Raw genomic sequence first — 55328 nt, 5'->3', positions numbered from 1 at the left:
CGCGATAATCAGGGCATGCCCGACCCCCTCCCCGTCCCCGAGTCCACCGGCCGGCTTCTGGGTGATCTGCTGGCGGTGGGTGAGGCCTACTCGCTCGTCCTCGCCGGCGGGTACGCGGCGCTGGCGCACGGGCTGGTGGAGCGGACCGGGCCGGACGTGGACCTGGCCACCGAGCACCCGGCCGCGCTGGAGACCGTCGCGGACGCGGTCCGCAGCGGGCTGGTGGGGCGCGGCTGGCTGGTGCAGACCCTGGAGGCCGGGCCGCTGTCCGCCCAGTTCCTGGTGACGGACGCGCCGAGCGGCGTGGAGTACCAGGTCGCCCTCCACAAGGAGGTGCTGTGGCGCCCGGCCGTTCAGACGGAGCTCGGTCCGGCGCTCGCCCTCGACGACCTCGTCGGCACCCGGGTGCGGGACCTGGCCGACCGCGGTCTCGCGCGCGACCTGGTCGACGTCCGGGCCGCCTCGGCCCGCTGGAGCCACCCCGAGCTCGAGGAGCTCGGCCGCCGCCATGCCCCCGACACCTTCGACCTCACCGACCTCCAGGCCCGGCTGACGGGCACGGACTGGCTCGACGACAGGGCGTTCACCGCGCAGGGCCTCGACGGGCCGTCCGTCGCCGGGCTGCGCCGCTGGGCCCAGGAGTGGGCCGACGACATCGCGGAACGCCTCATCGAGGGCGAGGCCCCGGACGAGGAGTGACCCGCGCGACCCCGCACGGGGACCTACCGGTCGGTACCCTGAGCCGATGGGGAACGGGGCAGCCGGGCAGGTGGGGGTCGTCGCCGCGCTCGTGCGCGCGGCGTTCCTGGTCGACGGTGTGTACGCGGAGGCCAGCCGGGCGTACGGACTGACGCCGCAGCAGGGGCAGTTGCTGTGCGTGCTGATGCCCCAGCCGTACGGGATGAGCGAGCTCGGCGAGACGCTCGGGCTCGCGAAGTCGAGCCTGACCGGGCTGGTGGACCGGACGGTGCGGCGCGGACTGGTGCGGCGGGAGGCCGACCCGCGCGACGGTCGGGCCGTGCGGGTGGGGCTGACCGACGAAGGGGCCGCGCTCGCCGGGAAGTTCTACGCCGAGACCTGCCGTCGCATGGAGGCACTGCCGTCCGGGCTGAGCGTCGCCGAGCGGGACCGTCTGGCCGTCCTGCTGTCACGGGTCGTGGCGGACAACGAGGTTCCCGAGGTGTTCGTGGAGGGCCGAACGGCCGTGGTCTGCGGCGGCTCACCCTCCTGAGCCGGTCTCACAGCTCACCGTCCTGCGTTCTTCCCGCCTCGCCGCCCCCATCAGCAGCAGCGTCACCCCCGCCGACCCCACGGCCATCATGGTCATCGCCTGCGCGGGAGAGGTGAGTTGGGCCAGGGAGCCCGCCAGTGCCGCCGCGACCCCCTGCATGGTGAGCATCCCCGCCGAGTGCAGCCCCAGGGCATGCCCCGACAGCTCGTCGGGGGTGAGGGCCACCAGGCGCTCCTGCTGTACGAGGCTCGCGCCAAACCCCACGGAGGCCAGCGTCACCGCGGCCGCCGCCAGCGGCAGCGCCGGATGAAGGAGGAACGGCACGTACGGGACGGCCAGGAGCAGCAGGAGCGGGAAGCCCAGGCGGGGGCGCAGGCGTGGCGGCAGCATACGGCCGACCAGCACGTCCCCGGCGAGCATGCCCAGCGCCGCGCAGGCGAACAGGGTGCCGGCGGCGTCGGGGGCGTAGGAGACGTAGAGGGATTCGCAGCCGACGATCAGGCCGTTGGGGATCCACAGAGCCAGATAGACCTGGCGGCGGGGCGGCGAGGACCAGAGGAGGGCGTTGGCGCGCCAGGTCGCCGACGCCGAGGGGCGGCCCGTCGCACGGGGCGGGCGCGGGGACAGGCACAGGCGGATCACGAGCGCCGCCACGACGTAGAGCGCCGCCGCGAGCAGCAGGCCCGTCCGCGGTGAGAGGACCGCCACCAGGACGCCTCCGGTGGCGAACCCGATGATCTGCGTGACCCCCGACATCATGTTGAAGACCGAACGACCCAGCAGGTAGCCGTCCTTGGAGAGAATCTCGTTCACCAGGCCCCAGCGCACTCCCCCGCCGAGCGAGGCGACCAGACCCTGACCGACGAGGACGGCGAAGACGCCCCAGAGGGGAAGGGCGGGCAGGGCGAGCGCGGCCGTGCCGGCGGCGAACGCAAGGGAGATGCCGGTCAGGGTGGACCGCGGGGGCAGGCGGTCGGCCCCCGACAGCAGGAACGTCGCCCCGAGCACCTGCGTCAGCGACGGCCCGAACATGCTCAGCGCCGACAGCAGGGGCGAGCCCGTCGCGCGGAACACCAGGACACCCAGGGCCAGTCCACTGATCGTCTGGGCCACGCCGGTTGCCGAGGAGGCGAGGAAGAGGGGGGTGAACTCCGGAGTGTGGAAGAGCTGGCGGTAGCTGCGCATGCGGCGAGTCTCCGGCGGGCGTCGAGGGCTCGTTATTGTTTCGCCGGGGCGCGAAAGGTGAGGGGGCGGCATGGGCTGGTGGCAGGTCAACGCCGACACCCTGGCCGGGAGCCGGTTCGTGATCTCGCCGTTCGCCGAGGCCTTCGCGAGTCTGCGGCTGCTGCACGGCGCCGAGGCGGCGCATCCCGGCGAGCGACGGTGGCTCGACGCGCATCTGCCGGCCTACCGGCGGCGGCTCGCTCAGGACCCGGTGACCGCGCAGTTGATCCGCGCCGGGATCGGGCGGGAGTGGACGGCCGACTTCCTCTCCCCCGCCCCGCGCGACGGGGAGACCTTCGAGCAGGGGGTGGCACGGGTGCGGGCGGCCGACCCTCAGGCGGCCCGCGCCGACCTGACCGTCTCGCTGCGCGGCCCGGTTCCGGCCCGGCTGCACCGGGGCGACCTGCCGGAGCGCGCCGCGGACCTGCTGACGTACGTCTGGACCACGGCCGTGCTGCCGTACTGGCCGCGGCGCCGGCGCATCCTGGAAGCCGATGTGGTCGCGCGGACCGCGCAGGTCAGCCGGGGTGGCTGGGCGAGCGCGCTGGACACGCTGCGGCCGGGAACGCAGTGGCTCGGGGAGAACCGGCTCCAGGTCAACGCGCACGAGTACCCGCCGCGCGAGCTCTCCGGCGCGGAGCTGGTCTTCGTGCCCATCACGACGCAGCACATCGGCTGGGTGGCGTGGGAGGGGACGGACCGGTACGCGCTGGTCTACCCGTGCGCCGGGGCGCTCGCCGACCCCGACGGCAGGCCCGTGCCCGCGAGTCTGGGCGCGCTGCTCGGCACGGCCCGCGCCGGTGTGCTGGTCCGGCTGGGCTCGCCGCTGAGCACCAGCCAGCTGGTCGCCGTGACCGGGCAGGGGCTCGGCTCGGTCGGGCGGCATCTGCGGGTGCTGCTGGACGCCGGTCTGGTGGAGCGGCGTCGGGCGGGCAGGTCGGTGCTGTACTCGCGGACGGCGGCGGGGCAGGTCCTGGTGGACGCCGCCGAGGCCCGGGACCGGCCCGGGAAGCGGCGGAGCTAGGGTCTGCTCATGACGACTACCAACGGTTCCTCTCCCCTCGACGTCGAGATCGGTGCGCTGCAGGGCGGCCCGGCCGACCTGTCCCAGTACGCGGGCAAGGCGGTGCTCGTGGTGAACGTCGCCTCCAAGTGCGGCCTGACCCCGCAGTACACGGGCCTGGAGAAGCTCCACGAGCAGTACGCCGGGCGCGGCTTCAGCGTCCTCGGCGTGCCCTGCAACCAGTTCCTCGGGCAGGAGCCCGGCAGCGCCGACGAGATCGCCGAGTTCTGCTCGGCCACGTACGGCGTGACCTTCCCGCTGACCGAGAAGGTCGAGGTGAACGGCGAGGGCCGGCACCCGCTGTACGACCGCCTGACCGGCTTCGCGGACGCCGAGGGGCACAGCGGGGACATCCGCTGGAACTTCGAGAAGTTCCTCATCGGCCGCGACGGGCAGGTCGTCGCCCGCTTCTCGCCGCAGACCGAGCCGGACGCGGCGGAGGTCGTGGCGGCGATCGAGGCCCAGCTGGCCTGACGGCCGCCGCTGCTTGACCTTGCCCCTGGGTCAGGCCCGAGCGTCCTCGTCATCGGGCGGAAGAGCCGCCCGATGACGGAGGATGCCGTGGTGGACGGACCGGAACCGAACCTGGAGCTGCTCACCATCGGGGCGTTCGCCGCGCGTGCCCGCCTGTCGCCGAAGGCCCTGCGGCTGTACGACCGGCTGGGCCTGCTGGCGCCGGCGCAGGTCGACGAAGCGACCGGCTACCGCTACTACCGCGCCGGCCAGGTCGAACGGGCCCGGCTCGTGGCGATGCTGCGGCAGCTGGACATGCCGCTCGCCCGGATCGCCGAGGTGGTCGGGGCGGGCGACGGGGCCGGGGCTGCCGAGCTGCTCGGCGCGTACTGGGCGGACGTCGAGGCGCGGGTGGCGGGGCAGCGGACGCTCGCCGAGTACCTCCGTGGACGGCTGTCGGGGAGGAGCTCCGAGATGTACGGGAAGTTCACGGTCGAGACGGTGGAGACACCTGCGCAGGTGGTGATCTGCGAGATGCGGCACACGCTGGCGGACGAGCTGCCGGCGTGGATCGGGGCGGCGCTGGGCCGGCTGGAGGAGGCGGCCCGCGAGTGCGGGGGCGTGGCCGGGGTGCCGTACGTCGCCTATCACTCGGAGGTGTCGATGGAGAGCGACGGTCCGGCGGAGGCGTGTGTGCCGGTGGCTGACGAGGAGGCGGCCCGGGCCTGGGTGGAGCGGCGGGGGAGGTCGTGGGAGACGGCGGTACGGGTGGAGCCTGCCCGGCGGCTGGCGTACACCAGGATCACCAAGGCGCAGGTGGCGCACCCGCAGATCCTGGCCGCGTTCGAGGCGGTGGAGGAGTGGATGGCGGCGCGGGGGCTGACGGCGACGGGCCCCTGCCGGGAGCTCTACTTCGCGGACTGGGCGGCGACGGGGCCCGAGGACCCGGTGTGTGACGTGGCGTTCCCGGTGAGCTGATCCCCCTCGGGGTCCCGCGGGCACAAACGGAGCCCTCTCGGCAAGGACGGCGATGCTGGTCGAGAGGGCTCTGTCGGTGGTGCTTGTGGTGCTGTCGGTCGCGGGGTCAGGCCTTGACCGAGGCCACGAAGGCGTTCCACGCGTCGGCGGGAAACGCCAGCTTGGGGCCCTCGGGGATCTTGGTGTCCCCGAGCTCCAGGGCCTCGGTGACGGTCGACCTGACCATCACGCACGCGCCGTTGTTGTTGGTGTAGGAGGACGTCGTCCACGTTTCCGTGGCGCCCAGACGAATTGCCATGTTCGCTCCGTTGCCAGTTGCGTTTACGCCAACCTGTGCTGGTGGTTGGCGTGATCGACGCTACTCGCCAACATCCTCGTTCGGAGCAGTCATTCACTCGACTGGATGGCATATTCCAGAGGAGACTTCCAGTCAGGTGTGTCAGGGGTGTAACATCCCGCGCTTTGCCCGACGGAAGATCATCCTCCGGCGGCGGCTCAGCGCGCGTACTCCTTCGCCACGTTCTCGATGAGCTGCCGGGACTGGTCGACGTTCAGCGACTGCGCGCGCAGGTGCTCGTACATCACCGTGTACTTCTGCACGTCGAGCGGCTTCTCCAGGTACAGGTCGCTGGTGACGCCCTCGATGTAGACCACGCTCGAGTCGGCCGCGTCGGCGAACTCCAGGATCGAGTACTGGCCGTTGATGCCCGCGTGCGCGCCCACCTCGAACGGCAGGACCTGCACGGTGATGTGGGGCAGCTGCGACATCTCGATGAGGTGCTCCAGCTGCTCGCGCATCACCGGCCGGCTGCCGACGACCCGGTGCAGGGACGCCTCGTCCAGGACCACCCACAGCCGCAGCGGTTCGGTGTCGGCGGTGATCCGGCCCTGCCGGCGCAGCCGGACCTCGACACGCTTGTCGTTGTCCGCGTCCGAGGCCTCGGGCGAGCCGCCGCGGATGATGGCCTCGGCGTAGGCCCGGGTCTGCAACAGGCCGGTGATGATCTGGGGTTCGTAGACCCGCAGCGACTCGGCGTCCGTCTCCAGGCCGATGTAGACGCTGTAGGGGATGTCCCCGAAGGCGTGCCACCAGCCCTGCTGCCGGGAGTCCTTGGCCATCTGCATGAGCGAGTCGACGATGCGCTGGTCCTCGACCTCGTAGACCCCGCACAGGTCGCGGACGTCGCGCTGGCTGATGCTGCGCCGTCCGTTCTCCAGCCGGCTGATCTTCGACTGCGACACCAGCAGCCGCTCGGCCACCTCTTCGGCCGTCATGCCCTTGAGCTCACGGAGCCTGCGGAGCTCCTGGCCCAGCCGGCGCCGCCTGACGGTGGGATTGACATTGGACGCCACGGGACGTGCACCTCCGGCTGCGTGCCTCTACTTTGCGTATCTGCTGTTGAGCAGACTGCCACCAAGGTGCTTACTACCGCTGGGAAACGGTGGATATGCGACGGGTACACGCCAGTTCGGGCACGACACGCCGAGCGGGGCGAAGAGAGTGTGTGCTCTCTCCGCCCCGCTCGGACAGCGGCTCCCGTGACCGGGTTCGGGTCCCGTGGTGCGTGTTCCGGTCGTAGGCCGTGCCGGCGCGGCGCGGCTCAGTGGGCCGCGACGCGCGCCATGCTTCCGTGGCGCGGTTGCATCGGAACCCCCCGGGCGGGCTCCGCTGCGGGCCTGGTGCCGCCGGCGGCCTGACGGCCGGACGGTGCCGGGTTGCGGCGCGGCTGGGCCGCGACGCCGTTCTGGACGTCCATCACCGCGTGCGCGACGAGACCGCCCATGGGGTCGTGCCTGATCAGGTCCCTGAGCCGGGAGCGAGAGGAGCGTCCCTCGTTGCCCGGGTACAGGTGCTTGCCGAGGCCGACCGCGTGGGCGAGGGCCGCGAGTGCCGCGGTCCGCGGGTCCGGCGGTACGCCGGTGCGGATCGCGGAGTCCAGCCGGGCCCTGATCTCCCGGCTGATCTCGGTGTCCGTCGCCTGGTAGCGAGTCGTCGGCAGCACCCCGCACATCTGGCCCGCCACGGCATGCACCATGCCGCACCGCTCCAGATGCGAGAGGTAGGTCTGGCGCAGCCCGAGACGCGGCCCGCCAATCCAGTGGACGGCTCGCACGGGAGCGCCACGCCTTCGCAGCAACTCCAGTGCGCAGTCCAGTGTTGGATCTCCTGTCGGCCGTGGCGCCACCACGGCGATACGATCCCCGTCTGGGGCTATCCGTCCGGCCAGCGCCAGCTCTACTAGCTGTGCTCCGGCCAGACCGAGGTCGAGCGACTGCGGCTGTGCGGTGGTACCCGTGGTCGGGTCCAACGCCAGCAGCAGAAGCTCTTCCGGAAGTGTTCTGCGGCTCCTGCCCATCCATGCCTCCCCGCGTGGATGAAAGACAGGGTGACCCCTCTCACATTGGTCTGTCGAGGGTGCGTGACCGGTTCGTAGTGGAACCAGTAGGTATGTCGTTCTCGTCTACCGGATGGGTTTGGCCCGCACACAGGACACTGGTACATGGTTCGGACAGCGCCGGAGCGGTGTCACGGGCGGCGGTTCACGGTTCGGTACGCGCACGCGGGGAGCAGCGGCGCGAGGAGGAGGCATCGGTGGCGGGCGAGTCCCCCGACAGGTCGAAGCAGCGCGAGTCGTCGGCACGAGAGACGTCGGGGAGCGCGAGTCCGGTTCCGGAGGCCAGGAGCGAAGCCGCGGCCGATCCGCGGCTCGCGGTCGCCCGGGACGCGGAGAAGTCCGCGGCACGGGGCGGTGCCGACACGGCGACGCGCGTGCTGTCCACACGCACGGCCGAGACCCCGGGGAACACGGGGCGCTCCGCGGGCGACCCGAAGCCGGAGAACGACGCGGGCCGGGCCGAGGGCGACTCGGACACGAAGAGCACGGCGGCTGACGCGGACGCCGAGAAGGCCGAGGGCAACTCGGGCACCAAGAGCGCCGCGGGCGACGCCGGGCGGGCTGCGGCTGACGCGGACGCCGAGAGGACCGAGCACGACTCGGACGCGAAGAGCGCGGCGCGCAACGCCGGGCGGACCGCGGGCGACGCGGACGCCGAGGGGACCGAGGACGACTCGGGCACCAAGAGCGCCGCGGGCGACGCCGGGCGGGTTACGGGTGACGCGGACACCGAGGGCACCAAGGACGACTCGGACACGAAGAGCACGGCGGCTGACGCAGACGCCGAGAGGACCGAGGGCGCCTCGGGCACGAAGAGCGCGGCGCGCAACGCCGGGCGGACCGCAGGCGACGCGGACGCCGAGAGAGCCGAGGGCGACTCGGGCACCGAGGGCGCGGCGGACGGCGCTGCGGGTAACTCCGGGCGGTCCGGGGACGGCTCGACCGCCGAGGAGACCGAGGAGGCCGCGGCTGACGCCGGGGAGGGTGCTTCCGGCTCCTCCGTGGGGTCCGAGGAGTCCGGGGCCGACAAGGCGGCCGCCGACGCCGAGGGCACCGACGGGCGGCTGCGGGATGTCGTCGCCGCGTGGGTCGCCTCTGCGGACGGGGGCGAGGAGTCTGCCGCCGCCAAGGGTGGTGCCAAGGGCGCCCGAGAGGCCGCCGAGCGCACGGACGAGCCCGCCGAGGCCGACACCGACGCCCACCAGGAGGCCGGGAAGGCCGCAGGGGCGTCGCAGACCCCGTCCGACGCCGGGAACGCGGACAACGGCGCGGACGACTCCCACCGCCGCGAGGCCGGGCGCGACGAGGTGGCCCGGGGCGCCGCGGACGAGGCCGACGCGCCCGAGGCGGACCGTTCCGCCAAGGGCGGCAGCACCGGCACCGCCGAGGCCGCCGAGAAGACCGACGACAAGGCCTCCGAGCCCGCGGACCCGCGGGTCTCCGGCGACGCCGAGCCCGAGTCGAAGGCCCCCGCCGCCAGGACCGCACCCAAGGCCGCCGCACCCAAGACCGCCGACGCCAAGACCGCCGACGCCAAGAACGACGCCGGCGCCACCAAGGCCCCGGCCGAAGGCCCCAAGTCCGGCAAGCCGGACAGGACTGACGGCTCGACCGACGACGACGCCCCCACCGAACGCCCCGTCGACCAGCCCACCGCCGTCTTCAAGACCCTGCGGCCACCGGTCGATCAGCCCACCACCATGCTGAAGCTCGGGGGCGCGGCCAAGGACCTCCCGAAGTCGGACCTCCCGAAGAAGGACGCTCCGACAACGGACGCTCCGAAGAAGGACGCCCCGGAGAAGGACGCCGAGCGGACCAGCAAGTTCGTCGCGCTCAAGCCCCTGGACGACCCGGCGGCGAAGAAGCCCGTCGCCCCGGCCGAGGCCACCGCACCCGTCCCCACCGTCGGCCCCGAGCGCACCACGCAGCAGCCGCTGCCGCCCAAGCCGCCGCTGGATCTGCTGGCCGAGCTCACGAACACCCCGCCGCCCCCGGAGACCCCGCTGCGGACGGCCGCCCGGCGGGTGAAGATCTGGACGCCGCTGGTGCTGCTGCTGATCGTGGTCCTCGCGGTCGTGCAGAGCGTGCGCCCGCTCCCCTCGCCCACCCTCGAACTCACCGCCAAGGACAGCTACACCTTCGAGGGCGGCAAGGTCGACATCCCCTGGCCCGCCGACGGCCAGGCCGCGCTGGACGTCCAGGGCATCGGCACGTTCGGGTCCTCCGGCGAGCAGAAGCCCGTCCCGATCGCGAGCGTCGCCAAGGTCATGACCGCCTACGTCATCCTGCGCGACCACCCGCTCAAGAGCGGCGAGGACGGCCCGAAGATCCTGATCGACCAGGCCGCGCAGGACCAGTCCGACGCCGGCCAGGAGTCCACCGTCGACGTCACCAAGGGCGACAAGATCACCCAGCGGGAGGCCCTGGAGAGCATCCTGATCGCGTCCGCGAACAACGTGGCGCGACTGCTCGCCCGCTGGGACGCGAAGTCCGAGAAGGCGTTCGTGCAGAAGATGAACGACGCCGCCAAGGACCTCGGCATGAAGAACACGACGTACACCGACCCGTCGGGCCTCAACAACACGACCGTCTCCACGGCCGTGGACCAGGTGAAGCTCGCCAAGGCCGCCATGCTCCAGCCGGCGTTCCGCGAGGTCGCGACGATGATGTCGTACGTCGACTACAAGCAGAAGAAGCACGACAACTGGAACCGCCTGGTCGGCTACAACAACGTCACCGGCATCAAGACCGGCACCACCACCTCGGCGCTCGGCAACCTCGTCTTCGCGGCCAAGAAGGACGTGAACGGCGAGACCCACCGGATCATCGGCGCGGTCGTTCGCCAGCCCGCCGGCGGCCCGGACAACACGATCCTTGGCGCGGCTCTCCATGAGGGCGACAAGCTGATCCGGGCCGCGCAGGGCGCGCTGGAGTCGGCGACGATCCTCAAGAAGGGCGAAGTCGTCGGGTACGCGGACGACGGTCTCGGCGGCCGCACGCCGGTCGCCGTCACCGAGGACGTCACGGCCGTCGGCTGGGCGGGCCTGTCCGTCAAGCTGACGTTCGCCGGTGACGACCTGCCGCACACGGCCGAGGCCGGCACCAAGGTGGGCACGCTCACCGTCGGCGACGGGACCACCAGCGCCGTGAAGGTTCCGGTCGCCCTCCAGAAGGACCTGGCGGAGCCGGGCTTCGCCGCCAAGCTCACGCGCCTCGGCTGACCCGGGGCGGCCGCACCACCGCACTCCGCCGGTAACGGCCCGTCCGGGCGCTGCCCGGCGGGGTGCGTGCTAGCGTCCCGAACCGGGACAGGTCACCGCTCGCGGCCACGCGGCAGCGGAAGCCGAGAACAGAAGACGGGACACGGGGAGTGCCTTCGAGTGGCCACTGCGGAGCCGACACGCGCAGACGACGCCGAACCGGGCTCGGTATCAGGCCCGCGAATACGCCTGCCCGAAGCACCGGAAGACAGCGCGTCCGGAAGCGGCGCGCCTGAGGACGGCGGCTCGCGGTTCGAGTGGCCCGCCCCCGTCCTGGCGCTGCGCGAGCGCATGCTGCGGCACCCGGTCCTGTCCGTCACGGGCCTGGCCGCGGCCCTGCACATCCTCTGGTTCTTCACGTTCGCGAACAGCGGCGGCGATCTGGCCGCGCAGGACGCGTGGGCCGAGTTCGTCGGCCGGCACCCGGACTCGGCGTACAACCTCGCCTGGTACGGCGGGATGCACCCGGTGTCGTACAGCGTGGTGTCGCCGTATCTGATGTCGGTGCTCGGTGTGCGCACCACGATGATGATCGCGGGGACGGTCTCCGCCGGGCTGCTGACCCTGCTCCTGCTGCGCAGCCGCTCCGTGCGCAACCCCCTGTGGGCGTCGCTGGCGGGCGTGTTCGGGCTGTTCTGCAACGCGGTGTCGGGGCGGGTGACGTTCGGTCTGGGCATGATGTTCGCGCTCGGCGCGGTCGCCGTCGTGTTCTGCTGGCCCTACCGGTGGCGGTACAAGCGCTGGGCGAAGGCCCTGAGCGCGGCGCCGCTGGCCGCGCTGGCCACCATGGCGTCACCGGTCGCGGGCCTGTTCGTGGGCCTGGTGGCGGTGGCGCTGTTCCTGCAGAAGCGGCGGCCGGGCGCATGGGCGCTGGGTCTGGCGCCGAGCGCGGTGGTGGCGGTGTCGGCGTGGCTGTTCCCGTTCTCGGGCACGCAGCCGATGATGATCGGCTCGGTGCTGCTGCCGCTCGCGTTCTCGGTCCTCGCCTACGTGCTGGTGCCGCGGGACTGGAAGACGGTCCGGCTCACGGCCGCGGTGTACGGCCTGGGGGTCGTGCTGGTGTGGCTGATCAGCTCCCAGATCGGTTCGAACATCACGCGGCTGGCGATGCTGTTCGCCGGGGTCGCGCTGGTCGCCGCGCTGCCGTTCACGGTGCCGCGCAGCCGCAAGTGGTACGCGGCCGTGGTGGCACTGTGCGGTTTCGGCGTGTGGATCGGCTTCAAGACGGTCGACGACATCGTGCACACGGCCCCCGCGGCGTCCTGGTCGCGCGAGCTCGCGCCGCTCGTCAACGAGTTGCAGGAGGTCGGCGCCGAGAAGGGCCGGGTGGAGGTCGTCCCCGCCCGCTCCCACCGCGAGGCCTCCGCGCTCGCCCCGTACGTCAATCTGGCCCGCGGCTGGAACCGCCAGGCCGACATGGAGCGCAACCCCCTCTTCTACGACGACACCCTCAACTCGGCGAACTACCACGAGTGGCTGAAGCGCTGGGCCGTGCACTACGTCGTCCTGCCGAAGGGCGAGCCGGACGGTGACGGGGGTCAGAGGGAGCGGGCGCTGGTGCGGCGCGGGCTGCCGTATCTGACCCAGATCTGGGGCAACGACACCTGGCAGCTGTTCAGGGTGACCGCCCCGACCCCGCTGGCCGAGCCGAACACCGTGGTCGACCGGGCCGAGCAGGGCGAGATGGTCCTCCAGGTGAAGAAGGCGGGCCGGGTCCTGGTCCGCATCCCCTACTCGCCCTGGCTGAGCATCGTCGACGCGGAGGGCAAGAGCCTGAAGCCGCCGCAGGAGACGGAGGAGTCCAGGAACCGTCCCGAGGGTGAACCGAAGACGTATGTGAACGTCAACGGCTGCCTGGCGGAGACGGAGGAGGACGCGCAGGGCGACAAGTGGACGGAGCTGCTCGCCCCGAAGGCCGGGACCTACCGCCTGGCGGCGCCGTACCAGCTTCCGCGGGGCACGCCGTGCCCGGAGGAACTGCGCTGAGCCGGTCCCTCGCACCCCTCTGAACCCATCGTTCCCGTTCGATTACAGTGCTGAAGTCGTACGTGTGGACGGTGCCCCTGGGGAGGTCTAGGTGGGTGCGACTGCCGGCGCCGTCTGGGGCCGTACAGAGCAGCAGGACTTCCGCAGCCGGGTGCGCGGGACCCTGCTCGGCGTGGCCGTGGGAGACGCGCTGGGCACGCCCGTCGACAGGCTGACCATGGACGCCGTCCGGGAGGCGTACGGGGCGGAGGGCCTGGTGGACCTGGCCCCCGCCTACGGCAGACGCGGCGCGGTCACGCACCTCACCCAGCTCACCCTGTTCTCCGTCGACGGGTTGATCCGGGCCCAGGTCAGACGGGACACCGGCGCCTGGCATCCGCCGACCGATCTGCACCGGGCGTATCTGCGCTGGGCCGCCACGCAGCGCGACTGGGGGCCCGACGAGCGCCGCAAGGAAGACGGGTGGCTGGCGCGGGAGGAGTGGCTGTACGCGCGGCGCGACCCCAGTCGCTCCCTGCTGCTGGGGCTCGGCGACGAGACCATGGGAACCCCGGAGGCACCCAAGAACCCTGGGGAGGCCGGGGCCGAGGCCGCCGCCCGGTCGGCGCCCTTCGGGCTGCTGGTGGGCTGGGAGCCGCAGCTGGTCGCCCAGCTCGCCGTGGAGTGCGCCGCGCAGACCCACGGCCACCCCACCGCTGCCCTCGCGGCGGGTGCGTACGCCGTGGTCGTGCACGCGCTGGCGCTGGGCGAGAGCCTCGACGCCGCCGTGCAGCGGGCCTTGGGGCTGCTGGCCGCCCGGCCGGGGCACCAGCCGGTGTCGGACGCGCTGCAGCATGCGCTGGGCGCCGTGCGGCAGGGCATGCCGGGCCCGGAGCGCGTGGCCGAGCTGAGCGGGGCGGGTACGGCGGAGGGGCTCGTGGCCGCCGCCGTGTACTGCGCGCTGGTCGCGGCGGACGTCCGGCACGGGCTGTGCCTCGCGGTGAACCACGACGGCCCCTCGGCCACCACCGGCGCGCTGACCGGCGGTCTGCTCGGCGCGCTGCACGGGGAGACCGCCCTGCCGCCGGCCTGGCTGGCCGAGCTGGAGGGCCGCCCCACCATCCTGGAACTGGCCGACGACTTCGCCATGGAGATGACGCAGGGGCCGGCCCTGCACGGCCCGGCGGGCTCGTCCCCGGGCTGGCTGGCCCGGTACCCGCGCGGCGTGTAGGACGGCGCACACGTTTCTCACGTGTGAATCGCGCCCCTTCTCATTGCTCACTCCCGTGGCATGGGCACGTCACCGTACCGTGGTCGTCCCGTCACCTTCGGTCCACAGGATCTGCACGGCCCGACGCGGGACCACCGTCCTGCGACTGCTGCACCGGGCTCGTCCGTTCACCCCCCTTCGTGGAGGCACTGTGCGCAACCTGCGCGGGACACAGACGGCCGCGATCGCCGCGGCTCTGGCGGCCATGGCGGTTCTGCCCGCCCCGGCCCGGGCCGCCGGCTCCGGGCTCCCGGGGGTGACCGCCACCACCGAGACCCCGGCCCTTCACGGCGACGACGCCGGCGGCAACGCCGACGCCGACGACCCGGCGATCTGGCGCAACGCCGGCGACCCCGACGCCAGTCTGGTGATCGCCACCGCCAAGGAGGGCGGCCTGCGCGTGTACGACCTGGCCGGCAAGGAGGTGCAGTCGATCCCGGCGCCGCCCGCCCCCACCCCCGACGACAAGCCCGGCCGCTTCAACAACGTGGACCTGATCTCCGGGTTCCCGCTGCCGACCGGCCGCGCAGACGTCGCCGTCGTCACCGACCGCGGCCGCGACCACCTGCGGATCTACCGCATCACCCCCGGCGCCGCCCGGCCGCTGACCGACGTCACCGACCCGAACGCCCCGCTGGTCTTCTCGAAGACCCAGGACGAGGTCAAGGACCAGGCCACCCCCTACGGTCTGGCCACCTGGAAGGACAAGGCCACCGGCCGCTCGTACGCCGTGGTCAGCCGGCGCAGCCGCACCCGGCTCGCCCTGCTGGAGCTGCGGACCACCGCCGCCGGAGCGGTCACTTACCGGCAGGTGCGCACCTACGACCTGCCCGCCTCCTTCACCCTCCCGAACGGCTCGTCCTGGACGCCCTGCACCGACCCGGGCGACCTCCCGCAGGTCGAGGGCATGGTCGTGGACCCGGCGAACAAGGTGCTCTACGCCGGTCAGGAGGACGTCGGCATCTGGCGGCTTCCCGCCGACCTCGGCGGCCGGCCGAAGCTGATCGACAAGGTCCGGGAGTACGGCGTCCCCGCCACCTACGACGAGGCGACCGAGGAGTGCGTCGCGGGCGCCGACCCCGGCTACGGCGGCACGCACCTGTCCGCCGACGTCGAGGGCCTGACCATCCTGGACGAGGGCGGCGGTGACGGTTACCTGCTCGCCTCCAGCCAGGGCGACAACACCTTCGCCGCGTACGACCGCGAGGTCTCCGACGACAACGAGTACGAGAGCGGCTTCCGGATCACCGCCGGGACCGTCGACGGCTCCGAGGAGCGCGACGGCGCCGCCGTGCTCAACGCCCCCCTCGGCTCCCGCTACCCGAACGGCCTGCTCGTGGTGCAGGATGGGCACAACACCCCGGGCGAGACGGACGGGGACGGAGAGGTCCGGGACAACACCGACTTCAAGTTCGTCGACCTGCGCAAGGTCAGCCGCGCGCTGGACGAGGACGACTGAACAGCCTTGCGTTCTCCGCCCGTTGCGGGCGGAGAACGCACGATCGTCGCGGCCGTGCGGCCGCTAGTCCTTCACCGCCGTGCGCACGGCGCTGTCCTCCACACCACCGGCAGGCGCCGGCACGGCGGCCGCTGCGGCGCCGTCCCCGTCCGTGTTGATCTTCTCGATGATCGCCAGCCGCTCCGGTGTGTCCTCCGGCCGGATGTAGCCGACGAGGATGTACAGGACCAGCGAGACCGCCAGCGGGATCGACACCTGGTACTGGAGCGGCACGCCGCCCTCGACGTTCCAGTTGACCGGGTAGTTCACCAGCCAGAAGGCGAGCAGGCCCATCGACCAGCTGACGAGGGCCGCGGTGGGGCCGGAGCGGCGGAACGCGCGCAGCAGGCCCAGCATCATGGGGATCGCCATCGGGCCCATCAGTCCGGCCACCCACTTGATGACGACCGTGATGATGTCCTTGAACGCCGGGGAGTTGACCTGGGTCGCCGCCGCCATGGACAGACCGAGGAAGACGACCGTGGCGATGCGGGCGACCCGCAGGCCCTGGCTCTGGTTCCAGGCCCGGGCCCGGGCCCAGATCACCGGCGCGCAGTCCCGGGTGAAGACGGCCGCGATGGCGTTGGCGTCGGAGGAGCACATGGCCATGGTGTGCGAGAAGAAGCCGACGATGACCAGGCCCAGCAGGCCGTGCGGCAGGAGCTGTTCGGTCATCAGGGCGTAGGAGTCCGAGCCGTCCGGCTTCTGCGACTCGACCAGCAGCGGCGACATCCACATGGGGAAGAACAGGACCAGGGGCCAGACCAGCCAGAGGATCGCCGAGAGCCGGGCGGAGCGCTCGGCCTCCTTGGCGTTCGGCGTGGCCATGTAGCGCTGGGCCTGGTTGAGCATGCCGCCGTTGTACTCGAAGAGCTTGATGAAGAGGAACGCGAGCAGGAACACCGTGCCGTACGGCCCGACCAGCGGCTTCTCGTGGCCCTGGAGCTCGGGCGAGTCCCAGACGCCGAAGAAGCCGCCGTGGTCGTCGAGGCGTACGAACACCGCCACGAACATCGCGATGCCGGCCAGCAACTGGATGATGAACTGGCCGAGTTCGGTCAGCGCGTCGGCCCAGAGGCCGCCGATCGTGCAGTAGATCGCCGTGATGCCGCCGGTGATGAGGATGCCCTGGTTGAGGGAGATCCCCGTGAAGACGGACAGCAGGGTGGCGATGGCGGCCCACTTCGCGCCCACGTCCACGATCTTCAGCAGCATCCCGGACCAGGCCAGCGCCTGCTGCGTCTTCAGGTCGTAGCGGTTCTTCAGGTACTCCAGCGGGGAGGCCACGTGGAGCCGGGAGCGCAGCCGGTTGATGCGCGGCGCGAACAGCTTCGACCCGATGGCGATGCCGAGGGCGATGGGGAAGGACCAGGTGACGAACGACGTGACGCCGTAGGTGTAGGCGATCCCCGCGTAGCCGGTGAACATCACCGCGCTGTAGCCCGACATGTGGTGCGAGATGCCGGACAGCCACCAGGGCATCTTGCCGCCCGCGGTGAAGAAGTCACTGACGTCGTCGACGCGTTTGTGCGACCAGACACCGATCGCGACCATCACGGCGAAGTAGCCGATGAGCACGGCCCAGTCGAGACCGTTCATGTGCGCCCTCCCAGGGATCAGCCCGGCGCTCATCGTGGGCGCTGCCGCGTGAACACGACAAGTAACCGTAGGGTCAAGGGGAGGCAAAATCGTTCGTCGTGATGGCCTTGGTTCATCTACATGAACGCATCATCTCGGCTCATCGCATCAACTCCCCCGCGTTGACCAGCAAGGACTGCCCGGTGATGGCCCGTGCCCGGTCCGACGCCAGGAACACCGCCGCATCGGCCACGTCCGCGTCCGTGGCCAGCTCGGGCAGCGCCATCCGCCCGGCCAGCCGCTCCAGGACGGTCGCCTCGTCCACGTCCTCCGTTTGTGCCGTGAACCGGACGTACGCCTGCACCGGCGGCCCCCACATCCAGCCGGGCAGCACGGTGTTGACGCGGATCCGGTACGGCCCGAGCTCCCGCGCCAGCGAGTACATCGCGCTCGTCAGCGCCCCCTTCGAGGCCGCGTACGCCGCCTGCCGCACCTGCGAGGGGGCGGCCACCGCCGACTGCGTCCCGATGAACACGACGGATCCACCGGCCTCCTTGAGCGACGGCAGACAGGCCCGGGTCATCCGCAGCGTGCCCAGCAGGTTCACGTCGAGGACGGACCGCCAGGACTCGAAGTCTGCGTCCTCGAGACCGCCGAAGTAGCCGTCCAGCGCGGCCACATGGACGACGGCGTCGATCCCGCCGAACCGCTCCCGCGCCACCCCGGCCAGCGCCTCGCACTGTGCCTCGTCACGGATGTCCGTGGCGCGGTACACGGTGCACGCACCGCCGGGGTCGATCTCGGCGGCCGTCTTCGCCAGGCTCGCCTCCGTGCGGGCCCCGAGCACGACCCGCCCGCCGTCCCGCACGACGGCCGCCGCGACCTGCCGCCCGAGCCCGGCCCCGACCCCCGACACGACGACCGTCTTTCCCGCGAGCAGTGACATGGCAGGACCTCCCCGGACCGGACCCTGGTGTTCTATCTGACGGAGCGTCAGAGTATGGGTCAGTCACCGACGAAGGGGAAGGGCATGAGCGAGGACACCCGCAGCGAGCTGTACGCCGAGCTGGCCGCCGTCGGCCCCTACGGCACCCACCCCGGGCACGCCCTCATCACCATGGTCGAGCCGCATCCCGGCCACGAGTACGCCTACAACCGCTGGTACGAGGACGACCACTACTACGCCGGCGCGATGGCCATGCCCTGGATGTACGCGGGCCGCCGCTGGGTGGCGACCCGGGACCTCCAACTCCTGCGCTACCCCGAGAAGTCGGCGATCGCCCAGCCGGTCACCGCGGGCTGCTACCTCTCGACGTACTGGATCACCGCCGGCCGCTACGACGACCACATGCGCTGGACGGTCGCCATCAACAAGCGCCTCAACCGGGACGCCCGCGTCTACCACGACCGCACCCACGTCCTCACGGCGTTCCAGAACCACGAGGCGACGGTCTACCGCGACGGGGCGGCCGGCCCCCGGGACGTCCACGCCCTCGACCACCCCTACGCGGGCCTGGTCCTCCAGGTCGTCGAGGCCGGCACCCCCGAGCAGCGCGCCCCGCTCCTTCAGTGGCTGCGCACCCGCCACCTCCCCAAACGCCTGGCGGGCTCCCCGGCCGCGCTGGTGACGCTCTTCCGCCCGACCCCCCTGCCCGGCGACCGCATGACGTACGTGAAGCAGGTCGAGGGCGTCGACACCCGGCTGACACTGCTGTGGTTCCTCCAGACGGACCCGCGGGAGTGCTGGGAGCCCTGCTTCACGGACCTCGACGCGGCGGTGGCGGAGTCGGGCCTGGGCAGGGTGGAGCTGGTGGCCCCGTTCATCCCGACGGTGCCGGGCACGGACACGTACGTGGACCTGCTGCGCTGAGATCGGCGCGGCGCGGTGGGCGCACCCGAGGGGACCCGGCGTGGTGCGCGAGCGGCTCAGAGGGTGAAGAGTGCGGCCGCGTTGTCGTGGCACACGGCTCGGAGCCACTCCTCGCCGAGGTCCAGCCGTTCCAGGGCCCGGAGCTGGTGCAGGTACGGGTAGGGGATGTTGGGGAAGTCGGAGCCGAGGAGGATGCGGTCGCCGAGCGCGGCGAAGCGGGGCAGGGCCTCGCGGGGATACGGCATGAAGTCCTCGGTGAAGTCCGTGAACGCCATCGTCGTGTCCAGCCGCACCTCGTCGTACCGCTCGGCGAGGTCGAGGAACTCCTCGTACTCGGGCATGCCCATGTGCGCGACGATCAGCCGCAGCCTCGGGTGCCGCGCCAGCACCCGCGCGACGGGCTCGGGACCGGTGTGCTTGCCGGGCGCGGGCCCGGAGCCGCAGTGCATCACCACGGGGATCCCGGCCTCGGCCAGCACCCCCCACGCCGGGTCGAGAGACGCGTCGGCCGGGTCGTACGCGCCCACCTGCACATGTGCCTTGAACACCCGCGCCCCCGCCGCCACGGCCTCACGGACGTACGTCTCCACATCCGGCTCGGGGTAGAGCGTGGCGGTGTGCAGGCAGTCGGGGGTGCGGCGGGCGAAGTCGGCGGCCCAGCCGTTCAGCCACGTGGCCATGCCGGGCTTGTGCGGGTAGAGCATCGAGGTGAAGGCCCGCACACCGAAGTCCCGCAGCAGCTCCGCCCGCTCCTCCTCGGCCTTCCGGTACGTGATCGGCCACTCCAGCCCGCCGACCAGCGGCCCGTTGCCGTCGAAGTAGTCCCACACCTTGTGCAGCACGCGCTCCGGCATGAAGTGGGTGTGGACGTCGATCAACCCGGGTAGCCCGAGCCGGCCCCAGAACCGGCGTATCTCACCGGCCTCCTCGGACGCCTTGCGCTGCTCACTCATGCCGATCTCCGTCACGGGGTGCGGTCCCACTCCCCGAAGCCGCGGAGCAGGGCGGTGGAGTCACCGTAGTAGGAGGGCATCTCCACCGCGTGATCGGCTCCGGAGTCCTCCGTCACACCCAGGTCCCGGCGCATCGCCTCCCGCATGGCTCAGCTGATACAACGCGGACACAACACCCACATTCAGCCAGCAGGTCCGCCACAAGGAGCGGCCGTTCAGTCGAGGCGACAGTTACAGAGTCCGCAAGACCACAAGTGGATGCTGATACTCAGCAGGGACCAGGTCGAAAACCTGACCGGGTGTCAAGCCCTCGTACTGCCGGTCATCGACGAGTGCGACGTTGGGCAAGAAGCCGTCCTTACTGGGTGAGCACAGCGCCTCCCGCAGAGCGTCCCAAGCACCGTCCGTCGAGAATTCGGTGCGCACAACAAGCGGTTCCAAAGTGCACGGGAGCTGGTTCATCCGTGGAAAGTACCGTCAACCCGTCGAACCTAAGCGGTCACAGCACTAGGTCGACCCTCCTGTGCGGCGGAACCACCAACTTCGTCTTGTTGAAGAGCACGACGCTCACCTCACAGATGAGAGGAAGCAGAAGGATGGCGAGTGCTGCCACCAAGAAGATGGGGCACTGGCATCAGTGTCCAGTGGCGCCAGCCAAATCAGGAGGGCGGCGCCGCAGAACTCACTACGGCGGGCTGCGCTTTGGAGCACCTCCAGGCCCGGACGCTGACGGATGGCGACGAGCCAGACATCATGGATGTCGAGCGGTTCTGCGAGCGGGCTCGCGAGCTGTTCCGAGCACTCAACAACAGCCTCGAGGGAAGCGCGGCAGTCTTCTTCTCTCTCCCGCGCCCTCAACGCCAGGTTGGAAAAAAATCCCTGCGCCGAGGAGCCTGGACCTGCACGAGCTTTTTGTGTCACGACGTAATCGGCGGTCAATCCGATCCGAAGTTACCCAGTAGCGCGGTATACGCACCCTCGGCCGCTCGACCATCAGCCGTGCCAGGCGGCGTGTGGGAGAAAAACGCCTGGGTCGTGCCACTGTGGATTATGCGTCCAGAATGAAGCACAGTCACATAGTCGGCCTCTTCAGCCAGATCTGCGACATCGTGAGTGGACAATAGTATGTCAACTTCACCGGCAAGACCATTCAGAATATCACGAAAAACCCTCCGTTGATGCGGATCCATTCCTGCCGTAGGTTCATCGAGTAGAAGTACGCGCGCCTCGTGAACGAGGGCTGCGGCTACACCTACACGCCGCAACTGCCCACCAGAAAGTCGAGTTGTCTTGGTCTGAGCCTTCTTGGTGAGTTCCACTCGAGCCAACGCTTTCGCCGCACCATCCCAGGCATCACGGCGACTCATGCCCTTCAGCCATCCGACGTAGGCGACGTATTCACGACTAGTCAGAGAAGGCATGGGGGTGATGGTCTGTGGCATCCAAGCCACCTGGCGACGAAAAGCTTTCGTGCTCGCATCAGCGCCGGCTACCCGAACGGATCCTACGCTCGGCTTGATGACGGAAGCCGCCAGCTTAAGAAGCGTAGACTTTCCAGCACCGTTGGGGCCGAGCAGGACAGTCAGGCCTCGCGGCAGGCTGAAGCTGAAGCTCTCCAGCACTGGTGGCTGCCAACTTCGGTAGGAGTAGCTGCACGAATCTAGTTCGAGGGTCATGAGGCAGTCCTTGCAGTGCGATAGAGAGAATGGGCACCCGCGATATAGACAAGGAAAGCAATCAGCAGAGCATGGGGTGCATTCCAAGGGTCAGGAACCACGGCCCAGGGGTACGGTTCGTTGGCCGACCGAAATCCAACAAAAACAACTAGGAAAAGCCAAGCCACTGGGATCATTGCTGCAGCCGATCCAGCCACGGTTCGCCCGAGCAGCATTACCCCAGTCAGGAAGAGTACGTTTCGCCCCAGAGATGCCAACTCGGGCGCGTTAAGGAGGATACTCAGCCCAACCCCGATAGCCGCAGTAATAGCGACTGCCGTAACCGTGAGCGCCAAGTCCATGATCGCCACGGGACGAACGCTGGAAGCCTCGGGCGCTGGAGCCCTGGAGTCCAGCATCATTGATAGTGCGGCCACAAAGGGTATTGGCACGAACATCACGATGCGCACCTCGATCATTCCCCCAGACCCAAAGGACGGCAGCGGGACGGCACTGTCGTGCATGGCCAGGGAGACAAGTACGACAAAGATCAAGCTGGATACGATGAACCTGGGGGCCCGCCGGGCCCTAATCCACCAAATCATCCGTTGTCACAAGCATCAGTGAGGCGCTGCTTAAACCAAGCCACCTGGCCACTAGGACTCTTTTGCAAAACATCCTCGACTTCGCTGCTAATTTCATCGCGCCGAGACTCTTCGCGGTCGAACTGCTCGCCCCGCTGTTTTAGCTTGCGCTCGTATGCGTCCCTCTCCCCCGTGACCGTTGCGGCCCACAAGCCAGCAGCCCGGCTCGCGGTTGGGTCTGGACGCGGGCAGGTGAAGCGCACAGCAGCCTTCATTATTGCGAACCGCACATCTCCCCTTTGGGCGGATGCAGTTAGTTCAACGCGCCAAGTGTGAGCCGTGGACGGCCGATAGAAACGACCATCAGCCAATCGGTCGGTGATGACTACAGGGATATCGCGCATACCGGCACTGCGAAAATCGGACAGAACAGATTTGGCTTTCTCGCGCACCTCTGGCAAGTCCTCTGATGTTACTGAAGGCATGCAAACTTTAGGCGCCCGCCCCAGACACTTCATGGGGGTGGCCCCAATGGCCACTGGTGCGGTTGGCCCCCAATTTTCCGTAAGGCTTTGGGCGACCCTCGGACCGACGACAGATATCGCACATGCCAAGACAACGCGGAGAATCAGCCACTTACTTGGAAGCCACATCAACGCAACGGCAATTGCCACGCTTCCTGTAAGCAGAAGATGAGGCCAGACGCTGGCGTAAGAGATTTGTTCGCCAAACTGAAGAGAGCCCGTGAATTGTCCAGATGCGTGACGAATCCAGAATGGCTCCGTTGTTACCGAGAAGGCGACAGCGATGAAGGTTACTACCGCCATCATTGGAGCAGCGATCTGCCGGGGCACACGGAAACCAATACCGAAGCCTATTGCGGCATGGGCAATCGTGAGGATAAGAGCCAGCTCAAGTGGTCTGATGCTTACGGCAGTAGGAAACACACCTTCTTGCAGCAAGGCAATTGTTACAGGGAGTGTCAGCATCAGCCAACTTAGGCAGATCACGGGTAGGAGCGCTTGCGAAGCGATTGCAAGGCGCGAGCGGACAGGCGCGAGCTGCCATACCTTCGCAGCCGTCAAGCGACCACTCTCGGTCGCCGCCAACGCAGAGGCAGTAGCGTAGGCGAAGGCATACATGGGAGTCAGCGCATCGCTGACGATCATAGGAGCGTAACCCAGGTAGCTTTTGGGGAATTCGTCCCCTGCAGCGAAGTAGTAGAAGAGGGTTAGCCCTAGCGCAAATGGTGACGCCCAGAAAGCGCTACTGGTACGCAGAGAAACTCGAACCTTCAACATCGCTCTCCGAGGATGTGCAGTAGGGAATGGGGCCGATTACGCCCCATTCCTTACTGGCGGATTTAGTCTGCTAGAGTAGTGTCGACATAGAATTTATCGACGTCAATGGTGTTCGAGTCGCCACTGTCGATCTTGCCGAGCTCGAAGTAGTAGTCACCCGATGTTAGGTCATTCCAAGAGCCCCGGCTCACGCCTCCGCTCTTGAAGCAGGCGGTGTACACCTTCGTGCCCATGTTGGGGTCAGGCTGAAAGTCCAGTGCATGGCGAAGGAGCACCTGCACGCTCTGGTGATGAGCCGAATTGCAGTTGTAGAACTCCACTTCGGAGTATTTTTCATCGAACCATTTCGGCGACTCTGCACCAGCCTTTTTGTCCTTTATCTCCCCCCACATGTTAGCGGATGCCGTAGGCTGGAACGCAAGGGACAATGCTGCCGCCATTGCAATAACAGCGCCGACTTTGCGTATTTCGGACATAAAGTTTCCTCCCCTGTCAAGGACATGATCATCCTCGATGTGCAGGATATATGAAGAAGTGATCGTCATGCTTTACAGGTCACCTCGTAGCTGCCGTCCGCCACGTCCGGACCGTCGGGAGCCGCGGCCCACCGCCGGTTCACGGAGTGGTCGAAGGCCAGAGTGTGGGCCAAGCTCCACCGTTTGGTCCTTGATGACCTCGGTGCACGCGGTGAGCTGGATTGGTCCCGGTGCGCGATCGGCTCGGTGAACATGCGGGCCCTGAAAAGGGGGAACTGACAGGTCCGAATCCTGTCGACCGGGGCAAGTACGGCTCGAGGGTCCACTTGATCACCGACTGCACGGGTCTGCCCCTGTCCGTCGGCAGGTTGCGCTAGTAGCGCTTCGTTCGGTTCTGGATCTGCTGGTCGGCAGGGGACGGCCGCAGGTGGTGCAGGTGCCGGTCCAGCACCTCAGCAGGTCCTGAAGGGCATCGAGGACCGGGTGTTCAGGCCGGCATCTGGGCTTTTGGGTCGAGCCGTCGCTGGGTGGGGAAGGCCTGGGCGGCGGTGACGAGGGTGACGTGGTGGTGCCAGGTGCGGCCCCCGAAGTGGTCCAGGCCCAAGCCGTGCTTGATCAACCCTAGACCATGCGACCGGGCGCGTTCCCCTGGTCCGGGACCAGTTCCGCCCACACCGTCTTGCCGTGAGCCGCCGTCTCCACCACCCCCCAGCGGTGCGCGTACGCCGCGACGATCAGCAGCCCGCGTCCGCCCTCCGCGTCCTGCGCGACCGGACCCGGGAGCCGTGGGGTTCGGTCACCCCGGGCGTCGGTGACCTCGATACGGAGCGTGCGGTCTGCGTCCAGCCTCAAGGTGAGCCGGAAGTCCCTGCCCGGGACGCGCCCGTGCAGCACCGCGTTCGACGCCAGCTCGGCCACCACCTGCCGGGCGTCCTCGTACGCCTCGCCCCACTCTTCGAGCTGTCGTTCGGCGAGCAGCCGAGCCAGTCGAGCACCTCTTCGAGTGGCCGACAACTGGATCGCGAAGTGGCGTACGGGGGCGCTGATCCCGGCGAGGAATTTCTGACTCATGTCACCCAGCGTGGCCGCCCGTCCCTACTCTGAACAGCGACGACCCCGGTACGGAGCGTGACTGTCCGGACGCATGGCGGGGTCGTACAGCTCGTACGTCAGGAGGGAAAGGCGTGGAGGACGAGGAAGCGGCGGCCGTACTCAGGACGGTCGGTCGGCAGATCAAGATGTGGCGCGCGGCGGCCGGGCTGAGGCAGGCGGAGTTGGGGGCGGCCATCGGGTACGGCGAGGAGATGGTCTCGTCGGTGGAGCGGGCGAGACGCATCCCCAAGCCGGACTTTCTCGACAAGGCGGATGAGGTGCTGGGGGCGGGCGGCAAGATCGCCGCGATGAGGGAGGACGTGGAGAGGGCCCGGTATCCGAAGAAGGTGCGGGACTTGGCGAAGCTGGAGGACGAAGCCCTTGAACTCGGGGCCTACGACAACCACCAGATCCACGGGTTGCTCCAGACCCCTGAGTACGCGCACGCGTTGTACGCCATGAGGCGGCCTGCCTTCACCGAGGACGAGATCGAACGCCACGTCGCAGCGCGCATGGCACGCAAGGCCGTGTTCGATCGCGTGCCGCGTCCGCTCGTCACGTTTGTCCAGGAAGAGACGACGCTACGGCGGCCGGTAGGGGGCAGAATGGTGCTGCGCCAACAGCTCGAACACCTGTTGGAGGTTGCCAAGTTGCGGCACGTGTCGATCCAGGTCATGCCCACCGACCGGGAGGACCACGCGGGCATGGCAGGCCCGTTCCGGGTGCTGAAGCTCCAGGAGGGCAAGACGCTGGGACACTTCGAGGCCCAGTTGCACAATCGCGTGATCAGCGACCCCCGGGACGCCCAGATCCTCGACATGCGCTATGGAATGATCCGGGCGCAGGCCCTCTCACCCCGAGAGTCCCTGGCCTTCATTGAGAAAGTTCTGGGAGACGAGACGTGACCACTGAACTCGCCTGGTTCAAGAGCAGCTACAGCAGCAACGACGGCCCCGATTGCGTCGAGGTCGCCATATCGAACCCCACCGTCCACATCCGCGACTCCAAGAGCAAGGACGGCGCCCGCCTGGCGTTCCCCGCTGAAGTCTGGGCGGATTTCCTGGAGTTCACGACCGGGCACTGACCGGCGGGGTACACCGGAAGGCCGTGCGTGGGGAGAATGATCGCCATGGCCACCTCCTCCACATCACGCGGCACGCTGTCGCTCGCCGCCACCCTGCTCACCGCGACCATCGCCCTCTACATGGCGCTCGTCGCGTTCGGGAACATCACCGACTTCGGGACCAACCAGCAGTTCGTCCGGCACGTGCTGGCCATGGACACCACGTTCAAGGACGAGGACCTGATGTGGCGGGCCGTCACGAGCCAGGGGCTCCAGGACGCCGCCTACGTCGGGATCATCGTCTGGGAGACCGTCGCCGCGCTGGTCCTCATATACGGGAGCTGGCTGTGGGCCAGACGCGATGACCTGCGTGCCCGGCGGATGTCCACGTACGGGCTGCTGATGGTCATGCTGCTGTTCGGGGCCGGGTTCATCGCGATCGGCGGTGAGTGGTTCTCGATGTGGCAGTCGAAGAGCTGGAACGGGCTGGACGCCGCGACCCGGATCTTCCTGTTCAGCGGGGTCGTACTGCTCGTCAACCAGCTGTCGGCGCCGCGGACGGAGTCCTCCGCTACTTGACCACGGCCACGGTCGTGCCGACCGTGCCGAACGCCCACAGTGCCGTGCCGTCCGCCTTCTTCATTCGGACCCCGCCGGTCTTCCCACCGGAGGCGGCGGGCGGCGGGGAGGACCCGTCGACCGCGTTGGAGAAGGCGACGGAGACGCCGTCCTGTGCGGCGAAGTACAGGATGTGCTCGATCTGGACGCCGTCCGAGCCGGTCGTGGCCGCGTTGCGCGAGGACACCGTGTAGTCGCCCGGGTCGGGGCTGACCGTGCCCGGCCAGACGGTGAACGTTCGGCGGGTCGCCTCGCTCGCGTCCACCAGCCAGACCCGCTTCTCGCCGAGGGAGTAGACGACGCGCCGGCCGGTGCCGGAGCCGTCGGGCACCCTCGCCGGAACGGACGCCGTGGGGGTGGGCTGCGCCGAGGCCGTGCTGCTCGGCTTGGCCGAGGTGGCGGTGGGGTGCGAGCCCCGGTCCGCCTGCACGCCCAGGACCGTCACCGCGGCTATCGCTCCCACGGTCAGCCCGGTCACCCAGGCCCACGAAGGAAGTCGGGCAGGCACCGGCACGCATCTCCTCAGTCACGGGACCCCACACCGAAGGGGGTTCCGATCATCGTACTGCGCACCCGCCGGCCCACTGCCCCCGTGCCCCTCCGCTCCCTCAGGGGCCGTCGGCGGTCTTGCGGACCGGGACCGGGCCCGTGCCGGCGCCGCGGGCGGCGTAGCGCGGCGTGCGCACCGGGGCCGGGTAGGAGAGATGCACCAGCCGGGTCTGCTCCTGGCGCATGTGCATGAGCGACTCGAGGATGTAGCCCACGAGCAGCACGAGCGCCGCGATGGTCATGATCGCGGCGGCGAGGATCGCCGTGGGGACCCGGGGGACGGTGCCCGTCTCGACGAACTCGGCGATGACGGGGATGCCGAGGATGACCGAGACCAGGGCGAGCACGCCCGCGAGCACGGTGTGGACCAGCGAGGGGCGTTCGCGCCGCGCCAGGTCGAGGATGACCCGCAGGATGCGCCAGCCGTCCCGGTAGGTGCGCAGCTTGCTCTCGCCGCCGGCGGCCCGGACCCGGTAGTCCGTGAGGATCTCCGCGGTGGGCAGCCGCAGGTGCAGCGCGTGGATCGTCATCTCGGTCTCGGTCTCGAACTCGCGGGCCAGTGCCGGGAAGGACTTCACGAAGCGCCGCGAGAAGACCCGGTAGCCGCTGAGCATGTCGGTCACGTCGTTGCCGAACAGGGCTCTGACCGCCCCGGTGAGCAGCTTGTTGCCGACCGCGTGCCCGGCCCGGTAGGCCCCGTCGACGGTCACCCGGCGGGCTCCCACGACCTGGTCATACGGCCCCTCGAAGAGCAGGTCCACCAGGTCGCGGGCGCGGGAGGCGTCGTAGGTGTCGTCGCCGTCGATGATGAGCAGCGCGTCGGCGTCGACGTCGGCGAAGGCGCGGCGGATGACGTTGCCCTTGCCCTTGCGGGTCTCCTCCCGGACGATCGCGCCGGCCGCCCGGGCGACCTCCACGGTGCGGTCGGTGGAGGCGTTGTCGTACACGTAGACGACGGCCTCGGGCAGGGCCGCGCGTAGGTCGCGGACCACCTTGCCGACGGCCGCCTCCTCGTTGTGGCAGGGCACGACACACGCGATCGTCGGTTCCACGACCACTCCTCACTCGACCGAGTTCCGCACACGGTTCCGCACACAGTCGGCACCTCATACATCAGCACCTCACACAGTCGGACATAGTGCGATATGAGCGCGCCTGACCGGATGGTGCGCGCCGGGTCGTTACGCTCACCGCGTGCCGGTCCTCGACTCTGTGACGCTGCGTGCGCGTGACGCCATCAAGGGCATCTGGCGCGAGGCCGCCAAGTTCGGCGTCGTCGGGGCCCTGGCCTTCGTCGTCGACAACGGCGGCTACAACCTGCTCGTCTTCGGCCTGCCCGGCGGCACGGAGGGCGGGGTGATGCGGACCGCTCCCGTGCAGGCGTCCGTCATCGCGACGACCGCGGCCGCGCTCTTCAGCTGGGTCGGCAACCGCTACTGGACCTACCGCGGCCGGCACCGCGAGAAGGTGACCCGCGAGCTGCTGCTGTTCCTCGTCGCGAACGGGGTCGGGCTCGCCATCACCGCGGGCACGGTCTACGCCTCGCGGCATCTGCTCGGGCTGGACTCGCCGCTCAGCGACAACACCGCCCGCATCCTCGGCTGGGTGCTCGCGACGCTGTTCCGCTTCTACGCCTACCGGCGCTACGTCTTCGTCGCATCCTGAGCCGCTAACATCCGGCATATGGGACAAAAGCCTACGGTGGCGCGTGCGCAGCGCTGGGTCTGGGTTCTGGCCGCCGTCGCCGCGCTCTGCTGCCTGGCCACGGTCCTCGTCTTCGCCCCCGGCTTCCTGAGCCCCGACAGTCTCGACCAGCTCCGGCAGGCCCAGGGCAAGGCTCCCCTGACCGACTGGCATCCGCCGGTGCTGAGCCTGGTGTGGCGGGCGCTCATCGCCGTGACCGGGTCGATCACGTCGATGCTCGTCCTCCAGTCCGCCGTCCTCTGGGGCGCGCTGGGGGTGCTGGCCGGGTGCGTGTGGGAGCTGACCCGGAGCCGCGGCGGGTCACTCGCCGTGCTCGGCGTGGGGCTCGCGCCCTTCGTGCTGAACTTCGCCGGGGTGGTGTGGAAGGACGTGCACGCGGCGTTCGCGCTGCTCGCCGCCTGCGCGGTCGCCTTCACCGGGCTCCGGCTGCGCGACCGGGACCCGCGTCCGGCCGTGCGGTGGGCGCTGCTCGGGCTGGGGGCGCTGTTCCTGGCCTACGCCATGCTGGTGCGCAAGAACGCCTTCGTCGCCGCGATCCCGGTGTTCGTCATGCTCGTCCTGGCCCTGTGGCGTGCTCCGGGACGCCGTACGTGGCTGGTGTGCACGGCCGCGCTCGCCGCGGCCCTGGTGGTGCCCGCCGCCGCGATCTCCCTGTTCGCGCAGCCCCTCCAGACTAAGCAGGGCGCGCAGATCATGCTCGACGACCTCGTGCACGTGCTGAGCGTGGACGAGCTCCGGTCGGCGGACGTGTCACCCGCCCTGCGGGAGCGGCTCGTGGCCTCCGCGCGCGAGTGCGAGCGCGTCGGCGCCCTCTCCGACGCCTACTGGGCCTGCTACCAGCGCCCGGCGGACGGGCTGCACGGGGACTCCGGCGAGATCACCTCGCTGTGGCTGCGCGAGATGAGCGGGCACGTGCCGGGCTATCTCCAGTACCGGCTGCGGCTCTTCGCGACGCTGCTGTTCGATACCGACTACGTGTACAAGGCGGGCATCACCCGCAACGACCTCGGCATCGGGGTGGCGCACCCTCAGCTGGCGGACATGCTCGGCTCCTACGTCGAGGGCATGGCCTCGGACCTGCGGTGGCTGTTCCGCGGCTGGTTCTGGCTCACGGTCGCGCTGGTGCTGGCCGTCCGCCCCGGCCGCGGCCTGTTCGCCATGCCCGTGCGGGCGCTGGGCATCAGCTCGGCCGCCTACATCCTCGGCTATCTGCCGATCATGCCCGCGACGGACTTCCGCTACGTGTACTGGCCCGCCCTCGCCTGCGCCCTCGGCCTGCTGCTGCTCCTGCTGGGCCGCGGCAGGACCGCACCGCCCCCCGCGGCTCCCGGCGCCACGGCCGGCCGCGCCCTGCCGGCGCATCAGCCGGCGGACGCCGGAAGCCAGTAGGGCGCCGGAAGCCGTCCGGGGAGCCGGTTCAGTCGAGCACCGGCAGCAGTTCGGGCAGATGCCCGTCCGAGGCCGCCGCCGCGCTCTGCCGCTCCTGCGGGACGTCCCCGTAGAGGGTGGTGCGGGGCCTGGCGGGACGCCCGGCCGCGTCCGCCACCGCGATGAGGTCCTTCACCGACTTGTACGAGCCGTACGACGAGCCCGCCATGCGGGAGATGGTCTCCTCCATGAGCGTCCCGCCGAGGTCGTTCGCGCCCGAGCGGAGCATCTCCGCCGCGCCCTCCGCGCCCAGCTTCACCCAGCTGGTCTGGATGTTGGGGATGTGCGGGTGCAGCAGCAGCCGGGCCATGGCCGTGACCGCGCGGTTGTCCCGCATGGTCGGGCCCGGGCGGGCGATCCCCGCGAGGTAGACCGGCGCGTTGGTGTGCACGAACGGCAGCGTCACGAACTCGGTGAAACCGCCCGTGCGCTGCTGGATGCCGGCCAATGTGCGCAGGTGCCCGAGCCAGTGCCGGGGCTGGTCGACATGGCCGTACATCATCGTCGAGGACGAGCGGATGCCCAGCTCGTGGGCGGTGCTGACGACCTCGATCCAGTCGGCCGCGGGCAGCTTGCCCTTGGTGAGGATCCAGCGGACCTCGTCGTCGAGGATCTCGGCGGCCGTGCCCGGGATGGTGTCCAGGCCCGCCTCCTTGGCGGCGGTCAGCCACTCGCGGATGGACATGCCGGTGCGGGTCGCGCCGTTGACGACCTCCATCGGCGAGAAGGCGTGCACGTGCATGCCCGGGACGCGTTCCTTCACGGCCCGCGCGATGTCGAAGTACGCCGTGCCCGGCAGGTCCGGGTGGATGCCGCCCTGCATGCACACCTCCACCGCGCCCACGTCCCAGGCCTGCTGGGCGCGGTCGGCGACCTGGTCCAGGGAGAGGGTGTAGGCGTCGGCGTCGGTGCGGCGCTGGGCGAAGGCGCAGAAGCGGCAGCCGGTGTAGCAGACGTTGGTGAAGTTGATGTTGCGGGTGACGATGTAGGTGACGTCGTCGCCCACGGCCGACTTGCGTACGTCGTCGGCGATCCGGGCGAGGGCGTCCAGCGCGGGTCCGTCCGCGTGCAGCAGGGCCAGCGCCTCGTCGTCGGTGAGCTTCGTCGGGTCGTCGGCCGCCGTGCGCAGCGCCTCGCGTACGTCGGTGTCGATGCGCTCGGGGGCCATGCCCGGGGCGGCGGCCTCGCGCAGGGCGCCCCAGTCGCCGTACACCTCGTCGAAGTCGTCCCGGCGGTCCGAGGTACGGCCCTCGGTGTCGATGGAGCTGTGCAGGTCGGTACGGCCGGACGCGACGAAGACCTCCTCCGGCTCCTGCCACGGCAGGCCCTGCGGCAGCGCCTCGGAGCGCGCGAGGCCGGTCTCCGGGTCGGCCAGCGCGGCCACGTGCGGACGCAGCCGCGGGTCCAGCCAGGGCTCGCCGCGCCGCACGAACTCCGGGTACACGCAGAGGCGTTCCCGCAGCTCGAAACCGGCAGCCCGGGACTTCTCGGCGAGCTGCTCGATCTGCGGCCAGGGGCGCTCGGGGTTGACGTGGTCGATGGTGAGCGGGGAGACCCCGCCCCAGTCGTCGATGCCGGCGCGGATCAGCCGCTCGTACTCGTCGTCGACGAGGTTGGGCGGGGCCTGGATGTTGCCGCTCGGGCCCATGAGGAGCCGGGCGACGGCCACCGTGGCGACCAGTTCGTCCAGTTCCGCGTCGGGCATGCCGCGCATCGCGGTGTCCGGCTTGGCGCGGAAGTTCTGGATGATCAGTTCCTGGACGCCGTGGTACGCCCGCGACACCTTCCGCAGCGCGAACAGCGACTCGGCGCGCTCCTCGTAGGTCTCCCCGATTCCTATGAGGACGCCCGAGGTGAAGGGCACGGAGGACCGCCCGGCGTCCTCCAGCACCCGCAGCCGCACGGCCGGTTCCTTGTCGGGAGAGCCGTGGTGCGGGCCGCTCGGCTCCGACCAGAGGCGGGTCGCGGTGGTCTCCAGCATCATGCCCATGCTGGGCGCGACCGGCTTCAGACGCTGGAAGTCCGTCCAGCTCATGACGCCCGGGTTCAGGTGCGGGAGCAGGCCCGTCTCCTCCAGGATGCGGATGGAGACGGCCCGGACGTAGGCGAGGGTGTCGTCGTAGCCGTGCGCGTCGAGCCACTCGCGCGCCTCGGGCCAGCGGTCCTCGGGCTTGTCGCCGAGGGTGATGAGGGCTTCCTTGCAGCCGAGGGCGGCGCCCTTGCGTGCGATGTCCAGAACCTCGTCCGGCGACATGAACATCCCGTGGCCATCGCGGCGCAGCTTGCCCGGGACGGTGACGAAGGTGCAGTAGTGGCATTTGTCCCGGCACAGCCGGGTCAGCGGGATGAAGACGGACTTGGAGTACGTGATGACGCCGGGCCGCCCGGCCGCCGCAAGGCCCGCGTCCCGCACCCGGGCGGCCGAGGCGGACAGGTCCTCCAACTGCTCGCCCCGGGCCTGGAGCAGCACCGCCGCCTCGGCGACGTCGAGCGAGACACCGTCCCTGGCCCGTTTCAGGGCGCGACGCATGGAGTTCTCGGTGGGGCCGGTTCCGGAGGTCGCGGAGGTCGTCATCCTTCGAGCATACGAGTGCGCTGATCAGGCTCGGGGAAGCCCCGTCAGTGGAACGCCAGCCATCCGATGCCCAGGGCCGAGGTGAGGCCGGCCGCGGCGACGGCGGCCGGTCGGTTGCGGTGCAGGGTGAACCAGACCAGCGCGGCGGTCACCAGCACGGCCGTGGTGCCGATCGCGGCATGCGGCCACCCCTGGCTGTAGCCGTACTCCGTGAAGTGCCGCAGGAGCCAGGAAAACCACCAAAGCCTCAAGACGCTCTCCCCCGTGGAATCAGTGAGCCGGGCCGTCACACCGTTTCGTGCGCGGTGGTCAGCCGCGCACCGGTGTCCCGTCCCGGTTGTTGACCCGCAGTTTAGTAGGGAGCGACAAAGAGCCAGTCAGGCAGGGGAGTTGTCAGAGGTGGGCGGCGAGACCGTCCAGCGCCTTCAGCACCTCCGCCTCCCCCGCCGGAGGCAGCTGCGCCACGACCTCCTCGATGCCGAGGTCGGCGTAGTGGGCGAGCTTGCCCGGGGAGGGATGGACGGCGTAGGGGACGATCTGGAGGGCCCGGGGGTCGCGGCCGGCGTCGGCCCAGACGGTGCGCAGGACGGGCAGCGCCTCGCCGAGACCACGCCCGCCGATCGGCAGCCAGCCGTCGGCGTACTCGCTGATGTGGGTGAACAGCTTGGGTCCGGCGGCCCCGCCGACGAGCGTGCGCGGGCCGACGACCGGGCCGCGCGGCTTCCGCACGGGCTTCGGATACGCGTGGCTGGCCCGGACGCCGCCGAACTTCCCTTCATAGGCGACCGGCCGCTCCGACCACAGGGCCCGCATCAGCGCCATCCGGTCCCGGACCAGCTCGCGCCGGGCGCTCCACCGCACGCCGTGGTCGGCGGCCTCCTCGACGTTCCAGCCGAAGCCGAGCCCGAGGGTGAACCGGCCGCCGGAGAGGTGGTCGAGGGTGGCGATCTGCTTGGCCAGGGCGATCGGATCGTGCTGGGCGACGAGCGTGATGCCCGTGCCGAGCCCGAGCCGCTCGGTGACGGCGGCGGCCTGGCCGAGGGCCACGAACGGGTCGAGGGTGCGTCCGTACTCGGGCGGCAGGTCACCGCCCGCCGGGTACGGGGTGGTCCGCTCGACGGGGATGTGGGTGTGCTCGGGCAGGTACAGCCCGGCGAATCCGCGGCCCTCCAGCTCCCGGGCGAGCCGGGTCGGGGTGATCGTCTCGTCGGTGAGGAAGATCGTCACGGCGATGCGCATGACGTATCTGTACCGGAGGTCGGCCGCACTGTCGATACCGACCGGTCGGACTCGTCCAGACTCCGTTTCGCCGAAATCAGCCGATCCCCTTCCCGTGTACGGGAGTTCACGGCTCAATACAAAGGTTGCACGCACCACCCCCGCACCACCCACGCCATGTCACCGACGACACCTGGGGAGCAGCAGCATGTGCGAGGACAGCCACGGCGGGCTCGGTCGGCGCGCTCTGTTCGTGACGGGAGCGGCGGCCGCGCTTACGTTGGGAAGCGTGAGCTTCGCTTCAGCGGCCGACGGGGACCGGGAGAGCAGAACCGTGCGCGGCACGCTGCCGCCCGGCTCCCCGGACTTCGTGTACGTGCCCGTCGAGGTCCCGGCCGGGGTCCGGGAGCTCAAGGTCGCCTACACCTACGACCGGCCGTCCGTCCCGGCCGGGACCACGGGCAACGCCCTCGACATCGGCGTCTTCGACGACCGCGGCACCGAGCTCGGCGGCCGGGGCTTCCGGGGCTGGTCGGGCGGGGCGCGCACCGAGTTCTTCATCCGCGCGGACGACGCGACGCCCGGCTACCTTCCCGGCCCGGTGCGCGAGGGCACCTGGCACATCGCGCTCGGCCCGTACACCGTCGCCCCGCAGGGCCTGTCGTACGAGATCACCATCACGCTGACCTACGGGGAGCCGGGCGAGGCCGCCGAGCCGGTGTATCCGCCGGAGCGTGCCAAGGGACGGGGCCGGGCCTGGTACCGGGGCGACTGCCATCTGCACTCCTGGCACTCCGACGGCCGTCGCACCCCCGCCGAGATCGGGGAGCTGGCCCGCGCGGCCGGCCTGGACTTCATCAACTCCTCCGAGCACAACACGCACTCCGCGCACGCCCACTGGGCCGACGTGGCCGCGGACGACCTGCTCGTCATGCTGGGCGAGGAGATCACCACCCGCAACGGGCACGTCGTCGCGCTCGGCACCGACCCGGGCACCTTCGTCGACTGGCGCTACCGGGCCCGCGACAACCGCTTCGGCCGGTTCGCCCGGCAGATCCGCCGCGCCGGCGGCCTGGTCGTCCCGGCCCACCCGCACGCCACCTGCGTCGGCTGCAACTGGAAGTTCGGCTTCGGCGAGGCGGACGCGATCGAGGTGTGGAACGGCCCCTACACACCCGACGACGAGGTCGCGCTGGCCGACTGGGACAGCATGCTCGTGGCGTCCGTACGGGACGGGCGCGGCTGGCTCCCCGCGATGGGCAGCAGCGACGCCCACCGCTCCCCGGACGCCGTGGGCAGCCCCCAGACGGTCGTCCTGGCCGACGACCTGACCCGGGAGGCGATCCAGGAGGGCATCCGGGCGGGGCGGTCCTACGTCGCGGAGTCCGCACGGGTCACGCTGTCGCTGCGGGCGTCCGGCGGACGCGGCGAGCACGCGGGCATCGGCGAGCGGCTCACCGTCGGCCGCGACAACCCCGTCACCGTCCGCCTCGAGGTCACCGGCGCCCCGCGCTGCACGGTCCGCCTCGTCACCGACCAGGGCGTCCTGCACACCAGCGACCCGCTGCCGGTCTCCGGCTCGGGCGTGGTCGAGTGGCGCACGACCCCGTCCTACGCGGCGTACGTACGGGCCGAACTGCGGCACGAGGCGGCCGCGGGCCCGCTCCCCGGCGCGCTGGCGGCGTTCACCAACCCGATCTTTTTCGGACGTCAGTGAGATCGGGTGTCGGGCCCCCTTATGTGGAGCACGGACGTAGAGGGCAATCATTGAAGCAGGAGCCGTTGCAGAACCGTGAGAGCTCCGTGCCGAAGGAGACCCGAAGACGATGTCCCGCCGCACCGACCTGAGGTTCCGCGCGACGACGGCCTTCCAGCGCCGCCTCAACCCGATCCTGCGCCGCCTCCCCCTCCAGACGGTCCTGGAGACCACGGGCCGCGTCTCGGGCCTGCCCCGCCGGACGCCGGTGGGCGGACGCCGCGTCGGCGGCTCCTTCTGGCTGGTGTCGGAGTTCGGCGAAAAGTCGCAGTACGTACGCAACATCAAGGCCGATCCGCGGGTGCGGGTACGGATCCGCGGCCGGTGGCACGAGGGCACCGCCCATCTGATGCCCGAGGACGACCCGGTGGCGCGGCTGCGGGGGCTGCCCCGGGTCAACAGCCTGGGCGTGCGGGCCCTCGGGACGAACCTGCTGACCGTGCGGGTGGATCTGGAGGCCTGAGGGGCGTCACCCCGGCCAGACGATCGCCTGCACCTCGCTGTAGGCGTGCAGCGCGTGGCTGCCGACGTCCCGGCCGACACCGCTGCGTTTGAAGCCTCCGAAGGGCGCCTCCATGTTCCGCCCCACGGTGTTGATCCCGACGCCCCCGGCCCGCAGCCGGCGCGCCACCCGGAAGGCCCTGGCCACGTCGCCCGACCAGACGTAGTCGATGAGCCCGTAGTCGGTGTCGTTGGCCAGCGCGATCCCCTCCTCCTCGTCGTCGAAGGGGACGACGGACACCACCGGCCCGAAGATCTCCTCGCGGACCACGCGCATGTCGTTGGTGCAGTCCGCCAGGAGGGTCGGGGCGACGTAGAAGCCGCTGGGCAGATCCGGGCGTTCGCCGCCCGCCACCACCACCGCGCCTTCCTTGCGGCCCAGTTCGACGTACGACTCCACCCGGTCCCGGTGCGCCGCCGAGATCACCGGCCCGACCACGGTGTCCCACTCGCCTGGGTCCCCGACCTTCAGCCGCCGGGCGTAGGCGGCCAGTTGCTCCACCAGCCGGTCGTGGATCCCGCGCTGCGCCAGCACCCTCGTCGGTGCCGTGCAGATCTGGCCGCTGTAGAAGGAGAAGGTGGTGCCGATCCCGGCGACGGCCGAGCCCAGGTCCGCGTCGTCGAAGACGACGGCCGCGCCCTTCCCGCCCAGCTCCATCAACTGCCGTTTCATGCCCCGCCCGCACACCTCGGCGATGCGCTGCCCGACCGCCGTGGAGCCGGTGAAGCTCACCATGTCGACGTCCGGCGAGGCGACGGCCGCCTCGCCGACCTCCGTACGGGAACCGCTGACGACGTTCACGACGCCCGGCGGCACGCCCGCCGCCTCCAGCGCCTCGGCCATCCGGTAGACCGACAGCGGGTCCTGCGGAGCCGGCTTCACCACGACCGTGTTGCCCATCGCCAGGGCGGGGGCGACCTTGCCGGCCGGGTTGGCCCACGGGTTGTTGTACGAGGTGATGCAGGTGACGACCCCGACGGGCTGCCGGACGGCCAGGGCGCCCATCACCCCGGCCTTCCCCATCGGCCCGGCCTCGTTGATCTGGGGCGGGATCGCCCACTCGGCGGGCTCCACGCGCGCGTAGCGCCGGAAACGGGCGGCGGCGACGCCCACCTGCATGCCGCGTGCGGTGCCGAGCGTCGCGCCCGTCTCCGCCCGGGCCAGTTCCGCGTACTCCGTCAGCCGGCCGGCGATGATCCCCGCCGCCCGGCCGAGCACCGCGGCCCGCTCCTCCGGAGAGGTGCGCGACCACGGCCCGAAGGCCTCGCGGGCCGCGGCACAGGCCGCGAGCACCTGATCCCGCGAGGCCTCCGGCGCCCACCCGACGGTCTGCTCGCCCGCCGGGTCGATCACCTCGTGGTGCCCGCCGTCCGGCTCCACCCAGGAGCCGCCGACGAACAGCGACTGCCGTGCCGTCACCGCGTGCTCACCGTCTCCGTGTCCCGCCCGGAGCGCAGCACCCGGCCCGGCACGGCCCCCGTCACCACGTCGTCCCTGATCGCCTCGACCCCGTTGACCCAGACGGCCCGTACGCCGAGCGCCCGCGAGTCCAGCCGGGGGCTGCCGCCCGGCAGGTCGTGCACCAGGGTGGCCGGGCCCGCGTCGATCCGCTCCGGGTCGAACAGGACCAGGTCGGCATGCCAGCCCTCCCTGATCCGCCCCCGCTCCCGCAGTCCGAAGAGCCGGGCCGGGTCGTCGGTGAGCATCTTCACGGCCTGCTCCAGGCCGACCAGCTTCCGCCCCCGCAGGCAGTCCCCGAGGAACCGGGTGGTGTACGGCGCCCCGCACATCCGGTCCAGATGAGCACCCGCGTCGGACCCGCCCAGCAGCACGTCCTCGTGGCTCCAGGTCTGAGCCCGCAGCGCCCAGGACGCCGGATCGTTGTCGGTCGGCATCGGCCACAGCACCGTGCGCAGACCGTCGTTGGCGCAGATCTCCACCAGACAGGCGAAGGGCTCCTGGCCGCGCTCCTCTGCGATGTCGTTCACCACCCGCCCGGTGAGCCCGGCGTTCGCCTCGCTGTAGGTGTCGCCGATGACGTACCGCCCGAAGTTCGACAGCCGCCGGAAGACACCCGCCTCCTTGGACCGGGCCCGCCGCAGCAGCTCGGCCCGCACCCGCGGATCCCGCAGTTTCTCGATCCGCTCGGGCACGGGCAGCCCGAGCACCGGCCCCCACCCGGGGATGAGGTTCAGCGCGCAGAACGTCCCCAGCGACATGTTCATGGGTGTGAGGATCGGCATGGTCAGCGCCACGACCCTGCCGCCGGCCTTCCGCGCCTGCTCGCTCGCGAGCAGCTGCCGGGGCACGCGCTCGGGAACGGCCGCGTCGATCGTCAGCACGTTCCAGTTCAGCGGCCGCCCCGCCACCGCGCTCATCTCCACGAACAGATCGATCTCCGCGTCGCTGAACTGATCCAGACAGCCCGCGACGATCGCCTCGATCTGCGTGCCCTCGCACTCCCCGACGGCCCGCGACAGCGCCAGCAGTTCGGCAGGCTGGGCGTGCCGCGAGGCGACGGGCTGCCCGTCGCCGTCGGAGTGACTGGTCGACTGGGTGGTGGACAGCCCCCACGCCCCGGCGTCCATGGCCTCCCGCAGCAGCCCGACCATCGCGGCGAGCTGCTCCCGACTCGGCTGCCCGCCCACCGCCTCCGGTCCCATCACGTACCGCCGCAGCGCACAGTGCCCCACCATGAACCCGGCGTTGACCGCGATCCGCCCCTCCAGGGCGTCCAGGTACTCCCCGAAGGAATGCCAGTTCCAGGGCGCCCCCTCCTCCAGCGCCACCAGCGCCATGCCCTCGACCCGGGACATCATCCGCCGTGTGTAGTCGGCGTCCCCGGGCCGCTCGGGATGCAGCGGCGCCAGCGTGAACCCGCAGTTCCCCCCGGCGACGGTGGTGACCCCGTGGTTGAGCGAGGGCGTGGCGTACGGGTCCCAGAACAGCTGGGCGTCGTAGTGGGTGTGGGGATCGACGAAGCCGGGGGTGAGGACGAGGCCGTGAGCGTCCTCGGTGGTGGAGGCTTCCTGGATCACCTCGCCGATGACGGCGATCCGCCCGTCCTTGATGCCGACGTCGGCGGTGAAAGCGGGAGTGCCCGTCCCGTCCACGACGGTCACACCCTTGATGACGTGATCGAGCATGCCCACTCAACTCCTCGAGCTGGATGCCCCCAAGGGGCGCGGGGAACTGCGCGACAAGCCATGCACCGCCCGCACTCGCCGGTCGGCCCGCGGCTCTACGGCGATTACGCGCTCTGCCGGAAACGGGACGTTCGGTGCACGGGATCCGTATCGATCTTGGGAATCACGTACTCCCCGACCAACCGAATCGTCTGCAGCGTCTCCTCCTTCGGCACCCCCACCGGCAACCCGAAACTCAACTGATCCGCCCCGGCCCGCTCCCACCGCTCACACTGCCGCAGCACCTCGTCCGGATCCCCGCAGATCAGCAACTCCTCCTCGATGAGCACCTCCACGAACTCCTCGGTGTACTCCGGCAGCGTCTCCGGCCACACCGGAAACCCCTCGGGCCGCGGGAACGTGTCGTGGTACCGGAACACCAGCGAGGGCAGATAGTGCAGCCCCCCGCTCGCCGCGATCCGCACCGCCTCCGCATGGGTCGGCGCGCAGATCGCCGTGGTCGTCACCATCACGTTGTCGTTCACGAACGCCCCGACCGGCTCCGCGTCCACGATCGCCGTCTTGTACTGCTCCAGCACCCACTCCATGTCGGAGACCTTCTGCACGCTGAAGCCGAGCACGCCGAGCCCCTTCTTCGCGGCCATGGCGTACGACGGCGGCGACCCGGCCGCGTACCACATCGCCGGGTGCGCCCCGCCGTACGGCTTCGGCAGGACCTTGCGCGGCGGCAGCGACCAGTGCTTGCCCTGGAAGCCCTGGTACTCGTCCTGGAGCCACATCTTGGGGAACTCGGCGATGGTCTCCTCCCAGAGCTCCTTGGTGTGGTTCATGTCGGTCACCCCCGGCATGAACCCGAGGATCTCGTGCGATCCGGCGCCCCGACCGCTGCCGAACTCGAAGCGGTTGCCGCTGAGGTGGTCGAGCATCGCGACCTTCTCGGCGACCTTCACCGGGTGGTTGACCGGGGCCAGCGGGTTGAAGATGCCGGAGCCCAGGTGGATCCGCTCGGTCGCGTGGGCCAGGTAGCCGAGGAAGACGTCGTTGGCGGACAGGTGCGAGTACTCGTCCAGGAAGTGGTGCTCGGAGGCCCAGGCGTACTTGAAGCCGGACTTGTCCGCCTGGATGACGTACTCGGTCTCCTCCATCAGCGCCTTGTGCTCGGCGAGCGGGTCGGTCTCGGCCCGTTTGCCGACGTATCCCTGAACGAAGATGCCGAATTCCAAGGAGGTTCACCGCCCCTGTGTTTTTCTGACGCCTCGTCAGATTTGTGAGTCAGACTGTTCCACCGGCCTCCGGGAGCGTCAATACCTGACGGAACGTCAGATGACGTTGACCCCGGCCAGCCACCCGCCGTCGATCACGAACGGCTGCCCCGTGATGTACGAGGAGTCCTCCGAGGTCAGGAACAGCGCGAGCCGGGCCACCTCCTCGGGCTGCCCGACCCTGCCCAGTGGCACCAGCGTGCGGTACAGCCGGTCGAGGCCTTTGGACGTCTGCTCCGGGTCGGCGGCGGGGTCCAGCCTCGCCGGGTTGGACATCGCCGTGTCGATGGCCCCGGGGCAGACGGCGTTGACGCGTATCCCGCGCCCGGCCAGCTCCAGGGCGGCGACCCGGGTCAGCCCGACGACGGCGTGTTTGGACGCCGCGTAGGCACCCACCGCGGCCATCCCGGTCAGGCCCGTGTAGGAGGCGGTGTTGACGATCGTGCCGCCGTCGGCCATCTCCGGTGCGACCGCCCTGATGCCCAGGAAGCAGCCCACCTGGTTGACCCGGACGACCTGCATGAACTCGTCGAGGGGGGTGTCGAGGAGGGAGTTGAAGCGCAGGATGCCGGCGTTGTTGACGAGCCCGTCGACCCGGCCGTAGGCGTCCTTGGCGGCGGCGACGGCGGCCTGCCAGTCGTCCTCCCGGCCCACGTCGAGATGGACGTACCGCGCACCGATCTCCTTCGCGAGGGCCTCGCCCTGGTCGTCGAGGACGTCCGCGACGACCACCCGGGCCCCCTCGGCCGCGAAGAGCCGGGCCTCCTGCTCACCCTGGCCGCGTGCGGCGCCGGTGACGATGACGACCCGTCCGTCGAGCTTGCCCATGGGGTCTCCTCACAGCTCGGGGGCGACCTCGGCGCCGAACGCCGCCATCTGGTCGGTGAGTTCGCTGCGGCTCCGGCTGCGGAACCGCACCTGGATCTGGTGCACGCCCATCGCCCGGTACGCCCGCAGCGACTCGGCGAGCTCCTGCGGCCCCCCGGTGAGGGTCCGGCGCCCCACCTCCCACCGGGGCGTGCCGACGTACAGCGGCTCGACGATGGCCCCCACGGTGAACGGGCCCTGCAGAGCGCCCTGTTCGCGCAGCTCCCTGATGCGGGCGATCTGCCCGGGCAGCCGGTCCCTCGGATCCCCCTGCGGCAGCCAGCCGTCGCCCTTGAGCGCGGCCCGTCGTACGGCGGGGGGTGAGGAGCCGCCGACCCAGACCGGGACCCGGTCCTGTGCCGGCCGGGGCCGCTGCCCGAGCCCCTCGAAGTCGTACAGCTTGCCGTGGTGCTCGGGGAACTCCTCGGGCCCGAGGGCGGCACGCAGGGCGTCGAGACACTCGTCGAGCACGGGCCCGCGCTGCCGGAAGTCCACGCCCAGGGCCTCGAACTCCTCCTGGACGTGCCCGGCGCCGACCCCGAGGATCAGCCGGCCTCCGCTGAGGTGGTCGAGGGTGGCGTACTGCTTGGCGGTGAGCAGGGGGTGCCGCAGCCCGACGATCGCGACATGGCTGAGCAGCCGGACGCGTTCGGTGGCGGCGGCGAGGAAGGCGAGTGTGGCGACGGGGTCGTACCAGACGGTGCTCATCGCGGCGGCGAGGCGTCGCGGGATGGCGACGTGGTCGCAGCCGGCCAGGTAGTCGAACCCGGCACGGTCGGCGGCGCGGGCGATCTCCAGCAGGTCGTCGGGCCCTGCCTCCGCCTCCCAGCCCTCGGCGTAGAGGGTGCTCTGCGACTGGACGGGAAGCTGCATCCCGTACCGCAGGCTCACCGCGCACCACCGGCGCCGCCCGGCCACAGCCCTTCCTCCGTGAGCCCGAGCAGCTCGATGGCGTTGCCCCGCACGATCCGCTCGACCACGTCGGGCTCCAGGTGCCCCATCTGCGCCTCGCCGACCTCGCGGGACTTGGGCCAGGTGGAGTCGGAGTGCGGGTAGTCGGTCTCGTAGAGGACGTTGCCGACGCCGATGGAGTCCAGGTTGCGCAGCCCGAAGGCGTCGTCGAAGAAACAGCCGTGGACATGCTCGGCGAAGAGCTCGGACGGCGGCCGGTGCACCTTGTCGGCGACGCCGCCCCAGCCGCGGTTCTCCTCCCACACCACGTCGGCGCGCTCCAGGATGTAGGGGATCCAGCCGATCTGCCCCTCGGCGTACATGACCTTGAGGTTCGGGAACTGCTCGAACTTGCCGCTCATCAGCCAGTCGACCATAGAGAAGCAGCAGTTGGCGTACGTGATGGTGGAGCCGACGGCGGGCGGGGCGTCGGCGGAGGTGGAGGGCATGCGGCTGCTGGAGCCGATGTGCATGGCGACGACGGTGCCGGTCTCGTCGCACGCCCGGAGGAAGGGGTCCCAGCCGTCGGTGTGGATCGAGGGCAGTCCGAGGAACGGCGGTATCTCGGAGAAGGCGACGGCACGCACCCCGCGGGCGGCGTTGCGCCGGACCTCGGCCGCCGCCAGCTCGGCGTCCCAGAGGGGGATGAGCGGCAGGGGTATGAGTCGGCCCTGCGCGTCCGGGCCGCACCACTCCTCCACCATCCAGTCGTTGTAGGCGCGCACGCAGAGCAGGCCCAGTTCGTGGTCCTTGGCCTCGGTGAAGGTCTGGCCGCAAAAGCGCGGGAAGGTCGGGAAGCACAGGGCGGACTGGACGTGGTTGACGTCCATGTCGGCAAGGCGGGAGGTGACGTCATAAGAACCCGGGCGCATCTGCTCGTACGTGATGACCTCGAGCCTGATCTCGTCCCTGTCGTACCCCACGGCGGTGTCGAGCCGGGTCAGGGGCCGCCGCAGCTCCTCGTAGACCCACCAGTCCCCGACCGGCCCGTCGTCGCCGGGCTCCCCCATCACCGGCTTGAAGCGGCCTCCGAGGAACGTCATTTCCTTCACGGGGGCCCGGACGATACGCGGTCCCACCTCCCGGTACTTCCGCGGAAGCCGGTCCTGCCAGACGCTCGCGGGCTCCACGGTGTGGTCGTCCACGGAGATGATCAGCGGAAAGGTGCTGTCGTGGGTGTCCATGCCGCTCACGGTAGCGCCGATCTGACGAGGCGTCAGCTATCTGTACCGGGGCCGGTTCCGGCCGTGACGGCGGGAATCACACGGTCCGGCCGGATGAGCGCGGAGAGAGTGTGCAGACCTGGTGGACTCCCGTGTGCCGCCCTGTGATCGGTGTCTCCCACGGCTGACGTATCCGTCGCCAACAAGGCAAACTGGCCTGGTTGCTCAGGATGTCTAGGGGGACTGCATGGACGGTGTACCGGACGGTGTGCCGCGCGTACCGGAGCAGCGGCGTCCCGACTCCGCGCCGATGGCGTCGGAGCCGGCGACGACGACCGAGGCGGAGCGGCCGGCGGAGTCCGCCGCTCTGCGCTTCAGCGTGCTCGGGCCCGTGCGCGCCTGGCGTGGTGACGAGCCGGTCACCACCGGGTCCCCCCAGCAACGCGCCCTGCTCGCCGCCCTGCTGCTGCGCGAGGGCCGCACCGCCACGGCGGCGGAGCTCATCGACGCCCTGTGGGGCGAGGAACCGCCCTCGCAGGCGCTGGCGGCGGTACGGACGTACGCCTCCCGCCTGCGCAAGGTGCTGGACCCGGGCGGCGAGGCCCGCCGGTCCGGCGGCACCGCGCCCACCCCCGTCCTGGTCAGCGAGTCCGGCGGCTACGCGGTCCGCGACCTCGCCGAGGACGCCCTGGACCTCACCGTCGCCCAGGACCTGGCGACCGGGGCGGAGAAGGCCCGCTCCGCGGGCGACCTCGGCCAGGCCCGCGAGACCCTGCGCCGCGCCCTCGCCCTGTGGGACGGGGAGACCCTGGCCGGAGTGCCGGGCCCGTACGCGCAGGCCCAGCGCGTCCGGCTGGAGGAGTGGCGGCTCCAGCTCGTCGAATCGCGCCTCGACATGGACCTGGAGCAGGGCTGCCACGCCGAGGCCGTCTCGGAGCTCACGGCCCTCACCGCGGCCCATCCCCTCCGGGAGCGGCTCCGCGAACTCCTGATGCTGGCGCTCTACCGCAGCGGCCGCCAGGCCGAGGCACTGGCCGTCTACGCCGACACCCGCCGCCTGCTCGCCGACGAACTGGGCGTGGACCCGCGCCCCGGCCTGAGCGAGCTGCAGCAGCGGATCCTCCGGGCGGACCCCGGGCTGGCGGAACCCTCCTCCCCGGCGTCCGAACCGGCCTCCGCCCCGGTCCGCCCGGCACAACTGCCCGCGACCGTGCCGGACTTCACCGGCCGCTCCGGTTTCGTACGGGAGCTCGGCGACATCCTGGCCTCCGCCGAGGGCCGGGTCATGGCGGTGTCGGCGCTGGCCGGCATCGGCGGCGTCGGCAAGACGACCCTGGCGGTGCACGTGGCGCACCAGGCGCGTGCGGCCTTCCCCGACGGGCAGCTGTACGTCGACCTCCAGGGCGCGGGCGCCCGGGCGGCGGAGCCGGAGACGGTCCTGGGCTCCTTCCTGCGCGCCCTCGGCACGGCCGACTCGGCCATCCCCGACTCCCTGGAGGAGCGCGCGGCCCTCTACCGCTCGGTCCTCGCCGGGCGCCGGGTACTGGTCCTGCTGGACAACGCCCGGGACGCCGCCCAGGTGCGGCCCCTGCTGCCCGGCACGGACGGCTGCGCCGCGCTGGTGACCTCCCGGGTGCGGATGCTGGACCTGGCCGGCGCCCACCTGATCGACCTCGACGTGATGTCCCCGGACGAGGCGCTGGCGCTGTTCACGAAGATCGTGGGCGAGGAGCGGGTGGCGTCCGAGCGGAAGGCCGCGCTCGACGTGGTCGCGGCCTGCGGCTTCCTGCCGCTGGCGATCCGCATCGCGGCGTCCCGCCTGGCCGCCCGCCGCACCTGGACGGTGTCGGTCCTCGCCGCGAAGCTCGCCGACGAGCGCCGCCGCCTGGACGAGCTCCAGGCCGGCGACCTGGCCGTCAAGGCCACCTTCGAACTCGGCTACGGCCAGCTGGAACCCGCCCAGGCCCGCGCGTTCCGCCTGCTGGGCCTGGCGGACGGCCCCGACATCTCCCTGGCCGCAGCGGCGGCGGTCCTCGACCTGCCGGTCGAGGACACGGAGGACCTGCTGGAGTCCCTCGTGGACACCTCTCTCCTCGAATCGGCGGCCCCCGGCCGCTACCGCTTCCACGACCTGGTGCGGCTCTACGCGCGTGCCTGTGCGGAACGGGACGAACTCCCCCCGAGCGAACGCAGTTCGGCGCTGTCCCGGCTGCTGGACTTCTACCTGGCGTCCGCGGCCGGGGTGTACGCGATCGAACGGCCGGGGGACCGGCTGGTGGACCACCTGGAGCCCACGTCGTACCCGGGGCTGCGGTTCGGCAACCGGCACGCCGCGCAGGACTGGCTGTACGCGGAGGCCATCTGCCTCCTCGCCTGTGTACGGCAGGCTGCGGGACGGCCGGAGACCCTCCCCCGGGCGATCGACATGCTGTGGGCGGCGCACGACCTCTCCGAGTCGGGGGCCAACTCCAAGGAGTACGAGGCGACCGCACAGGCGCTCGTCGGCGCGGCCCGCTCGCACGGGCTCGGGCGGGCGGAGGCCCGGGCGCTCATGACGCTCGTCAACGTCCACCACGTGAGCGGCCGTTTCGAACGGGCCGAGGAGGAGGCGGAGCGGGCCATTCTCCTCGCGCAGGAGTCCGACGACCTGCTCCCGGTCTGCTGGGCGCGCAACGCGCGCGGCATCATCGCGCTCTACCAGAACCGCCACGCGGACGGCGAGGAGCACCTCTCCCGGGCCATCGAGCACTTCCGTGCCCTGGGCGACCGCCCCGGCGTGGCGGCCGCGCTCTGCAACCTCTCCCGGATCCATCTCGCGACCGGGCGCACCCAGAGCGCGGTCGCCCTGGCCCAGGAGGGCATCGACATCTACGACGCCATGGGCAACGCCCTGCGCGGGGCGAACGCCCGTTACGCCCTCGGGCTCGCCCTCACCCAGAGCGGGGAGCTGAGCAGCGCCGCCGACCGGCTCCAGGAGGCGCTGGAGGTGTTCCGCGACAGCAGGCAGCGCCTGTGGGAGGGCATGAGTCTGTTCCGGCTGGCCGAGGTGGATCTCGCCGCCCGGCGTGCGGCGCGGGCCGCCGCCAACGCCGAGATGGCCCTCACGGTCCTGCGCGGGATCGGCGGGGAGTGGCGGCGGGGCAACGTCCTCACGGTCCTCGGACGCGCGCTGAGCGGCATCGGCCAGAGCGGCCGCGCCCAGGTCTGCTGGCAGGAAGCGGCCGCGATCTACGAGGAGTTGGGCTCGCCCGAGGCCGCCGAGGTGCGTGCGCTGCTGTCCCCGGTGCAAGCGGCCTGAGGGGGCGGGACGGGGCGTTCATCGTTCGTTTATCCCCCCACGCCATGATGGACGCAGTCGATCCGTCGCGTCGGGGGGCAGACGGGTCACCGCACGGGCCTCGCTCCGGTCGTTCGGGGCGAGCGGCCCGGGTGGGCCCGCCCGGCCACCCTCGGGGGAGTGACCGGGCGGGTCCGCCGACCTCACTGCTTGATCCATGCCAAGGGGAGTTGACGATCATGGGCAACGAGCTCAAGCCACAGGACCTGCACGCCACGGACGAGCCGCTCGGCACCGAGGACCTGCACGCCACGGACAAGGACGCCGTCAAGAAGCAGGACCTGCACGCCACGGGCGAGCCGCTGGAGACGAAGGACCTGCACGCCACGTCGGAGCCTTTCAAGCCGACGAAGTAAGCCACCGTTGCACGGGGTTCGGCCGCGGCGGCGCGGAGGGGGAGCCGTCGCGGCCGAGGTGTGTCCGCGGGCAGGTGTCGTCATGTCACAGCGGAACGACCCGCACGCCCGGCCCGCACAGCTTTCCCATGTCGTCCTCGTCGGACGTGAAGAGCACCACGCCTGCGGGCTGCCGGTTCGCGATCACGGCCAGGGCCGCGTCGATCGCGTACTCGTGGCCGTGCAGACCGGTTTCCTGGAGCAGGGTGACAGCGGCGTCGGCGACCTCGCGTGTCACGGGTTCCACCACGACACGCGACATCGCCCACGCCCAGGCAGCACGCCTCACCCGGCCGTGGTAGGCCTCGATCAGCGTCATCGAGCCGGTCACGACGCGGATACCGGAGCGGTGGGCGTCCTTGAGCCGCGCGAGCATCACCCGGTCACCGAGAACGGCCCGGGACAGCGCCTCGCAGTCCAGCACATAACAGGACGGCACCACTAGCTCGCCCTCCGGTCCCGCTCGCCGGTCCCCGTCCCCTGCTCGGCGAAGTGCCGCTCGAACTCCCTGCGCTCGGCCTCGGCCGACGCGAGCTCGGCCTCGGTGACGGGTCGGTGCTCGTGCTCCAGCCAGGTCACCAGCTCTCCCAGCCGGTCCTGCTCCCGCTGGCGCTCTATGGCCCGGGTCACGTAGGCGCTGAAGCCGCCGGACCCGACCTCCTGCCGGATCTCCTCGGCAAGCTCCTCCGGCAGCGTCACGGTGTACTTCTTCGTTGCCATACCGCTTACCATACCGGCCCTCAGTGCCGTCGGCCCGGCGTGGTGCGCCGCCGGACGCGGCGCGCGATAGTGGGTTCGCGCAGATCACCCGTCGGTCCACTCATGAAGGCGGCCCCCATGCCCGGCGAGCAGCCCCATCTCTACGAGACCCTCGACGAGCGGTTCCGGACGGGGCGGTGTCAGGCGGGGGACTCGCGGCTGGAGACGCTTTACGAGGGGTGCCGGTGGGCCGAGGGGCCCGTGTACGTGCCCGCCGGGCGGTATCTCGTGTGGAGTGACATCCCCAACGACCGGCTGCTGCGGTGGGACGAGACGACCGGGGCCGTCGGGGTGTTCCGCTCCCCCGCCGGGTACCCGAACGGCAGCACCCTGGACACCCAGGGGCGGCTCGTCACCTGTGAGCAGGGCGATCGGCGGGTGACCAGGACCGAGCACGACGGCTCCGTCACGGTGATCGCCGAGCGGTTCCGGGGCAAGCGGCTCAACAGCCCGAACGACGCCGTGGTGAGGTCGGACGGGTCGGTGTGGTTCTCCGACCCCGAGTTCGGGATCGCCACCGACTACGAGGGGCATCGCGCCGAGAGCGAGATCGGCGCCCGGAACGTCTACCGGGTCGACCCCGCGAGCGGCGAGGTGCGGCTGGTCGCCGACGGGTTCCAGGGGCCCAACGGGCTGGTCTTCTCGCCGGACGAGCGGCGGCTGTTCGTGTCCGACAGCATCGCCAACCACATCCGCGTCTTCGACGTCCACGAGGACGGGACCTCGCTCTCCGGGGGCGAGGTGTTCACGACGTGCGCCCAGGGCACCTTCGACAACATCCGGTTCGACGACGAGGGGCGGCTCTGGGCCGCCGCCATGGACGGGGGCGTGCACTGCTACGACCCCGACGGCACGCTCCTGGGCCGCATCCTGGTGCCCGGGACCGTCGCCAACGTGCGGTTCGGCGGTCCCCGGCGCAACCGGCTGTTCATCGCCGCCGACACCACCCTGTACTCCCTGATGATGTCGGTCACCGGCACCCCGGCCCTGCCAGTGGGCCGGTGACCCGGTCCCGCAGGGCGCCCTTCACGACCTTCCCGCTCGCGTTGCGCGGCAGCTCGGCGACGAACTCCACCGTCCTCGGGACCTTGTAGTTCGCCATCTCCCTGCGCGACCAGGCGATCAGGTCGTCGGCGGTCAGCAGGGCGCCGGGGCGCCGTACGACGTAGGCCCGGCCGACCTCACCGAGCCGGGCGTCCGGTACACCGATCACCGCCACGTCGGCCACGTCCGGGTGCAGGCCCAGGAGCTGCTCTATCTCGGCGGGGTAGGCGTTGAAGCCGCCGACGATGAACATGTCCTTGAGGCGGTCGGTGATGCGCAGGTTGCCCGCCGCGTCCAGGACGCCGATGTCACCGGTGCGCAGCCAGCCGTCGGGGGTCAGCACCTCGGCGGTGGCCTGCTCGTCCTCGTAGTAGCCGGACATGACGTTGAAGCCGCGCACCAGGACCTCGCCGGGCAGGCCGGGTTCCATCGGCCGGCCCTCGGGGTCCACGACCCGGATCTTCGTGCCGGGGACGGCGCGGCCCGACGTGGAGGCGATGACCGTCGGGTCGTCGCCGCGCCGGCACATCGTGACGATGCCGCTAGCCTCGGAGAGGCCGTAGGCCGTGAGGACCGTGCCGATGCCGAGTTCGGTGCGCAGGCGCTCGACCAGGCGCAGCGGCACGACCGCCGCTCCCGTCACGACCAGGCGGAGGGCCGAGAGGTCGTGGGCGTCGCGTGCGGGGTGGTCCAGGAGGGACTGGAGGAGGGTCGGGGGGCCTGGGAGTACGGAGACCCGTTCGGCGGCGATGTTGGCCAGGACCGTGTCCACGCCGAACACCGGCTGGGGGATCATCGTGGCGCCCCGCATGAGGCAGGCGATCACCCCGGCCTTGTAGCCGAAGGTGTGGAAGAAGGGGTTGACGATCAGGTAGCGGTCGCCCCGGGTGAGGCCCGCGAGGTCGCCCCAGATGTCGTAGGCGCGCAGGGTCTGGTCGTGGGTGATGACGGCACCTTTGGGGCGGCCGGTCGTGCCCGAGGTGAAGATGATGTCCGAGGGCCAGGAGCCCTGGACGGACGCGGACCTGTGCCGCACCTCCGCCGTTCCCACCCCTTCTCCGCCGGCCAGGAAGTCCTTCCAGGTCAGGAAGCCGGCCGGGGCGTCCTCCGAGAGGACGACCGCGTGCTTCAGGGCGGGCAGGCCGGGAAGGGGGCCGGTGCCCGGGCCGTCGCCGGCGGCCCGGCGCAGGGACGCCACGTACGACGTGCCGAGGAACGTGCCCGTGATGAACAGCAGTCGGGCGCCGCTGCGGCGCAGGACGTCCGCGGCTTCGGCGCCCTTGAACCGGGTGTTCAGCGGCACGAGCACGGCGCCGGCCGACACCGCGCCCAGGGCCGCGACGATCCAGTCGAGGGAGTTGGGAGCCCAGATGGCGACCCGGTCGCCCGGTTCGACGCCGGTGACCAGGCAGGCCGCCGCCGCGCGCTCCACGCGTGCGCCGAGTTCCGCGTAGGTGACGCGGGCGCGGCCCTCGACGACCGCCTCGACGTCCGCGTAGCGCTCGGCCGCCGTCGTGACCAGGTCCGGAACGCTTTCCCATGCCGTATCCGCTCGCACCGCACGCCTCCCCACGCCCTAGGAGCTGACTACCCGTCAGATTATCGGTAATCTGACGGTCTGTCAGCGACCGTTCGGCCCCGGAGGTGCGCGCAGCATGGCAGCAGGATCGGGAGGCCTCAAGGACGCCACCGCTCTCGTCGGCATAGGCCAGACGCCCTTCGCCAAGCGGCTCCCGGAGGACGAACGCACCCTGGCCTGCCGGGCCGTCCTGGCCGCTCTCGACGACGCCGGGATCGCGCCCGGCGAGGTCGACGCCCTCGCCTCCTACACCATGGAGGAAACCGACGAGGTGGAGCTGGCGAAGGCCTGCGGCTTCGGTGACCTCACCTTCTTCAGCAAGGTCGGCTTCGGCGGCGGGGGTTCGTGCGCCACCGTCGCCCATCTCGCCGCCGCCATCACGGCCGGGCAGGCGAGCGTCGGGGTCGCCTGGCGGTCCCGGAAGAGGGGCAGCGGGCCGCGGCCCTGGACCAATACCACCGTCCAGCTCCCGACCCCGGCCCAGTGGACCCGCCCGTACGGGCTGCTGAGGCCCGCCGACGAGATCGCGATGCTCACCCGCCGCTACCTGCACGAGTACGGCGCCACCCGCGACCACCTGTTCAACGTTGCCCTCGCCTGCCGCAACCGGGCCAACCAGAACCCCGCCGCGATCATGTACGACCGCCCCCTGACCCGCGAGATGTACATGACCTCCCGCTGGATCAGCGAGCCGCTGTGCCTGTTCGACAACTGCCTGGAGACGGACGGGGCGCTGGCCTGTGTGGTCGTCTCCGCCGAGCGCGCCCGGGACTGCCGCCGGAAACCCGTCTACGTCCATTCCGTCGCCCAGTCGCTCCCCGCCCAGCACCACGGCATGGTCAACTACTGGAACGACGACCCCCTGACCGGCCCCGCCTGGAGCGCCGCCCGGCATCTGTGGAAGCACTCCGACCTGGCCCCCGAGGACGTCGACGTCGCCCAGATCTACGACGCCTTCACGCCCCTGGTCCTGCTCTCCCTGGAGGGCTACGGCTTCTGTGGGCGCGGTGAGGGCGGGGCGTTCACCGAGGGCGGGGCGCTGGAGACCGGCGGGCTGCTGCCGGTGAACACCGGCGGGGGCGGGCTGTCCGAGGCCTACGTGCACGGCTTCAACCTGATCAACGAGGGGGTCAGGCAGCTGCGCGGGACCAGTACCGCGCAGGTGCCGGGCGCCTCCGCCTGTCTGGTCACGGCCGGGGAAGGTGTCCCGACCTCCGCCCTGCTGCTGAGGAGTTGAGGAGCCGCTCATGCTGCGTCCCGTCCCCGACACCGACGGCGCCCCCTTCTGGGAGTACGCCGCCCAGGGTGAACTGCGCGTCCAGGCCTGCGCCGCGTGCGGAGAGCTCCGCTTCCCGCCCCGGCCCTGCTGCCCGCACTGCCAGTCCTTCGAGAGCCAGTGGCGTCCGGTGTCCGGCCGGGGCCGGGTCTGGTCGTACGTCGTCGCCCATCCGCCGCTGCTGCCCGACTACGCGGCGCACGCGCCGTACCACGTGGTCGTCGTCGAGCTGGACGAGGCACCTCGCATCCGGCTGGTGGGGAACCTGGTCGCGGGGGCCGGGGAGCCGCTCGGCTCCGTCCCGCCGGAGAGCGTGCGCATCGGCGCCCGGGTGCGGGCCGTCTTCCACGACGGCCTCGTCCAGTGGGTTCCGGAGCGGCCATGAGGAGCGTGCTCGTGCGGGCCGACCCGGACAGCGGGGTCGCCGTGGTGACGCTGAACCGGCCCGAGCGGCTCAACGCCGTCGACCTCGCCATGGCCGACGAACTGACCTCCACCTGGCACGACTTGCGCTTCGACGACGCCGTGCGCGCGATCGTCCTCACCGGGGCCGGTGAACGCGCCTTCTGCACCGGCATCGACCGGGACGCCGTCGTGCCGCAGCCGAACTCGCCGTACGCGCAGGACGATCCGCTGCTCGTCATCGGCCCCAAGGCGAACGACCTGTGGAAGCCGGTCGTCGCCGCGGTGCGCGGCATGGCCTGCGGAGGCGCCTTCTACCTGCTGGGCGAGGCCGAGTTCCTCGTCGCGGACACCACCGCCACCTTCTTCGACCCGCACACCACCTACGGAATGGTCAGCGCCTACGAGTCCGTGCTGATGGCACAGCGCATGCCGTACGGGGAGGTCGCCCGGATGGCGTTGATGGGAACGGCGGAACGGATCTCGGCCCGGCGGGCGTACGAGGTCGGGCTGGTGTCGGAACTCGTGGCGGAGGGCGAGGCCTTGAGGGCGGCGACCTCGTGCGCCGCCGTTCTCGCCGGGTATCCGACCGAGGCCGTGCAGGGGACCGTGCGGGCGCTGTGGGCCGCGAGCGAGGCGGGGCGCTCGCAGGGGGTCGCGCAGGCGCCGCACCTCATCGCACTCGGGAACGCGACGGGCGAGCGGCAGGCCCGGTTGTTCGGGAAGCGGTCACGTGAGTACCGGTTGCGGGAGTAGCAGTCGCTTCCTCGTACATGCGTAAGCTCGGTCAGTCGTCGACGAGGGCCTGGCGGTCGACCTGGCAGTGGTCGACCGAGTCCACCAGGCCCGAGCCGCCCACCCGGACGTCGACGGTGGCCCTGCCGTTCGCGGGGACCGTGACGTCCCCGTACCGGCTGACGACGGTGAGGCCCTGGGCGTCCTCGAAGGTGACCGAGACGGAGAAGCCCGCCTTGCGGCCGTTGGGGTTGCTCACCTCGACCGTCGCGTAGGGCCGGGCGGAGGTCGCGCAGCTCACCAGCCGCGCCGTGCCGTCCTTCAGGGCCTTGCCGCCGCCGGAACCGGAGGAGGACGTCGGAGTGGAGCCGTAGTCCGGCCTGCGGGTGTAGGAACCGCCGCCGCTGCTGCTACTGCTACTGCTTCCGTAGTCATCGTCGTCGGAGCCGTAGGACCCGCCGCTCGAACTGCTGGAGCCGTACGCGCCGCCGCTGGACGAGGACGACCGCGAACTGTCGTGGTCCTGGCTGGAACTGCTGCACCCGCCGCCTCCGCCGCCGTGACCGTGGCTGCCGCCGCGGCCCCGGCCGGAGGAGAAACCGGTCAGTGCCAGTACCACCAGGACCAGCACCGCCGTGAACCTGAGCCTGCGCCCCCGTATCCGCATGGGGGACAGCCTAGTGATCGCCTGTCACGGTCATGTCACCGCGTGGCGACCGGCACGTACCCGGCGTAGCGTCGGGGGTGGAAGCGATGAAGTCGCTTCCCTACAAGCGACGGCCGCCGTCCGCAACCCCTTCCGCACATCGGTACGACGGCCGTCCCGGGCCGGTCAGGCGGTGCGCGCCGTGCCCGTGCCCTTCTCCGCGTCCAGCGCGTACACACAGCGGTCCTTGCTGCACGCGTACACCACCCCGTCCCGGACGACCGGGGAGCCGGTGATCTCGCCGCCGGTGGCGAGTTTCCACCGCAGCCGGCCGTCGTCGGCCTTCAGGGTGTAGAGCAGGTGGTCGGTGGAGCCGAAGTGGATCCGGCCCTCGGCCACCGAGGGGGCGCCGACGATGTCGCCGCCCGCCTGGAAGCGCCACTTGGGCGTGCCGGTGACCGCGTCGAGGGTGTAGAGGCCCTTGCCGCTGCCCACGTGGACATGGCCGGCGGCGACCAGGACGGGGTCGACGGAGGAGCGGGACTCGGTGGCGATGCGCCAGCGGTCGCGGCCGTCGGTGGCGTCCAGGGCGTAGACCGTGCCGAGGTAGTCGGCGAGGTAGATGCCGCCGCCGGTGACGGCCGGGCCGGGGACGAAGGTGGGCGGGGAGAGGAACACGGCCGGGGCCTCGAAGTGCCACTTCACGTGCCCGGCGGCCACGTCCAGGGCGAGGACGCGGGTGCCGGCGCAGACGTAGACGTAGCCGTCGGTGGCCTGGGTGAGCCGGATCGGGACGCCGCCGCAGGAGGCCGCGTCGCCGATCGGGTACGACCAGCGCTCCTCGCCGGTGCGGGCGTCCAGGGCGCGCAGCCGGGCGTCCTGCCACACGTAGACCGTGCCGTCGTGCAGGGCGGGCCCGGCCTCGGGGGACTCGAAGTCGGACTGGCAGCCGGTGACCTCCCAGAGCTTCTGGCCGCCGGAGGCCTCCCAGCCCTGGACGCCGCCGCCGCGGGTGCCGGTGACGACGGTGCCGCGGCCGGCCTGGAGCGAGTACACCCAGGCGTCCGTCTGCAGCCGCCACAGGTCGGCGCCCTCACGGGCGTCCAGGGCGAACAGCGTGGGTCCGTCGGAGGCGTGGATACGGCCGTCCGCGACCGCCATGGACCAGGCGACGTCCCGGGTCTTGAAGCGGCGGCGGCCGGTGGCGACGTCCAGGGCGTGCACCTCGAACGAGGTGACGTAGACCAGGTCGTCGGCGACCGAGGGCGTGCCCCAGACGTCGTTGGACATGCGGAAGCGCCAGGGCCGCCAGCCCCCGGCCTGCTCCGGCGGCGCGGCCGGGGCGGGAGGGGTGGTGACGGCGGGGCCCACGGCGGGGTCCGTGCCGTCCTTCAGGGCCTTGCCGCCGCCGGAACCGGAGGAGGACGTCGGAGTGGAGCCGTAGTCCGGCCTGCGGGTGTAGGAACCGCCGCCGCTGCTGCTACTGCTACTGCTTCCGTAGTCATC

52 protein-coding genes and 2 pseudogenes are annotated in these 55328 nt (G+C 70.9%); 24 read left to right on the top strand and 30 right to left on the bottom strand.

What is annotated here, in order from left to right:
- The first annotated feature begins 15 nt into the window (after positions 1 to 15).
- Both K4G64_RS12025 and K4G64_RS12020 read left to right on the top strand, forming a co-directional pair.
- On the top strand, positions 16 to 699 hold the full coding sequence (locus tag K4G64_RS12025) for a hypothetical protein (protein ID WP_221756020.1): 684 nt from the start codon (positions 16 to 18) through the stop codon (positions 697 to 699).
- A gap of 46 nt (positions 700 to 745) precedes the next feature.
- Positions 746 to 1231 carry a MarR family winged helix-turn-helix transcriptional regulator gene (locus K4G64_RS12020; protein WP_221756016.1) on the top strand — a complete coding sequence of 162 codons (486 nt, stop codon included), beginning with the start codon at positions 746 to 748 and terminating at the stop codon, positions 1229 to 1231.
- On the opposite strand, the gene K4G64_RS12015 is transcribed toward K4G64_RS12020, so the two are convergent.
- Entirely contained in the window at positions 1220 to 2416 is a 1197-nt protein-coding gene (locus K4G64_RS12015; RefSeq protein WP_221756015.1) for an MFS transporter, read from the bottom strand. The two genes, K4G64_RS12020 and K4G64_RS12015, sit on opposite strands and share 12 nt — an antisense overlap.
- A gap of 70 nt (positions 2417 to 2486) precedes the next feature.
- On the opposite strand from K4G64_RS12015, the gene K4G64_RS12010 reads away from it, so the two are divergent.
- The 3 genes from K4G64_RS12010 (at position 2487) to K4G64_RS12000 (ending at position 4949) form a co-directional block, all read left to right on the top strand.
- Positions 2487 to 3479, top strand: a complete 993-nt coding sequence (locus K4G64_RS12010) for a helix-turn-helix transcriptional regulator (RefSeq protein WP_221756014.1) — start codon at positions 2487 to 2489, stop codon at positions 3477 to 3479.
- 9 nt (positions 3480 to 3488) lie between these two features.
- Positions 3489 to 3992 (top strand): glutathione peroxidase, encoded by a 504-nt coding sequence (locus K4G64_RS12005; protein ID WP_260460350.1) that lies wholly within the window; start codon positions 3489 to 3491, stop codon positions 3990 to 3992.
- Between the two features lie 72 nt (positions 3993 to 4064).
- Positions 4065 to 4949 carry a MerR family transcriptional regulator gene (locus tag K4G64_RS12000; protein WP_221756013.1) on the top strand — a complete coding sequence of 295 codons (885 nt, stop codon included), beginning with the start codon at positions 4065 to 4067 and terminating at the stop codon, positions 4947 to 4949.
- A gap of 106 nt (positions 4950 to 5055) precedes the next feature.
- Here the strand turns inward: K4G64_RS12000 and K4G64_RS11995 are convergent, their stop codons facing one another.
- The 3 genes from K4G64_RS11995 to K4G64_RS11985 all read right to left on the bottom strand — a co-directional run bounded on the left by K4G64_RS11995 (position 5056) and on the right by K4G64_RS11985 (position 7306).
- Positions 5056 to 5247 carry a DUF397 domain-containing protein gene (locus tag K4G64_RS11995; RefSeq protein ID WP_221756012.1) on the bottom strand — a complete coding sequence of 64 codons (192 nt, stop codon included), beginning with the start codon at positions 5245 to 5247 and terminating at the stop codon, positions 5056 to 5058.
- Positions 5248 to 5444: 197 nt separating this feature from the next.
- Positions 5445 to 6302, bottom strand: coding sequence for a helix-turn-helix transcriptional regulator (locus K4G64_RS11990; protein ID WP_190899899.1), 858 nt, complete (start codon positions 6300 to 6302; stop codon positions 5445 to 5447).
- A 248-nt stretch (positions 6303 to 6550) separates the two neighbouring features.
- Positions 6551 to 7306 (bottom strand): GPP34 family phosphoprotein, encoded by a 756-nt coding sequence (locus K4G64_RS11985; RefSeq protein WP_031103362.1) that lies wholly within the window; start codon positions 7304 to 7306, stop codon positions 6551 to 6553.
- 236 nt (positions 7307 to 7542) lie between these two features.
- Between K4G64_RS11985 and K4G64_RS11980 the strand changes: the two genes are divergently transcribed.
- The 4 genes from K4G64_RS11980 (at position 7543) to K4G64_RS11965 (ending at position 15299) form a co-directional block, all read left to right on the top strand.
- Positions 7543 to 10566 carry a D-alanyl-D-alanine carboxypeptidase gene (locus tag K4G64_RS11980; protein WP_308122338.1) on the top strand — a complete coding sequence of 1008 codons (3024 nt, stop codon included), beginning with the start codon at positions 7543 to 7545 and terminating at the stop codon, positions 10564 to 10566.
- Between the two features lie 159 nt (positions 10567 to 10725).
- Positions 10726 to 12591: an MFS transporter gene (locus K4G64_RS11975; RefSeq protein ID WP_221756010.1), complete on the top strand. Its 1866-nt coding sequence runs from the start codon at positions 10726 to 10728 to the stop codon at positions 12589 to 12591.
- Between the two features lie 91 nt (positions 12592 to 12682).
- Complete coding sequence (locus K4G64_RS11970) at positions 12683 to 13801, top strand: ADP-ribosylglycohydrolase family protein (protein ID WP_221756009.1); 1119 nt, start codon at positions 12683 to 12685, stop codon at positions 13799 to 13801.
- 199 nt (positions 13802 to 14000) lie between these two features.
- A complete protein-coding gene (locus K4G64_RS11965; RefSeq protein WP_260460356.1) occupies positions 14001 to 15299 on the top strand; it encodes a phytase in 1299 nt (432 codons plus the stop codon).
- A gap of 63 nt (positions 15300 to 15362) precedes the next feature.
- On the opposite strand, the gene K4G64_RS11960 is transcribed toward K4G64_RS11965, so the two are convergent.
- Together K4G64_RS11960 and K4G64_RS11955 are read right to left on the bottom strand one after the other, a co-directional pair.
- Entirely contained in the window at positions 15363 to 16937 is a 1575-nt protein-coding gene (locus K4G64_RS11960; protein ID WP_221756008.1) for a sodium:solute symporter family protein, read from the bottom strand.
- A gap of 139 nt (positions 16938 to 17076) precedes the next feature.
- Positions 17077 to 17862 (bottom strand): SDR family oxidoreductase, encoded by a 786-nt coding sequence (locus tag K4G64_RS11955; protein ID WP_221756007.1) that lies wholly within the window; start codon positions 17860 to 17862, stop codon positions 17077 to 17079.
- Between the two features lie 84 nt (positions 17863 to 17946).
- Between K4G64_RS11955 and K4G64_RS11950 the strand changes: the two genes are divergently transcribed.
- A complete protein-coding gene (locus tag K4G64_RS11950) occupies positions 17947 to 18786 on the top strand; it encodes a hypothetical protein (RefSeq protein WP_221756006.1) in 840 nt (279 codons plus the stop codon).
- A gap of 56 nt (positions 18787 to 18842) precedes the next feature.
- Here K4G64_RS11950 and K4G64_RS11945 read toward each other — a convergent pair whose 3' ends face one another.
- The 6 genes from K4G64_RS11945 to K4G64_RS11930 form a co-directional block, all read right to left on the bottom strand.
- Positions 18843 to 19739, bottom strand: coding sequence for an amidohydrolase family protein (locus K4G64_RS11945; protein ID WP_221756005.1), 897 nt, complete (start codon positions 19737 to 19739; stop codon positions 18843 to 18845).
- A gap of 11 nt (positions 19740 to 19750) precedes the next feature.
- The gene (locus K4G64_RS40115; RefSeq protein ID WP_260460349.1) at positions 19751 to 19885 is read right to left on the bottom strand and encodes a hypothetical protein; all 135 of its coding nucleotides are present in this window, start codon (positions 19883 to 19885) and stop codon (positions 19751 to 19753) included.
- Positions 19886 to 19970: 85 nt separating this feature from the next.
- Complete coding sequence (locus K4G64_RS41380) at positions 19971 to 20201, bottom strand: hypothetical protein (protein ID WP_374206400.1); 231 nt, start codon at positions 20199 to 20201, stop codon at positions 19971 to 19973.
- Between the two features lie 473 nt (positions 20202 to 20674).
- Positions 20675 to 21415 (bottom strand): ABC transporter ATP-binding protein, encoded by a 741-nt coding sequence (locus K4G64_RS11940; RefSeq protein ID WP_221756004.1) that lies wholly within the window; start codon positions 21413 to 21415, stop codon positions 20675 to 20677.
- 580 nt (positions 21416 to 21995) lie between these two features.
- A complete protein-coding gene (locus K4G64_RS11935) occupies positions 21996 to 23147 on the bottom strand; it encodes a hypothetical protein (protein ID WP_221756003.1) in 1152 nt (383 codons plus the stop codon).
- A 194-nt stretch (positions 23148 to 23341) separates the two neighbouring features.
- Complete coding sequence (locus K4G64_RS11930) at positions 23342 to 23824, bottom strand: hypothetical protein (RefSeq protein WP_221756002.1); 483 nt, start codon at positions 23822 to 23824, stop codon at positions 23342 to 23344.
- Positions 23825 to 23863: 39 nt separating this feature from the next.
- Here K4G64_RS11930 and K4G64_RS11925 point away from each other — a divergent pair.
- Positions 23864 to 24120, top strand: a pseudogene (locus K4G64_RS11925) (IS5/IS1182 family transposase); the annotation flags it as partial.
- Positions 24121 to 24207: 87 nt separating this feature from the next.
- On the opposite strand, the pseudogene K4G64_RS11920 reads toward K4G64_RS11925, so the two are convergent.
- Positions 24208 to 24386 (bottom strand): annotated as a pseudogene (locus K4G64_RS11920) (IS701 family transposase); the annotation flags it as partial.
- Entirely contained in the window at positions 24377 to 24826 is a 450-nt protein-coding gene (locus K4G64_RS11915; protein WP_221756001.1) for an ATP-binding protein, read from the bottom strand. The gene K4G64_RS11915 and the pseudogene K4G64_RS11920, both read right to left, overlap by 10 nt.
- A gap of 113 nt (positions 24827 to 24939) precedes the next feature.
- On the opposite strand from K4G64_RS11915, the gene K4G64_RS11910 reads away from it, so the two are divergent.
- The 3 genes from K4G64_RS11910 to K4G64_RS11900 are packed head-to-tail and all read left to right on the top strand — an operon-like array spanning position 24940 to position 26489.
- Positions 24940 to 25752, top strand: a complete 813-nt coding sequence (locus tag K4G64_RS11910) for a helix-turn-helix transcriptional regulator (RefSeq protein WP_221756000.1) — start codon at positions 24940 to 24942, stop codon at positions 25750 to 25752.
- Complete coding sequence (locus K4G64_RS11905; protein WP_221755999.1) at positions 25749 to 25931, top strand: DUF397 domain-containing protein; 183 nt, start codon at positions 25749 to 25751, stop codon at positions 25929 to 25931. Before K4G64_RS11910 ends, K4G64_RS11905 begins: the two co-directional genes overlap by 4 nt.
- 45 nt (positions 25932 to 25976) lie before the next feature.
- Positions 25977 to 26489, top strand: coding sequence for a DUF2165 domain-containing protein (locus K4G64_RS11900; protein WP_221755998.1), 513 nt, complete (start codon positions 25977 to 25979; stop codon positions 26487 to 26489).
- Here the strand turns inward: K4G64_RS11900 and K4G64_RS11895 are convergent.
- Together K4G64_RS11895 and K4G64_RS11890 are read right to left on the bottom strand one after the other, a co-directional pair.
- A complete protein-coding gene (locus K4G64_RS11895; RefSeq protein WP_221755997.1) occupies positions 26482 to 27042 on the bottom strand; it encodes a hypothetical protein in 561 nt (186 codons plus the stop codon). The two genes, K4G64_RS11900 and K4G64_RS11895, sit on opposite strands and share 8 nt — an antisense overlap.
- Before the next feature lie 94 nt (positions 27043 to 27136).
- Positions 27137 to 28135: a glycosyltransferase family 2 protein gene (locus K4G64_RS11890; RefSeq protein ID WP_221755996.1), complete on the bottom strand. Its 999-nt coding sequence runs from the start codon at positions 28133 to 28135 to the stop codon at positions 27137 to 27139.
- 136 nt (positions 28136 to 28271) lie between these two features.
- On the opposite strand from K4G64_RS11890, the gene K4G64_RS11885 reads away from it, so the two are divergent.
- Positions 28272 to 28742 carry a GtrA family protein gene (locus K4G64_RS11885; protein ID WP_221755995.1) on the top strand — a complete coding sequence of 157 codons (471 nt, stop codon included), beginning with the start codon at positions 28272 to 28274 and terminating at the stop codon, positions 28740 to 28742.
- An 18-nt stretch (positions 28743 to 28760) separates the two neighbouring features.
- Entirely contained in the window at positions 28761 to 30170 is a 1410-nt protein-coding gene (locus tag K4G64_RS11880; RefSeq protein WP_221755994.1) for a hypothetical protein, read from the top strand.
- 28 nt (positions 30171 to 30198) lie between these two features.
- Here the strand turns inward: K4G64_RS11880 and K4G64_RS11875 are convergent, their stop codons facing one another.
- The 3 genes from K4G64_RS11875 to K4G64_RS11865 form a co-directional block, all read right to left on the bottom strand.
- On the bottom strand, positions 30199 to 32784 hold the full coding sequence (locus K4G64_RS11875) for a bifunctional FO biosynthesis protein CofGH (RefSeq protein WP_221755993.1): 2586 nt from the start codon (positions 32782 to 32784) through the stop codon (positions 30199 to 30201).
- Between the two features lie 44 nt (positions 32785 to 32828).
- Complete coding sequence (locus K4G64_RS11870; protein WP_221755992.1) at positions 32829 to 33035, bottom strand: hypothetical protein; 207 nt, start codon at positions 33033 to 33035, stop codon at positions 32829 to 32831.
- Positions 33036 to 33177: 142 nt separating this feature from the next.
- Complete coding sequence (locus K4G64_RS11865; RefSeq protein ID WP_221755991.1) at positions 33178 to 34023, bottom strand: TIGR03619 family F420-dependent LLM class oxidoreductase; 846 nt, start codon at positions 34021 to 34023, stop codon at positions 33178 to 33180.
- Positions 34024 to 34210: 187 nt separating this feature from the next.
- On the opposite strand from K4G64_RS11865, the gene K4G64_RS11860 reads away from it, so the two are divergent.
- Entirely contained in the window at positions 34211 to 35719 is a 1509-nt protein-coding gene (locus K4G64_RS11860) for a CehA/McbA family metallohydrolase (RefSeq protein ID WP_221755990.1), read from the top strand.
- 109 nt (positions 35720 to 35828) lie between these two features.
- Positions 35829 to 36221: a nitroreductase/quinone reductase family protein gene (locus K4G64_RS11855; protein WP_221755989.1), complete on the top strand. Its 393-nt coding sequence runs from the start codon at positions 35829 to 35831 to the stop codon at positions 36219 to 36221.
- A gap of 6 nt (positions 36222 to 36227) precedes the next feature.
- Here K4G64_RS11855 and K4G64_RS11850 read toward each other — a convergent pair whose 3' ends face one another.
- The 6 genes from K4G64_RS11850 to K4G64_RS11825 all read right to left on the bottom strand — a co-directional run bounded on the left by K4G64_RS11850 (position 36228) and on the right by K4G64_RS11825 (position 43670).
- Positions 36228 to 37679 carry an aldehyde dehydrogenase family protein gene (locus K4G64_RS11850; RefSeq protein WP_221755988.1) on the bottom strand — a complete coding sequence of 484 codons (1452 nt, stop codon included), beginning with the start codon at positions 37677 to 37679 and terminating at the stop codon, positions 36228 to 36230.
- Positions 37676 to 39406 carry an amidohydrolase family protein gene (locus K4G64_RS11845; RefSeq protein WP_221755987.1) on the bottom strand — a complete coding sequence of 577 codons (1731 nt, stop codon included), beginning with the start codon at positions 39404 to 39406 and terminating at the stop codon, positions 37676 to 37678. Before K4G64_RS11845 ends, K4G64_RS11850 begins: the two co-directional genes overlap by 4 nt.
- A 104-nt stretch (positions 39407 to 39510) precedes the next feature.
- The gene (locus K4G64_RS11840; protein ID WP_221755986.1) at positions 39511 to 40629 is read right to left on the bottom strand and encodes an LLM class flavin-dependent oxidoreductase; all 1119 of its coding nucleotides are present in this window, start codon (positions 40627 to 40629) and stop codon (positions 39511 to 39513) included.
- 96 nt (positions 40630 to 40725) lie between these two features.
- Positions 40726 to 41496 carry an SDR family NAD(P)-dependent oxidoreductase gene (locus tag K4G64_RS11835; RefSeq protein ID WP_221755985.1) on the bottom strand — a complete coding sequence of 257 codons (771 nt, stop codon included), beginning with the start codon at positions 41494 to 41496 and terminating at the stop codon, positions 40726 to 40728.
- A 9-nt stretch (positions 41497 to 41505) separates the two neighbouring features.
- Complete coding sequence (locus K4G64_RS11830) at positions 41506 to 42408, bottom strand: TIGR03619 family F420-dependent LLM class oxidoreductase (protein ID WP_221755984.1); 903 nt, start codon at positions 42406 to 42408, stop codon at positions 41506 to 41508.
- A 14-nt stretch (positions 42409 to 42422) separates the two neighbouring features.
- Positions 42423 to 43670, bottom strand: coding sequence for an amidohydrolase family protein (locus K4G64_RS11825; RefSeq protein WP_221755983.1), 1248 nt, complete (start codon positions 43668 to 43670; stop codon positions 42423 to 42425).
- A 226-nt stretch (positions 43671 to 43896) separates the two neighbouring features.
- Here K4G64_RS11825 and K4G64_RS11820 point away from each other — a divergent pair, with 226 nt between their 5' ends.
- A complete protein-coding gene (locus K4G64_RS11820; protein WP_308122337.1) occupies positions 43897 to 46947 on the top strand; it encodes a BTAD domain-containing putative transcriptional regulator in 3051 nt (1016 codons plus the stop codon).
- A 218-nt stretch (positions 46948 to 47165) separates the two neighbouring features.
- Positions 47166 to 47342 carry a hypothetical protein gene (locus K4G64_RS11815; RefSeq protein WP_221755982.1) on the top strand — a complete coding sequence of 59 codons (177 nt, stop codon included), beginning with the start codon at positions 47166 to 47168 and terminating at the stop codon, positions 47340 to 47342.
- A gap of 85 nt (positions 47343 to 47427) precedes the next feature.
- On the opposite strand, the gene K4G64_RS11810 is transcribed toward K4G64_RS11815, so the two are convergent.
- Both K4G64_RS11810 and K4G64_RS11805 read right to left on the bottom strand, forming a co-directional pair.
- Entirely contained in the window at positions 47428 to 47757 is a 330-nt protein-coding gene (locus K4G64_RS11810; protein ID WP_374206401.1) for a hypothetical protein, read from the bottom strand.
- A 65-nt stretch (positions 47758 to 47822) separates the two neighbouring features.
- Positions 47823 to 48101, bottom strand: coding sequence for a hypothetical protein (locus K4G64_RS11805; protein WP_221755980.1), 279 nt, complete (start codon positions 48099 to 48101; stop codon positions 47823 to 47825).
- A 117-nt stretch (positions 48102 to 48218) separates the two neighbouring features.
- Here K4G64_RS11805 and K4G64_RS11800 point away from each other — a divergent pair, with 117 nt between their 5' ends.
- Positions 48219 to 49145, top strand: coding sequence for an SMP-30/gluconolactonase/LRE family protein (locus K4G64_RS11800; protein ID WP_221755979.1), 927 nt, complete (start codon positions 48219 to 48221; stop codon positions 49143 to 49145).
- On the opposite strand, the gene K4G64_RS11795 is transcribed toward K4G64_RS11800, so the two are convergent.
- Complete coding sequence (locus K4G64_RS11795; protein ID WP_221755978.1) at positions 49111 to 50742, bottom strand: FadD3 family acyl-CoA ligase; 1632 nt, start codon at positions 50740 to 50742, stop codon at positions 49111 to 49113. The two genes, K4G64_RS11800 and K4G64_RS11795, sit on opposite strands and share 35 nt — an antisense overlap.
- Before the next feature lie 97 nt (positions 50743 to 50839).
- Between K4G64_RS11795 and K4G64_RS11790 the strand changes: the two genes are divergently transcribed.
- Genes K4G64_RS11790 through K4G64_RS11780 form a run of 3 tightly spaced genes read left to right on the top strand, consistent with a single transcriptional unit; the run spans position 50840 to position 53197 of the window.
- On the top strand, positions 50840 to 52000 hold the full coding sequence (locus tag K4G64_RS11790) for a lipid-transfer protein (RefSeq protein WP_221755977.1): 1161 nt from the start codon (positions 50840 to 50842) through the stop codon (positions 51998 to 52000).
- 10 nt (positions 52001 to 52010) lie between these two features.
- Complete coding sequence (locus K4G64_RS11785; protein ID WP_221755976.1) at positions 52011 to 52424, top strand: Zn-ribbon domain-containing OB-fold protein; 414 nt, start codon at positions 52011 to 52013, stop codon at positions 52422 to 52424.
- Positions 52421 to 53197, top strand: a complete 777-nt coding sequence (locus K4G64_RS11780; protein WP_221755975.1) for an enoyl-CoA hydratase/isomerase family protein — start codon at positions 52421 to 52423, stop codon at positions 53195 to 53197. The genes K4G64_RS11785 and K4G64_RS11780 overlap by 4 nt, the downstream gene beginning before the upstream one ends.
- Positions 53198 to 53228: 31 nt before the next feature.
- Here the strand turns inward: K4G64_RS11780 and K4G64_RS11775 are convergent, their stop codons facing one another.
- Together K4G64_RS11775 and K4G64_RS11770 are read right to left on the bottom strand one after the other, a co-directional pair.
- On the bottom strand, positions 53229 to 53843 hold the full coding sequence (locus K4G64_RS11775) for a hypothetical protein (RefSeq protein WP_221755974.1): 615 nt from the start codon (positions 53841 to 53843) through the stop codon (positions 53229 to 53231).
- Between the two features lie 165 nt (positions 53844 to 54008).
- Positions 54009 to 55328 (bottom strand): PQQ-binding-like beta-propeller repeat protein (locus K4G64_RS11770; RefSeq protein WP_260460348.1); only part of this gene is annotated, 1320 nt, incomplete at its 5' end.

Origin of the sequence: Streptomyces sp. WAC04114, from assembly GCF_019733245.1 — a bacterium.
Classification (GTDB): domain Bacteria; phylum Actinomycetota; class Actinomycetes; order Streptomycetales; family Streptomycetaceae; genus Streptomyces; species Streptomyces massasporeus_A.
This window is presented reverse-complemented; position numbering and strand designations above follow the sequence as displayed.

Bases quoted from the DNA above. Each gene is read 5' to 3' on its own strand.
- K4G64_RS11950 (WP_221756006.1), top strand. From the start codon at position 17,947: ATGAGCGAGGACACCCGCAGCGAGCTGTACGCCGAGCTGGCCGCCGTC.
- K4G64_RS12005 (WP_260460350.1), top strand. From the start codon at position 3,489: ATGACGACTACCAACGGTTCCTCTCCCCTCGACGTCGAGATCGGTGCG.
- K4G64_RS11845 (WP_221755987.1), bottom strand. From the start codon at position 39,406: ATGCTCGATCACGTCATCAAGGGTGTGACCGTCGTGGACGGGACGGGC.
- K4G64_RS11805 (WP_221755980.1), bottom strand. From the start codon at position 48,101: ATGGCAACGAAGAAGTACACCGTGACGCTGCCGGAGGAGCTTGCCGAG.
- K4G64_RS11860 (WP_221755990.1), top strand. From the start codon at position 34,211: ATGTGCGAGGACAGCCACGGCGGGCTCGGTCGGCGCGCTCTGTTCGTG.
- K4G64_RS11785 (WP_221755976.1), top strand. From the start codon at position 52,011: ATGCTGCGTCCCGTCCCCGACACCGACGGCGCCCCCTTCTGGGAGTAC.
- K4G64_RS12010 (WP_221756014.1), top strand. From the start codon at position 2,487: ATGGGCTGGTGGCAGGTCAACGCCGACACCCTGGCCGGGAGCCGGTTC.
- K4G64_RS11780 (WP_221755975.1), top strand. From the start codon at position 52,421: ATGAGGAGCGTGCTCGTGCGGGCCGACCCGGACAGCGGGGTCGCCGTG.
- K4G64_RS11985 (WP_031103362.1), bottom strand. From the start codon at position 7,306: ATGGGCAGGAGCCGCAGAACACTTCCGGAAGAGCTTCTGCTGCTGGCG.
- K4G64_RS11995 (WP_221756012.1), bottom strand. From the start codon at position 5,247: ATGGCAATTCGTCTGGGCGCCACGGAAACGTGGACGACGTCCTCCTAC.
- K4G64_RS11945 (WP_221756005.1), bottom strand. From the start codon at position 19,739: ATGAGTGAGCAGCGCAAGGCGTCCGAGGAGGCCGGTGAGATACGCCGG.
- K4G64_RS11960 (WP_221756008.1), bottom strand. From the start codon at position 16,937: ATGAACGGTCTCGACTGGGCCGTGCTCATCGGCTACTTCGCCGTGATG.
- K4G64_RS12000 (WP_221756013.1), top strand. From the start codon at position 4,065: ATGACGGAGGATGCCGTGGTGGACGGACCGGAACCGAACCTGGAGCTG.
- K4G64_RS11915 (WP_221756001.1), bottom strand. From the start codon at position 24,826: ATGAGTCAGAAATTCCTCGCCGGGATCAGCGCCCCCGTACGCCACTTC.
- K4G64_RS11825 (WP_221755983.1), bottom strand. From the start codon at position 43,670: ATGGACACCCACGACAGCACCTTTCCGCTGATCATCTCCGTGGACGAC.
- K4G64_RS11835 (WP_221755985.1), bottom strand. From the start codon at position 41,496: ATGGGCAAGCTCGACGGACGGGTCGTCATCGTCACCGGCGCCGCACGC.
- K4G64_RS11865 (WP_221755991.1), bottom strand. From the start codon at position 34,023: ATGCGCATCGCCGTGACGATCTTCCTCACCGACGAGACGATCACCCCG.
- K4G64_RS11875 (WP_221755993.1), bottom strand. From the start codon at position 32,784: ATGACGACCTCCGCGACCTCCGGAACCGGCCCCACCGAGAACTCCATG.
- K4G64_RS11900 (WP_221755998.1), top strand. From the start codon at position 25,977: ATGGCCACCTCCTCCACATCACGCGGCACGCTGTCGCTCGCCGCCACC.
- K4G64_RS11855 (WP_221755989.1), top strand. From the start codon at position 35,829: ATGTCCCGCCGCACCGACCTGAGGTTCCGCGCGACGACGGCCTTCCAG.
- K4G64_RS12015 (WP_221756015.1), bottom strand. From the start codon at position 2,416: ATGCGCAGCTACCGCCAGCTCTTCCACACTCCGGAGTTCACCCCCCTC.
- K4G64_RS11940 (WP_221756004.1), bottom strand. From the start codon at position 21,415: ATGACCCTCGAACTAGATTCGTGCAGCTACTCCTACCGAAGTTGGCAG.
- K4G64_RS41380 (WP_374206400.1), bottom strand. From the start codon at position 20,201: ATGAACCAGCTCCCGTGCACTTTGGAACCGCTTGTTGTGCGCACCGAA.
- K4G64_RS12025 (WP_221756020.1), top strand. From the start codon at position 16: ATGCCCGACCCCCTCCCCGTCCCCGAGTCCACCGGCCGGCTTCTGGGT.
- K4G64_RS11930 (WP_221756002.1), bottom strand. From the start codon at position 23,824: ATGACGATCACTTCTTCATATATCCTGCACATCGAGGATGATCATGTC.
- K4G64_RS11775 (WP_221755974.1), bottom strand. From the start codon at position 53,843: ATGCGGATACGGGGGCGCAGGCTCAGGTTCACGGCGGTGCTGGTCCTG.
- K4G64_RS11955 (WP_221756007.1), bottom strand. From the start codon at position 17,862: ATGTCACTGCTCGCGGGAAAGACGGTCGTCGTGTCGGGGGTCGGGGCC.
- K4G64_RS11800 (WP_221755979.1), top strand. From the start codon at position 48,219: ATGCCCGGCGAGCAGCCCCATCTCTACGAGACCCTCGACGAGCGGTTC.
- K4G64_RS11935 (WP_221756003.1), bottom strand. From the start codon at position 23,147: ATGATCGTCAGCGATGCGCTGACTCCCATGTATGCCTTCGCCTACGCT.
- K4G64_RS11810 (WP_374206401.1), bottom strand. From the start codon at position 47,757: ATGCTCGCGCGGCTCAAGGACGCCCACCGCTCCGGTATCCGCGTCGTG.
- K4G64_RS11830 (WP_221755984.1), bottom strand. From the start codon at position 42,408: ATGCAGCTTCCCGTCCAGTCGCAGAGCACCCTCTACGCCGAGGGCTGG.
- K4G64_RS40115 (WP_260460349.1), bottom strand. From the start codon at position 19,885: ATGCGGGAGGCGATGCGCCGGGACCTGGGTGTGACGGAGGACTCCGGA.
- K4G64_RS11815 (WP_221755982.1), top strand. From the start codon at position 47,166: ATGGGCAACGAGCTCAAGCCACAGGACCTGCACGCCACGGACGAGCCG.
- K4G64_RS11790 (WP_221755977.1), top strand. From the start codon at position 50,840: ATGGCAGCAGGATCGGGAGGCCTCAAGGACGCCACCGCTCTCGTCGGC.
- K4G64_RS11820 (WP_308122337.1), top strand. From the start codon at position 43,897: ATGGACGGTGTACCGGACGGTGTGCCGCGCGTACCGGAGCAGCGGCGT.
- K4G64_RS11880 (WP_221755994.1), top strand. From the start codon at position 28,761: ATGGGACAAAAGCCTACGGTGGCGCGTGCGCAGCGCTGGGTCTGGGTT.
- K4G64_RS12020 (WP_221756016.1), top strand. From the start codon at position 746: ATGGGGAACGGGGCAGCCGGGCAGGTGGGGGTCGTCGCCGCGCTCGTG.